The following is a 57,671-nucleotide window of genomic DNA, read 5'->3' as shown; positions in this document are numbered from 1 at the left end:
CGGGGCCGTGGAAGTCGTGGCATAGGTGATGCTGCCGTCGCCGGTAGGATTCCGCAGGCTGTTGCCGAGCGTAATCATGGGATTCAGGCCGTTGGAGACGCCCCACGGGTTCAGCCGGGAACCCACGGGAAACGTCCCGCGCTCGAATCCCGGAACCGCCAACGGCAACAGCAACCCCAGAACCAAGGCCACACCACCGATCACCATGGACCGCTTGAGCTGCCCGGTGCCGTGGGCGGTGTCGTTCTGCAGCCGCGAGTCCGGTGCGAACCACTGGCTGCAACCCAGGATCAGAATGAAGCCGACGGCGGCGGCGAGGAATCCGGCGAGCCCGACGCTTTGCGGCTTGATGGTCGCCGGGAAAACGAGGACAACCAGCAGGCCCAAGCCACTCGTCGCAGGCATGCCGAGCGGGACCGCCAGAGCATCGACCAGGATAGTCGCCAAGCCCAGGCCCGCGCAGGCGACAAACACTATTCCGGCGTTCGGGGAGACGGGGGCGGTCTCCGACACCACGGTTTCGCCGGCCCGTTTCAGGAACTGGCCCAGCGTGTCCAGGGTAGCGCCGGAGGGAATGAAGCCCGCGATGCTTTCCGGCCGGAAGAACGTGAAGTCGAGGATGAAGACCAACGCGACCAAGCCGCCCACAGTAGTGAGCACCGGGTGGACCCCCAGGGCACGGAGGACAGCCAGGGTCAATCCGACGATGAACACCGTGGTGATCGCGGGAACCAGCCAGACCCAGCCCCTGAAGACCCCATTGAGTGAGAGTGACGCTCCGAGGACGGCGACGGCGATGGCCGCGGACATTGCCCAAGGGTAGGCTCCCGGCCCTGCCTTTCGCGGGCGGAGCCACCTTCCCGGGCCGCGCGACGGGGTGTCGCCTGCCGTTGCCGGCGCCGGGAGCGGGGAATATCCCGGAGCGCCGTTCCTGGAGGTAGTGGTCATCGCGGCACCGCCGCGCCACGGCGGACGTCCATCGCTGCCGCAGCGGCGGCGACGATCTCTCCTTGGTCGAAACCGGCCCACGCAGCGGGAAGGTCTGTCCTCGAGCTCACGGCGACGGCCCGCCAGCCGCCCAGTTTCAAGGCTTCGATGACCGGCTGGACATGGTGCGGGTGGTCGGTCACCACGAGGGCAAAAGCGTTGGCCCCGTAGCCTGCGGCCGGCGCCAACGCACGGGCCTCCGAGAGCGGCATGTTGCCGAGCAGCGCGAGGACGGGACCACGCAGGCGGTGTGCCGCGAGCTTGTCCATCAGATGGTCGTCGAAAGGCGCTTCGGCACCATCGACGACGCCGGCGGCCTCTTTGTGGCTGCGCTCGCCGTGGACATGCCGCGGGCCGCTGAGCTGGATGGCGGCCAGGCTTTCGGCGATGGACTGCAGGCCTCCCAGACCACTGAATTCCTCGGTTTCGGGATACGGTGCGGAGCGGGATGCGCGGAACGCGGGGTGTCCTGCAGCATCGAGGAAACGCAGCGAATAGTTGCGGTCGGCGAGGTGGGCACTGATCGACATCGCTGCCGTCACCACCCATTCGAAGTTCTCGCTGCTCACCAGTTCGAAAGCGTCCTCGTGGGTAGGACCGAAGACCGCGGCGGAGCCGGACACGAAAGCGGAATAGCGCTGGTCCAGGATGATGGTCGCCTCGGGCGTGGTGACGGATTCCTCCTGCCGCACCATGAGTTCGCCGTGCCGCGCTGTCGCGGCCCAGTGGACTCGCCTCATGGGGTCTCCGTGCCGGTATTCGCGGGTCATCACGTCGTCGTCGCTGGGATTGGCCCGGATCCGGGTGGCCGTCACGCCGTCGTTTCCGCGTGCGCCGGCCAGCCCGGTGGCGGGGAGTTCGACGGCCGCCGGCGTGACGGTGAGGATGTCGCCGTCGTCGATCTCGTGGCGATGAAGCGACAAGCCGAAGGGATCGCAGAACTCGGCCGTCACCGGGCCGATCCTGAACTGGCCGCGCTTGCCGGAGCGCAAATGGTATTCGTAGCGGCTGGTGCCGCCGGACGCGGCACGGGCAGGAAAGCGGAAGGCCGGAGGTTCGCCGAAACGTGGCGGCAATTGCTCCTCCATGATCACCGGCCCGGCGGCAGCGCCGGTTCGTGCCACGGCCAGCCGCACGGTGGCCGTGGAGGAAGTCTCCACGGACGCGGGATGGAATTCGCGGAATACCTGGAAGCGCGGTTTGAGGATACGGACGCCGGCAAGCGATACCAGCGGCAGCACCAACAGCAGGATCCCGAGGGCCAGCAGATCGCGCCTGCCCATGATCTGGGCCAGCAGCAAGGAACCTACGCCGCTGGCAAGCAAGCCCCAGCCCCGGTTCGTGAACAGATGCTTCGGAAGTAGATCGATCAGCGCCATGCCTGCCCCCTTCTTCGCTGCCCTAGGCGCCGCGGCGTTCCGCGCCAGCGTCTTGGCTGACGGGGAGGGAAGCCAGGATGGCCCGGATGATGCTTTGCGGGGTGTCACCGGAACTCGCGGCCTTGCGGTCCAGGATGATGCGGTGTGCCAGGACGGACTCGGCTACGGAAATGACGTCGTCAGGGAGGACGAAGTCCCTTCCGTCCAGGGCGGCGGTCGCTTTGGCCGCCCGCAGTAGTTGCAGCAGGGAGCGGGGGCTGGCTCCGAGGCGCAGCCGGGCGCTGTCCCGGGTGGCCCGGCCCAAGGCAACCGTATATTCCTTGACGGATTGGGAGACGTAGACCTGCTGCACCGTGGCGATCATCGCGGCCACGTCGGCGGAGGTGACCACCGGGGTGACTTTGGCGAGGGGCGAGACCGCCTGATGGGTCTCGAGCATCTCGATTTCGGAGAGCTTGTCCGGGTAGCCCATCGAGATGCGGGCCATGAAACGGTCCCGCTGTGCCTCCGGAAGCGGATACGTGCCTTCCATCTCGATGGGGTTCTGCGTCGCGACAACCATGAACGGTTCGCCCAGCTGGTACGAATGGCCGTCCACCGTCACTTGATGTTCCTCCATGCATTCAAGGAGGGCTGACTGCGTCTTCGCGGAGGCGCGATTGATTTCGTCTCCGATCACGATGTTGGCGAACACCGCGCCCATCCGGAACTCGAACTGGCGCGAGGACTGGTTGTAGATCGAGACCCCCGTGACGTCCGAGGGAAGCAGGTCCGGGGTGAACTGGATACGGCTGACCCTGCAATCGATGGTGCGGGCGAGGGTTTTGGCGAGCAGCGTCTTGCCGACACCCGGCACATCCTCCACCAGCAGGTGGCCTTGGGCGAGGAGCACGGTGAGGGCAAGTTTTGCGGCCTCGGCTTTGCCGTCGATGACCTTGTTGATGGCCGCCAGGATCTTCTCACTGGCAGCGTGGAATTGCTCAGGGTGCATGACCGCCTGCTTGTGCCCATTGAAGGACTCGCGCTCAGGCGGCAGGGCAACCACGGCCTCGTCCCGTACCAACTGTTCATCAACGGTGCCGTGTCGCTTTGAGTCCATGGACTATCCCCTCAGCCATGACGGCGCCCCGGCCGGGCGGCGGTGCCCTGGCCGGGATATACCGCCTTTGTACCAGACTACCCAGCCAAGGCCCGCCGCAGACAGGGGCAGCTTCCGAAGCAAGGGGCATGGGTGGGATGCGGCAACGGTCAGGGAGGCATCAGCAGGGAAAGATAGGGTGGATTCATGTGCAATTCCTTCCCACCGGCTTCCTACCGCGCGCCGGATACCGGCGATTCCCGCAAGGAGTACCCACCTGCGCCCGAGCCTCTGCCGGTCCCCGTGATGGACAACCACACGCACCTCGATTTCCGGCACGGCTTGATCGACGTCGCGGTGGCGGATGCCCTGGACGCGGCCGAAGCCGTGGGCGTCCAAGGCGCGGTGCAGGTGGGTTGCGACCTGGAGTCGTCGCGGTTCACGGTCCAGGCGCTCGACGCCGACCGGCGGCTCCTCGGAGCTGTCGCCATCCACCCCAACGACGCCCCCGTGTACGCGGACCGCGGAGAGCTGGAATCGGCGCTCGCGGAAATCGAAGAGCTGGCTGCCCACCCACGGGTGCGCGCGATCGGCGAAACCGGGCTTGATTTCTTCCGCACCCACGGCGAGGGCCTAGTGCACCAACGCCAGTCTTTCCGCCGCCACATCGATATCGCAAAGAGGCTGGACCTCACCCTCCAGATCCACGACCGCGACGCCCATGACGACGTCGTCCAGGTCCTGCGGGAGGAGGGGGCCCCGGAGCGGGTGGTATTCCATTGCTTCTCGGGCGATGAAGAACTGGCACGGATTTGTAACATGAACGGCTGGTACATGTCCTTTGCCGGCACCATGACGTTCAAGAATGCGGCGAACCTGAGGGACGCCTTGGCCATCGCGGATCCGGAACTGCTGCTCGTCGAAACCGATTCCCCGTTCCTCACTCCGCACCCTTACCGGGGCCGTCCGAACGCAAGCTACATGGTCCCGTACACGGTCCGTTCCATGGCTGAAGTGACGGGAACCGAGCTTTCGGCGCTGTGCTCGCAACTGGCCCAAAACACCGTGGCGACATACGGATCCTGGGACTGAGCAGAAATCGCATTACATACCCGGTATGTAAAAATCTTGGTCACTTTATAACGCTTCGGTTACAGTGGGTAACCAGTAGCCGGGGTCGGGGAAGGCCTTCGGAAAACTTACTCCGTTCGCAATTGGTGTTTTTAGTTGAATTGAGTGTGGCGGCGCCCAGCTCCGCTGCAGTCCTCCAGCATGCTTCTGCCTGCTTCGGGACCGCGGCAGGAGGCCCCTGTGCGCTTTTCCCCGTGCCCGGATGGTCCAAAAGTTACGGGCAAACATGGTCAAGTTCTTCACCACGGGCGGCAAGTTCAGTTTCGTCAAGGTCGGTGCGCAGCTGCTGGTTCTTTCGGCACTGGTACTGGGAGTGGTTGCCTTTACGGGCAACAACAAATCAGTCACCCTCAACGTCGACGGCAAAGTGAGTTCCGTCCAGACCTTCGGCAATACCGTTGACCAGGTGGTCAAGGCAGCCAAGGTCGACCTGAAGGCCGAAGACCGGGTTTCACCGGCTTTGAATACCTCGGTGCAGAACGGCTCCATCATCAACGTCAACCTGGCCAAGGCCGTCACCGTCAGCCTCGATGGCGCCCAACGGACGGTCAACACCACGGCTCCCAACGTCGAAGGCCTCGTCTCCGAACTCGGCGTCGCGAGCGCATCGGCCGTATCCCAGCCGAAGGACACCCAGCTGGCCGTTTCCGGATCCTACGTTTCGATCCTGACCCCCAAGACGATCAGCCTGATCGTTGATGGCCAGAGCTCTTCGAAGACCACGACGGCGCCCGACGTAGGCACCGTGCTCAGCGATGCCGGCGTCTCGCTCGGCGCGAACGACCGGGTTTCGCAGCCGAACTCGGCCCCCGTTGTCCCCAACATGGTGATCAAGGTTTCCCGGGTGGACACGAGCAAGACCGCCACCGAGACGGAGAACGTTCCCTTCGACACGGTCACCACCCAGGACGCGACGCAGTTCAGCGACCAGAAGACGGTAACCCAGGAAGGTGTCCTCGGGCTGCTCAGCAAGACGTTCAAACTCGTCCTGGTGGATGGCCGCGAGGCTTCCAGGACCCTGGTCTCCTCTGACGTCACCGTCCAGCCCGTCCCTGCGAAGGTGACGGTCGGAACCAAGGCGCGCCCCCAGCCTGCCCCCGCCGCTGCTGTCGCCTCCGGACCCACCGGGGCGCCGAACGAGGCAATGTGGGACAAGGTCGCACAGTGTGAGTCCGGTGGGAACTGGGCCATCAACACCGGCAACGGGTACTACGGTGGCCTGCAGTTCGACATCCAGACCTGGGTCGGCAACGGTGGTGGCGCCTACGCTCCCAACGCCGCCGCCGCCAGCAAGGCCCAGCAGATCGACATCGCCAACCGCGTCTACGCGCAGCGCGGCCTGTCGCCGTGGGGCTGCGGATGGGCAGCTTCCAGCTAGGCACGTGAAATTGGCCGGGTCCGGAATCTCCGGGCCCGGCCTTTTCGCGTCGTCGATAAGGCGGGCGGGCGCCCCCGCCAGCCGCTCAGACGATACGATACCTAGGTGACTGAACCGAATTCCGAACATGCCGCCGTCGCACCCCTTCTGGGAGCTGCTGACATCCGACGGCTCGCCGAGGAGATCGGTGTCCGCCCAACCAAAACTCTGGGGCAGAACTTCGTCATCGACGGAAACACGATCCGCAGGATCGTCTCCGCCGCCGGTATTGATCCCGAGGAAACCGTGCTTGAGGTCGGGCCGGGGCTCGGTTCGTTGACGCTCGGCTTGCTCGACGCCGCCAAAACAGTCGTCGCCGTCGAAATCGATCCCGTACTGGCCGGCAAGTTGCCGGAAACGGTGCGCACCTGGCGCCCGCAGGCAGCGGACGATTTCCACTTGGTCCTTTCCGACGCCATGAAGGTCACCGAACTTCCAGTACAGCCCACCGCCCTTGTGGCGAACCTGCCGTACAACGTCGCGGTTCCCGTGGTCCTTCACCTGCTCCAGCATTTCCCGAGCCTGCAACACGGGCTGGTCATGGTCCAGGACGAGGTGGCGGACCGCTTGGCCGCGGGGCCGGGCTCCAAGATCTACGGGGTCCCCTCGGTCAAGGCCGCCTGGTACGGCCACATGCGCAAGGCCGGCGTCATCGGCATGAATGTCTTCTGGCCGGCCCCGAAGATCCACTCCGGGCTCGTGTCCTTCACGCGCGGCGCGCCGCCGGAAACCCACGCCACCCGCGAACAGGTGTTCGCGGTCATCGACGCCGCATTTGCCCAACGCCGCAAGACGCTCCGCGCGGCCCTCGCAACCTGGGCCGGGAGCGCCGCCGAAGCCGAACGATTCATTGTGGCTGCCGGCGTAGATCCGACTGCCCGCGGTGAAGTGCTCGATATCAACGCGTTTGTCCGAATCGCCGAGGCACGCCACCCCCTGGACGCATGAGTCCGGCAATCAGCGGTGCGAACCGCGGGCGCTTCCTCGCACGGACCGTCCGCGTCCGGGCACCCGGCAAGGTGAACGTTTCCCTCAACGTCGGCCCCTTGCGGCCCGACGGCTACCACTCGGTGGCCAGCGTGTATCTCGCGGTGTCCCTGTACGAGGAAGTAGCCGCCACGAGCACGGAGGGGCCAGGGATCACCGTCAGCATCGGGCCCGCCAGCACCTTGGACCTCGACGGCGTCGACATCCCGCTCGACGAGCGGAACCTGGCTTACAAGGCCGCCGCCATCATGAGGGATGTCTCGGAGAACGCCACGGGCGTGCACTTGGAAATCACCAAGCGGGTTCCCGTTGCCGGTGGAATGGGCGGCGGCTCGGCCGATGCCGCGGCGACACTCCTTGCCTGCGATGCGCTCTGGAACAGTGGTTTGTCACGCGAAGAACTGGCCCACCTTGCCGCCGAGTTGGGCGCGGACGTGCCGTTCTCGTTGCTTGGAGGCACCGCCGTCGGTCTCGGCGTCGGCGACGAACTCTCGCCGGCCCTCGCGAAAGCCCAGATGGACTGGGTCCTGGTCTGCGCCGACTACGGACTCTCCACGCCCGAGGTTTTCCACACCTTGGACAGGCTCCGGAACACCGAGGGACTCGACATCCCCGAGCCGATCGAGGTCGACGCCAAGATCCTGCAGGCGCTGCGCAACGGAGACCCGGACGCCCTGAGCAAAGTCCTCATCAACGACCTCCAGCGCGCCTCGATCGCGCTGGCTCCGCAATTGCGCGACACCATCGGGACGGGGGAGTCGAACGGCGCGCTCGCCGGGATTGTTTCCGGTTCCGGCCCCACGGTGGCTCTGCTCGCCCACAACCCCCGGGCGGCCGAGGGGCTCGCCGAGGACCTTCGGCACCTTGGCCACAACGCCCTTGCCGTGCACGGCCCGGTTCCCGGTGCCCGGATCATCTCCGATACCCTCCTATGACACGTCGACCTGACTGTTCACACCAGAAAGTAGTACCCAGTGGCCCACCTGCTCGGCGGTGAAAACCTCACCGTTTCGTTCGCAACCCGCACCATCCTCGACGGCGTAACCCTTGGTTTGGAGGACGGCGACAGGATCGGCATGGTCGGGCGCAACGGTGACGGCAAATCGACGCTTATGCGCTTGCTGGCATTGCGCTCGACGCCGGACTCCGGCCGTGTGACCAAACGCGGCGACGTCAACGTCGGCTACCTCGACCAGTCCGACGTGCTCGACGGCGACCTCACGGTCGGCGCCGCGATCGTCGGCGACCAGGCCGACCACGAATGGGCCGCGAACCCCAAGATCCGGGAGATCATGGGCGGACTCGTGGCCGACGTCGTTTGGCACGCCAACGTGCATGCCCTCTCCGGCGGCCAAAAGCGCAGGGTCGCCTTGGCCAAGCTGCTCATCGAGGACCACGACGTCATCATGCTCGACGAGCCCACCAACCACCTCGACGTCGAAGGCGTGGCCTGGCTCTCCCGGCACCTGAAGACCCGCTGGCGGGCCAACCAGGGCGCGTTCCTCGTGGTGACCCACGATCGGTGGTTCCTGGACGAAGTCTGCAACCGGACCTGGGAAGTGCACGATGCCATGGTGGACCCGTTCGATGGCGGGTACGCGGCCTACGTGTTGGCCCGCGCCGAGCGTGACCGCTCCGCGTCCGTCGTCGAAAGCAAGCGGCAGCAGCTCGTCAAGAAGGAACTGGCGTGGCTGCGCCGGGGCGCCCCGGCGCGCACTTCGAAGCCGAAGTTCCGCATCGAAGCCGCCAACGAGCTGATCGCCGACGTTCCCGATCCGCGCGACTCGGTGGCGCTCAGCAAGATGGCAACCGCCCGGCTCGGCAAGGACGTGCTGGACCTTGAAGGCGTCTCCCTGGATTTCAAGGGCGACGACTCTGCCAGCCGCACAAAGCGGAAGCTCTTCGATGACGTCACCTTGCGCTTGGCACCGGGGCAGCGGCTCGGGCTGGTGGGCGTCAACGGCGCCGGGAAGTCCACGCTTCTGAGGCTCCTCAACGGCGAGATCACGCCGAGTTCCGGAAAGGTCAAGCGCGGCAAGACCGTGGTCACGGCGGTGCTCAGCCAGGACGTCAAGGAGCTCGACGACGTCTCCGACCTTCGCGTGATCGAGGTCATCGAACGAGAGAAGCGCTCCTTCAGCGTTGGAGGCAAGGAGTTCACGGCCGGCCAGCTCGTGGAGCAACTCGGGTTCACGAAGGAAAAGCAGTGGACACCCGTCACCGACCTGTCCGGTGGTGAACGGCGCCGCCTGCAACTTCTGCGCCTGCTCGTGGGCGAACCGAATGTCCTGATGCTCGACGAGCCCACCAACGACCTCGATACCGACACCCTTGCCGCCGTCGAAGACGTCCTGGACGGCTGGCCCGGCACGCTCGTTGTTGTCAGCCACGACCGCTACCTGCTGGAACGTGTCACGGATTCCCAAATGGCTCTCCTCGGCGACGGCAAACTCCGCGGACTTCCCGGTGGCGTGGACCAGTACCTGGAATTGCGCGAAGCGGCCCTCGCGAGCGGCGCGGTGACCGGCGGCGCATCAAGCGGGAGCGCCAGGCCGACGGCGGCAAGCGGCTCGAGTGCCGTGGTTTCCGGGCCGAGCGAAGCGGAAAAGCGTGAAGCCCGCAAGGACCTGAACAGGATCGATCGGCAGCTGGGCAAGATCGCGCAGCAAGAAGAGAAGCTCCACGTCCAAATGGCCGCGAAGTCCCAATCCGGCGACTTCGACGCCCTCGGCGAATTGAACGCCAAGCTGCAGGAGCTCCTCGAAGAAAAAGAAGGCCTGGAGCTCGAATGGCTCGAGGCGGCGGAGATCCTGGGGGAGTAGGCGGGCTGCGACGGGGCCTTCAGCCGGATTCCCGCGGTCACCTTGGGTGCCGGGGCCGGGCAACGGTCCTTCGGCGTCGCGTAGCGCAGAGGTTCCTTCCCAAAGCTCGCAAGCTCGCTTCGGGGCCCTCGGAACGCCGCTTCAACGCAAGGGGGCTACTCGCTCGCTGAGCGAGCTCCTAGCCCGTTGCGTCGCGATGCGCTCCTTTCCGAAGAACCGCCGTCCTGCGGTTAAGGGGCGGTGGCCTGCCGGCGTCGTCCGCCAGACGTGGGGTGAGGACGGGGTCCGTGGAACTCAAGGCGGTGAAACTCCTTCGATTCTCGACACCCAAATGTTCTGGCGACTCGGGACGTGGAATTCGATGCGCGGATTCCGGTGTCGACAGGAATTTAGCGCGTCGACGGGGCAGCCGGCGTCGGGACTAAGGCGCGCCAAACGGAAGATTGGCAAGAGCGGCGCTGCGGGCCTTCGGGTAGGAGCGCATCGCGAGGCATCGGGCGCCGGAGGTCGCTCGGCGACCGCAGGTGCCCATTTGCCTCGAAGTGGCGTTCCGAGGGCCCCGAAGCGAGCTTGCGAGCTTTGGGAAGGAACATCCGCGGTAAGCGGTGTCGATTTAGCGCGTCGACGGGGCACCCGGCGTCGGGCGGTTGCGCCGCGGAGGCAACCAGACGCCCTAGCCCTCGCTCCGGAGTTCCGGCTCCTTTTGCAGGCCCGTCAGTCCGTTCCATGCCAGGTTGACCAGGTGGGCGGCCACTGCGCGCTTGTCGGGCTCGCGGTGGTCGAGCCACCATTGGCCGGTCATGGCGACCATGCCTACCAGCATCTGGGCGTACATCGCGCCGTCGGCGGTGCTGAATCCGCGCCGGGAGAATTCGTCGGCGAGCAGGTCTTCCACACGGTCGGCCACGTGGGAGAGCAACGTGGAGAGGGCGCCTTCGGGCTGGGAAGGCGGTGCGTCCCGCATGAGGATCCGGAAGCCGTCGCTCCGCTCTTCGATGTAGCCGAGCAAGGCGAGGGCCGCCTGTTCGACGAGCACGCGTGGTTTGGCTTCGGCGGCGAGGGACTCATTGATGGCATCGAGGAGGATCCGGAATTCGAACTCCACGACCCGGGTGTAGAGGCCTTCCTTGGAGCCGAAGTGTTCGTAGATCACCGGCTTGGACACCCCTGCGGCGGCCGCGATTTCGTCGATGGTCGTGGCGTCCAGGCCGCGGGCGGCGAAGAGGCGCCGGCCTATGTCGATGAGCTGGGAGCGACGCTGGGAGCCCGTCATCCGGGCACGGACAACCTGGCCCGCGGGCGGGTGGTTGATCACCCTGGAACCCGCAGCCTGCCGGGGAAGTCCTGTGCTGTTGCTCACGCATCCATCATGCCTTATGTCAAGCGTGAAGCGGCCTCGAAGGGCCTGCCAATAGTGCTGAAAGGGACTCGGGGATGCGCCAAGTCGCGAACACCGCAATGGTCATGGCAAACTAGATTCTTGTGTGTGCGACCCGGTCAACGGGAACCCCGCGGATCCTGCGTCCGCAAGGGCACGTGCGCGCGGTCCGCTCTGGTGTAATGGCAGCACCCCGGCCTTTGGAGCCGTGGAGTATAGGTTCGAATCCTATGGGCGGAACTTGTCGGTGGTCTGCCGGCACCGCCTCTGAAGGCACTGCCTCTCCCGAAGCTGTCCACTGGCTGCGCGGAGGGCTGTGAATCGGCAAGAGTAGGATAGAGCAGATGCCGCAGCCGGGTTCGCCCGGACGTAACCGAGCAAGGAGAGCGACTTCGTGAGCCCCGATACTACTGGCCCCGCCGCTGTAATTGTCCTAGCTGCCGGAGCCGGTACGCGCATGAAGTCGCGGACTCCCAAGATCCTTCACGAAATCGGCGGACGCTCCATGGTGGCGCACGCCATCCTTGCAGCCCGGTCCATCGATCCTCAGCAGCTGGCCCTCGTGGTCCGCCATGAACGGGACTTGGTCGCCGGGCACATCGAATTGATCGATCCCGACGCCGTCATCGTGGACCAGGACGATGTTCCTGGAACCGGACGTGCGGTGGAAGTCGCCCTTGACGCCTTGGACGCGAAAGCCGAACTCAGCGGCACGGTGGTTGTCACGTATGGCGATGTGCCGTTGCTGACCGGTTCCCTTCTCTCCGAGCTGGTCGCCACGCACGAATCCGAGGGCAACGCCGTGACGGTCCTGACCGCGGTCCTCGACGACGCCAATGGTTATGGCCGTATCCTTCGGGCCGAGGACGGCACCGTGCTGGGCATCCGCGAACACAAAGACGCGAGCGACGCCGAGCGCTCCATCCGCGAGGTGAACTCCGGTATCTACGCTTTTGACGCAAAGGTGCTCCGTGAGCAGCTGCACAAAGTGACAACTGACAACATTCAGCGCGAGAAGTACCTCACCGACGTGCTCGGACTGACGCGCGACGCCGGAGGCCGGGTTTCCGCCGTCGTCACCGAGGACCGCTGGCAGGTGGAGGGCGCCAACGACCGCGTCCAGCTCGCCGCCCTCGGGGCCGAACACAACCGCCGCATCGTCGAGGCCTGGATGCGTGCCGGCGTCACGGTCGTCGACCCGGCCACCACGTGGATCGATTCCACCGTGACCTTGGACGAAGACGTCCGCCTCCTGCCCAACACGCAGCTCCACGGCGCCACCACGGTGGCGCGCGACGCCGTCGTCGGCCCCGACACGACCCTCACCGACGTTTCGGTGGGCGAAGGCGCTAAGGTGACCCGCACCCACGGCTCGGGATCCACTATCGGGGCCAAAGCGAGCGTGGGCCCGTTCACTTACCTGCGCCCGGGCACTGTCCTCGGGGAGACCGGCAAGATCGGCGCCTTCTACGAAACCAAGAACGTGACGATCGGCCGCGGTTCGAAGCTGTCCCACCTCGGCTATGCGGGCGACGCCGAGATCGGCGAGGACACCAACATCGGCTGCGGCAACATCACGGCGAACTACGACGGCGAGAAGAAGCACCGCACGGTGATCGGCTCGGGTGTGCGGACCGGTTCCAACACCGTCTTCGTGGCCCCCGTAACGATTGGCGACGGTGCATACAGTGGCGCCGGCGCCATCATCCGCAAGGACGTTCCCGCCGGAGCCCTCACCCTGAGCGTCGCTCCGCAACGCAACGCCGAAGGCTGGGTCATCGCCAACCGGCAGGGCAGCAACTCGGCCCGGCTGGCGCAGGCTGCGCAAGCCGCGCATGGTTCCACTGCCACCCCCGATTCCTCAAGTACTCCGGCAACCACAGAAGAGGGCACACAGGCATGAGCGAAATTACCGCACACGGTGAGAAGAAACTAGTTCTCGCCGCCGGACGGGCGCACCCCGAGCTGGCGCAGGAAATCGCCAAGGAGTTGGACACCGAACTCCTGCCTATCGACGCCTACGACTTCGCGAACGGGGAAATCTATGTGCGCTCGGGGGAGAGCGTACGTGGCACCGATGCGTTCGTCATCCAGGCGCACCCGGCCCCGTTGAACAACTGGCTCATGGAGCAGTTGATCATGATCGATTCCCTGAAGCGCGCTTCGGCGAAGCGGATCACCGTCGTCTCGCCGTTCTACCCGTATGCCCGCCAGGACAAGAAGGGCCGCGGCCGCGAGCCGATTTCGGCCCGTTTGGTGGCGGACCTCTACAAGACCGCCGGCGCGGACCGCATCATGTCCGTGGACCTGCACACGTCCCAGATCCAGGGCTTCTTTGACGGCCCGGTGGATCACCTCATGGCCATCCCGCTGCTTGCCGACTACATCCGCACCAAGGTCGAGGCAGACAACATCACCGTTGTCTCGCCGGACACCGGCCGTGTCCGGGTCGCGGAACAGTGGGCCGAGCGCCTCGGCGGTGCGCCACTGGCGTTCGTCCACAAGAGCCGCGACCTCACGGTGCCGAACCAGGCTGTCTCGAAGACCGTCGTCGGGCAGATCGAAGGCCGCACCTGCGTCCTGATCGACGACATGATCGACACTGGTGGAACCATCTCCGGCGCTGTCCAGGTCCTCAAGAACGCGGGTGCCAAAGACGTCATCATCGCGTGCACCCACGCTGTGTTCTCCGAGCCCGCGGCGCAGCGACTCGCCGATTCCGGTGCCCGCGAGGTCGTCGTCACCAACACCCTCCCGATTCCGGCCGACAAGCGCTTCCCGCAGCTCACGGTGCTGTCGATCGCGCCGTTGATTGCGCGCGCCATCCGTGAAGTGTTCGACGACGGTTCCGTCACGAGCCTCTTCGACGGCAACGCCTAAGCACCGCCGGCACCCAACTGACTCGCATTTGTTGTCGTTTTGGGGCCTGATAACGACACCTAATGCGAGTGAGTTGGGCAAAGCCGGGGCCGTTTTCCCTTTGGCGGGACGCGGCTGCTAAACTCTTGGGGATACCTTGGCGAGGGAGAGCACATCCGGGTTAAAACCGGATTGCGGGTCTCCGTTATCGACTGGGTCTGAATCTCCTTCAACGAAGGCGGACTGAACCTGCTGCTCAGCGGCGGGCATTCTGCCGGGCGTGGAAGGTCACCACAGACCTCCGCCCTTGCTGATCGACTTGCCGGCAATTTGCCGGCGCCACAGTAATCAAGGAGTACACATGTCTGAGCAGAAGCTCGCAGCAGAACTGCGCACCGAATTCGGCAAGGGTTTCGCCCGCCGCGCCCGCGCAGCCGGCCAGATCCCGGCCGTCATCTACGGTCACGGCGCTGAGCCCATCCACGTCAACCTGCCGGGCCGCGCCACCACCTTGGCCGTCCGCGTTTCCAACGCCCTGTTGGCCCTGGACGTCAACGGCGAAGAGCACCTGGCCCTGGTCAAGGACATCCAGCGCGACCCGATCAAGCAGATCATCGAGCACATCGACCTCCTGACCGTCCGCAAGGGCGAGAAGGTCACCGTTGACGTGGCCGTCCACGTCATTGGCGATGCTGCCATCGGCGCAGTCGCCAACCAGGAAGCCACCACGGTTTCCCTCGAAGCCGAAGCGACGCACCTGCCGACCTTCGTCGAAATCAGCATCGAAGGCCGTAAGGCCGGCGAGCACGTCCACGCCTCGGACATCGTCCTGCCGAGCGGTTCGGCACTGCTCACCGACCCCGAGACCCTCATCATCAACATCTCCGAGGCCACGTCCGAGGCCGAGGAAGAGGCAGCTCCTGCTGCTGAGTAGTCTTTCTGCCTAGTAGTCGGCAGAAGCCTTCGAGAGTGGCCGGGTCCCTGAGGGGTCCCGGCCACTTCTTTTTCATTCCACCCTCCTGATTCCCTAGGATGACTCCATGACAGACACTTGGCTGATCGTAGGCCTTGGCAATCCCGGCGCTGAATACAGCCACAACCGCCACAACGTCGGCCACATGGTCCTGGACGAACTCGCCTCGCGCATGGGCGGAAGCTTCAAGGCCCACAAGGCCCGGGCCCAGGTGGTCGAGGGCAGGCTCGGGATCGGGGGACCGCGCGTGGTTTTGGCGAAACCGATGAGCTATATGAATGTCTCCGGGGGACCTGTTTCCGGCCTGGCCCGGTTTTTCGACATTGCACCGGATCACGTGATTGCCGTCCACGACGAAATTGATATTCCCTTCAATACCGTCAAGTTGAAGATCGGCGGCGGAGAGGGCGGCCATAACGGCCTGCGGGATATTTCGAAGGCTTTGGCCACCAAGGACTATTTGCGGGTTCGCGTGGGCGTCGGCAGGCCACCCGGGAGGATGGACACCGCTGACTATGTCCTGAGGGATTTTGGAGCCTCCGAAAAGAAGGAACTTCCATTTCTCCTGGATGAAGCGGCGGATGCTGTGGAGGTCCTGATGACCGAAGGCTTGCTTGCCGCCCAGCAGAAGTTCCACCCGGTCAAGGCCTGACCCACCCGCTCGGCTCGGCCAGGGAACCTCCCCGCTACCTCTCCACACCCGCACGCTCGTTTGGGGCCCCTCGATCGCGTGGGCCGGGGCGACGCGGCCCACGCGCACTCATTTCAGTGGTTAACAAGTACCCTGATCGTTCGTCGCCTGACTAATTGATTCGGACCGGTCGCTATGATACTTTGCAAATCACTGCTGGGGGTGAAGAGGAAATCCTAAGGCAAACGACCCGCTGAACGTCACGTCCGCCAGAGCTGCGAAGGTAGCGTGATCTAAATTGCGAGCAACACCGGAATCAGAAACAGGGCGATCCGCAACGGAGCGGCAGCCACTGGGGGCTGCAGAACGTCGAAAATGGTCGTCGCTGGTCCGGCAGGATCTTCAGAACACGGTTATTGAAGCGCTCGACGAACCGTCTTCGTACGGAGTGGTGGTGGTTGGCGCACCGGGCGTGGGCAAAGCGACCTTTGCCCGTTCGGTGGAAGCCCGGCTCACTCCAAGCACGCACGTATTGCACCTCCATGGCTCCACGGACGTCAACACCCCGTTCGGGGCGCTCGCCCATCTGGTCGCGAGGCTGCCGGCAGAGGCCGCAGATTCCCCCGGCGCGATCATCTACGGCATCTCGCACTTGATCAGTTCGGATGCCGCGGGACGCAAAGTGCTGTTGGTTCTCTCGGAACTTCCTGCGCTGGACAGCATGAGCACGGCCCTCCTGGTGCACTTGTTAATTAGCGGGACCGCAAAAGTCCTCGTCACTGTACGCCAAGCCACGGACATGCCGGAAGACCTGATCAGGCTTTTGAAAGACGGCCTCCTCGACGAGGTCGAACTTCAGGTCTTTTCCCGCGCGGAAGTTGCCAAATTGCTGGGCGGCGTCCTGGGAAAACGGGTGACCGCAACGGCAGCAAGCGCTTTGCACGCATCCAGTGGTGGAAATCCCTTGGTTCTCCAAGCGATCGTCACCGAGCAGCTCCGCTCAGGCAACCTGCACCTGGCCGGTCAGGTTTGGGCAATGAAAGGCGAAATCCACCTTTCTTCCGCGGAAGTCCTGACAGACCTCGTCCGGTCGCGCCTGGCCCGGGAGAGTCCCGCGGTCCGGGAAGCCCTGGAGCTGCTTGCGCTCATTCGAACCGCCCCGCTCTCCGTACTGTTGGACGTGCTGGAACCTGAAGTGGTCGCGGAGATGGAGTGGTCCGGTTATCTTCGCATCGAACGGTCAGGTGCCCGCCGGGTGGCGCTGCGCGACGAGTACATGGGTGAGGTCATTCGAGGCTGGATGGACCTGCCCCGGCGGAATGAACTGCGGCAGCTTGCCGCCGGGGTGATGGGCAGCATTACCCGGGACCTCGACGCCGAGGCGCTCCTGGGCTTTGCCTCTTCGACGCTGAACGTCCGCGAAACCCTTGAACCGGCAGTGGCCCTGGCGGCCGCCACCGCGGCAAACAGGCAGTTCGATCCTTGGTTCGCTTTGGAATGCGCCCGGCAGATCGGTCGCGAGGACAAGGAATGGGTGGCTGCTGCCCAGCAACGCTGCGTTTCCCACGTCATTCTGGCCGAGCACGAGGCCGCGGTTGCCGCATTGAAGGACGTGGCGCCGGAGCAGCTCCGGCGTCTCCCGCCGTACGAATATGCGGACTATGTCCAGGAGCTCTGCAGTGCGCTGTTGTGGATTCCAGGCGGGCACCTCCAGATACCCGGCCTCATCGCCGAGGCCCAGGAAGATCTTTCCCGCCGGTCGCAGGAAGCCGGAGCGGATGGCACGGAAATTGAACGGGCATGCGGGATGCTCAGGCTCGCGCGTTTCGAGCTCCAGGTCCATCAGGGAGAGTATGCCGACGTTGCCGAAGCCTTGGAGCAGGAGTACAGGGACGGCCTCGATCTTGAGCAGCGGTTGAGCTGCGGGAGCCTGCTGACCATGGCCTGGGCGGTACTCGGCAGGGAAATGGAGGCCATCGAACTGGCGCGCGAGTTGAAGCACAAGATACAGCGCGCCAAGGCCCGCCCGCGGTTGCACAACTGGTTGTCCGAAGGCTTGTTCGCCGCACTCCTCTGCAGCGGACAGTGGGAAGAACTAGCACGGATGCTGACGGCTACCCTCGATCAGCAGCCAAAGAACATCCACTACCTTGGCGGCGCCGCCGAACTCGCACTGGGTGTTTCCTACACCTATGCCGGACGGGCCTCAGTTGCGATCGACACCCTCCTGGGGGCCCAGGCGCAATTGGAGATCAGGCGCAACTACTACGGACCCGTCCTGGCCTATTCCGCGCTCGCCTTTGCCTACGCCCAGGCCGGCGATGTCAAGGAATCCCGGACTTTCCTCGAATTGGCCGAAAAAGGACAGGGCGAGACCGCGTGGTTCCCCGCGTGGATGGCCGAATTCTGCGTCAAGATGGCACGACGCTGGTTGAAGGATCCCGGGGCGAAACAGAGCCTCATCGAGTCGGCCAACCGTGACTTGGCGAAGGGGCGGATCACCACGGCATCCATCAGCCTCTTCGGCGCCACCGTACACGGCACCGAGGAAGAGTTGTTGCTCCTGGAGCAGGTTTCGTCCCGCCGCCAAGGCAAGATGGCCGCGGTGAACCGGATGGTGGCGGAGGGAAGCCGCAAGAAGGACCCGAAGACGCTGCTTCTCGCAGCGTCCGTTGCCCAGGAACTGAGCCTGGATGCGGTGGAGTCCCGCTGTGCCGTCCTGGCCCTGGACATCGCCCGGGAAGCCGGCGATTCGGCGTCCGCCAGGCTGGCCCAGCAGCGGCTGGACCGGCTGGTCGGTACCGTGCCTGTGCTGCCCCTGGCCCCGCACACTTTCGGACCCGAACTGACCGAAAGGGAGCGTCAGGTTGCAAAGATGGCCAGTCAAGGGTTGAGTAACAAAGAGGTAGCCAACCAGTTGCAAGTTTCCGTCCGCACAGTAGAAGGTCACCTGTACCAAATCTTCACCAAAATGGGCATCTCATCGAGGAGCGAGCTTGAAGGAACCGCGCAGTCATGACAACGCTGCGGCGGTGCATGGCCATGTCGGAGAAAGCGGCGCAAGACCGCCCGAACCGTGGATCGACTATGGGCATTTGCTTCCTGGAATTGCGGCAGCAATCCGTGCGGACGATTGTTCGGCCGTCTTCATCGTGGGTGATTCCGGTCTCGGCGCGTCATCGCTCCTGGCCCAGGTAGGCAACGTCTTTGGCGGGGACCTTGCGGTAGTCCCGATTCACGGGAGTCCCTCATTGTCCGCTGTCCCGTATGGGGTGCTGGCTCCGTTTCTTTCCCACCTCTCCCTTGCCGACATATCCTCCAGGGTCGCTGTGTTGCGCTCACTTTGGGATCACCTCGAGGGCATCCGCGTCGGTACCGGACCGGCTTTGCTGCTCGTCGATGACGCGCACTACCTGGACGATGCAACCTGCGCGATGCTGACGGAGCTTGTTCAGGCAGGATGGGCCAAAATCGTGGCCGCATGCGTTCCGCGGCCGGGAGTTCCGGGCCCGCTCCTGCGCTTGTGGCACGAAGGAACTGCCGAGTGGTTCGACCTGGAGCCCCTGACAGCAGAGCAGGGCCACGAATTGTGCGAGGCTCTCTTGGGGGGAATCGTCCTGAACAGCACAAGCCATGGGTTCTGGACCGAGGCAGGGGGTAACACCCTGCTTCTGAAGACCCTTGTCCGCGAAGCCGAGAGCTCGGGAACCCTCGTCCAGAGGCACGGGGTGTGGCTCAAGGCAGCCGCAACCCCTGTGCACACGGTGAAGCTCGAGGCTGTCGTCAAACTCCAGCTGATGCGTATTTCGGCCGCCGGCAGGGAAGCTTTGAACTTGATTGCCTTGGCGGAACCGGTGGACGAGACGTTGATTACCGTCGTGGCCGGAGAAGCGGCCGTGCAGGAGTTGGTGGACCAGCATTTGATCAAGCCCGGGGGCAATGGGTTGCCAACGCTTCGGCTCGTCAATCCGGTCTACGGAGAGGTGCTTCGCAGCATCGTCCCGGCAGCGCAGAGCCTTCAACTGCACCGGCAGCTGATCTCGCGCATGGATGTCTTGGAGGACAACCCGGATTCCTTGCTGAGGATGGTGACGTGGTCACTGGATTGCGGGGCGGATGTGCCCGATCGTCTCCTGATCCGGGCGGCTGTCCTTTCGGCGAGGCTCCTGCAGAGCGAGTCGGCGTTGCGCATGGCGACAGCGGTACGGGACCCGCAGTGGCAATCGATTGCCCAGGCGGTCTTGGCCAGGTCGTACTTCAATCTCGGCCGCCGGGACGAGGCCGCGACAGTCCTGGCACAAGGAACAGTCGACGCCGGCGCCTCCAACGTAGTTTCCGGCAGCCTTCTTCGCGCGGTCACGCGGGCCGCCGTCGGGCAGTCCGCTTCCTTGATCCGGGCAGAAGGTGAGGCCCTGCGCGAATGGGGCGGACAGCAGCCCGGACTCGAGGGCCAGCGCTCGCCGGACGCGAAAGCCGCAGTGCCGCTCGCCGTCACCGTGATCGGGCTGCTGGCCGGCTCCGTGGACGGCGACTACCGGAAGATGGGCCCCGAACTGGAACGCGTGCTCCTCCAGACGGGAACAGTGGACGGCTCTTTGCCTCCGCTGTTCAAGGCCCTGGCGCTCGCCATGAAGTCCGAAATGCTCTGCGCGCTCGGCTGCGGGCGCCAGGCAAAGCAGTTGGTCCTCGAGGCTGCCGCCCTGGCCCAGCCCCAAGAGAACGACGTTTTCTTCGTCCCGGAGTTCATCTCCGCCCGCCTCGTCATTTGCGCCTTGGCCGTGGGCGACTGGGCGGAAGCGCAAAAGCTCCTCGACAGGTACTACGAAACATCGGGCGTCTCGATGGCGTCCTTCGGCGGAGCGGCCTACGTGGTTGCCGGGTACATCGCCATCAGGCAAGGAAAATCCGGCGACGCCTTGCCGTTGCTGACTGCGGGCCTCGAAGCCCTGAGGGACAGTGATCCGCAGAATCTCTTCGGACTGTGTGCCGCCATGGCTTTCTACGCGGCAGCCGGCGCGGGCTTGCCTGAAGCCGAACGGTTCCAAGCGGACTACAAGGGTTGGGGACAACACAGCACCCACCTTCTCGCGGCACAGGCAAAGAGTTTTTTCGACGCCGCGCTCGAACTCCTCAACGCTGATGGCTCCGGCGTGGAAGCTTTGCGGCTCAACGCCGACAACGCGGCGAAGGAAAATGCCACGTACCTTGAACTTCATGCCCTGGAGCTCGCGCTTGGCCTGGGAGACGCCAGCAGGCTGGAGCGGTTTTGTGAAACCGCAGCCGCCACCGAAGGCGAATGGGCGCAAGCGCTCGCGGAATACGGGCTCGCACTCAATTTCGGGGGTGCCGCGCGGTACCTGTCCGCAGCGGAGAAGCTGGAGGCTGCCACCATCTATCACCTGGCCGCCAAGGCCTATGGTTTGGCGCTGGGAGCATCGGACCGGGGCCACACCAAGGAGCTCAGCGTGGCGGCCCGCGCGGGGCTGGCGCGCTGCAACGAAGAACTGGGATACGGCAGGGAAGAAACGCCGCACGACTCCATGGCTCCGAAGCTGACCAGGAGGGAATGGGACATCGTCAACCTGGCGGTCCAGGGCCTCAGCGACCGGCAAATCGCAGACACGCTCCTCATCTCCGTGCGCACCGTCGAGGGACATCTGTACCGGTGCTATTCGAAATTGGGGATCACCGGCAGGGACGAACTTGCGGGGGCTGCCGCCGTCGCGCAGGGAGCGTCGGGCACAAACTGAAGCCGGGAGAGGCAGCAGGGCAGTGGTAGCGTACTCTCGTTTCGAGCCGCAGCCACTGCCGCCGACGAGTACCCGCCACCCGGGGCAGGGGTACTCACACCCGCATACGAGTATCCGGGGTCATGAAAGTCGAGTACTCACTACTGGTGTAGGCCTGACGGCTAGCTGGTTAATTGGGGGGTGTCACCACTCGATCACTGGGGGTCTCGCTCATGTTGACAGCAGGCAGTGCATCTACGGTCCATGCCCCTCGGTCCGGGGGCGGGTCCCGGTACCAGGCGTTCGACGCGTCCTCGGCTCCGAACCCACATGACGGAGCCGAAGGCAAGCCGGTCATTCCGACCATCTGGCCGCCGATCGGGCCCCGGGCCGATGTTGAGGACATTGCCCTGGCACTCGCGGCCTCCAAAGGTGGAGTGCTCGTCACAGGCCCGTCGGGGAGCGGCAAGAGCTACTTGACTACTCGTGCGGTGAACGAACTGCGCGGGCGCTCATTGGTCGTCGTCATCCGCGGCAGCGCAGCGTTGGCCAGATCGCCCTACGGGGCCCTCAACATCCTTTTGAGCGATCTTGACCCGGGATACCTGGCCCATCCCGTCCTGGTGTTGTCGGCACTCACCAATTTGCTTCGTGAGCGCGCCGAGGGAAAACCGGTGTACCTGGTCATTGAAAACGCGGCCGAGCTTGACGAGCTGGCGGCCATGACGGTTGCCCAACTCGCGAGGAACGGCACGGCCCAGCTTGTCCTCACCTGCACCGACCCGCAGCGGCTCTGCGGCGAGATCACGCGGCTTTGCGGCGATGGGTTCCTGCACCGGATAGACCTCAAAGCACTGACTTTCCATGAATCGCATGCCTGGCTCGAGGCCGGGCTGGGAGCCCAGGTCTCGCCGTCCGGCGCCCATGCCTTGTGGACGGCCAGCGGGGGCAACCCCCACTACCTCAAGATGCTCGCGGCGGAGCTCGGCGAGTCTGGTTCGCTCCTGAAAAGCGACGGCGTCTGGGTCCTGACGTCCCGGAGCGAACTGCACGGCAGGGCAATCACCGATCTCATCACCACACGGCTTGGGCGGATGGAGGCCGGTGAGCGCAAAGTCCTGGAGATCCTTTCCCTGGCCAGGGCCGTCCCCCTGGAATCCCTGCTGGCCATCGCATCGGCGGACGATGTGGATTCCCTTGAGAAAAGGAGCATCCTCGTCGTCGACGATTCGCTGCCCAGGATGGCTCACCTCCAGAGCCAGCTGGTGGGTGACGTGGTCCGCGCGAATGTTCCACCCGGCCGCAGCAACGAACTGCGCGGCTTGCTCCTGGAGTCGATGGATCCGGCCCTCGGCCAGCGCTCGATGTTGCTGTCCATGGCCGCGTGGGCATTGGACTGCGGAGCCACGTTGGGAAGGGAAGAAGCGCTTGAGGCTGCCGCAGTGGCGAATCGGCAGCTTGATGCGCGGCTGGCCCTCCGCCTGGTCCGGAGCATTCCAGGCCACTCCACGTTGCCCGGGGCAGTAGCCGAGGAAAGCCGTGCGTTGATGACACTCGGCGACGTCGCCGGGGCCCGGGACGTGCTGAGGGTCCGCGTTGGTGGGTCCGGTGACGAAGCCCCCCTTGCCGAATGGGTCCGGCTCAAGCTGGCGGAGGCTTCGGCTTTTCTGGCACTCCCCGAAACCACGCCGCAAGCGTGCGAGACCTTGTCGCATGTCCGTCGACGGCTCGACGACGAAGCGACCAGAGCCGCAAACGGCCCGGGCATCGCCACACTGCGGGAGGAGCTTGTCCTGGCCGAATCGCAGGCGGCCAGCTATTCGGGTTCGTACGCCGAGATGGCGGCACGACTGGAAGAGGTACTTCAAGACTTTGAATCGCACGGCACGGAGTTCCGCCTCCTCGCCGGAAGCTGGCTGTGCGAGGCATGGGCCCTGACGGGACGGCAATCCGAGGCGGCGGACATGGCAGAACAGCTGGTGGCTGACTGCCATGATCCGTCCGTATCCGTCGCCGCAGCCCGACGCGCCACATCGCGGCTGCGGTTCGCCTTCGTACTCGCCGGACGCTGGGACAAAGAAGGGGAAATGGTCCAGCCCGGGGATGACCTCCTGGTTTCCGCCGCCGAGGCCCTCCCGACTGCCATCGATCTTCCCAAAGCGATCTTCCGGTGCATCCAGGGCCGTGGCCAAGACGGCCTGGAAGCGCTCATTCCGGTGATCAGCCAGCTGCGGGTCCAGGACAATGAAGGCATGCTGGATGTCGCCTGCACGGCGGCGGCCTACGCCTCCGCCTTGCAAGGCGGGCAAGAGCAGGCCCTGCATTACCTGAAGGAAGCATCCACCCAGCTGCGCAGGCCGACGTGGCGGAAGGAACGGACGAAGAGGTACCTCGCGGCTTTGGCCAGGGATCGAATCGACGGCCCGGAGGCCGCCGTCGGCGAGCTCCTCCGCTTGGCCGACGCCGACCGGGACGAGGGTGCCCCGGGTCACGAGATCTTTTGCCTCAGTTCGGCCGTTCGGCTGGGCGCGGTGGCAGCCGCTCCGCGGCTGTTGGACTCGGCCCTCCGGTGCCAGGGACAGTTCGCCGAACTGTGCGTCGCGTACGCACGGGCCACAATATCCGGAAGTGCCGAGCTTCTTCTCGAGGCCGCGCGGTTGGCCGAAGACATGCAGAACGACAGGTTCGCCTTCGATATCGCGGAGACCGTGTTGCATCTTGACCACATCCAGTTGGACAAGGGGGTCCTGAGGAAGGCGCGGCAGCTCGCGGAGACGTGCCGGCAGCGCTTGCGCACACCGCAAGGCGGCAACCAAGAAGGACTCAAGCTCACTGCCCGCGAGTTGGAGATCGCCCGGCTGGCGGCGAACCGGGAGAGCAACAAAGGCATCGCCGCGAAGCTCCATGTTTCAGTACGCACGGTGGAGGGGCACCTCTACCAGATCTTCGGCAAGCTGAAAATCGTGGAACGCTCCGAGCTCAGCTTCGCCTTGGGCAACGTCGAGGGAGGTGCGAAATGACTGAGGTTCTCGCGGCAGATGCGCTCGTTGGTCGATTCAGCGTGATGGCAGCCGTCGTGGACTGCCTTCTCGATGCCAATGGCCCCGGGGTCCTGCTTTTCGGCGACGCGGGCATCGGCAAGACCGCACTGATTAACGAAGTGGTCCACGAATTGGGGCAACGTGTCCGCCCTTTCAGGGTCTTTGCCGGTCCCACCCTGGCCTCGGTGCCGTTTGCTGCCTTGGCACCCTTGCTGACGGCTTTGACCCCCGGCCAGATCAATGAGCCGTTGTCCGTCCTCAGGGCTGTGGTGGCGGCATTGAACCCGGCAGGCCAACCGCATCCGGCACCAGCCGTCCTGATCGTGGAGGACGCGCACCACATCGACGACAGCAGCGTGGCTGTCCTGGCACAGCTGGCGGCAGCGGAAGCCGCCAAAGTCGTGTTCTTGTGCCGGCCGTATCCTGCCCCGCCAGCCGAGGTTTTCTCGATGTGGTCCGAAGGGCTCGTGGACCGGTTCGACCTGCAGCCGCTCAATGAGCAGGAAGTCAACCAACTTTGCGCCCAGGCCTTGGATGCGCCCGTGGTGCAGGGCACCAGCGCGGTCCTCTGCAAGTACTCCGGTGGAAACCCGATGTTCCTCCTGGAACTCATCGAGCACGCCAAGTCGCTGGGCCAGTTGGTGTGCCGCAACGATGCCTGGATGCTTTCGGGCGAGCTTCGGGGGACCAGCGTGCGCCTCATGGACCTCGTGCGCAACCAGATCCTGATGCTGGGAGCCGCGCAGCGTGAAACCCTGGAAACCGTGGCACTCGCGGAGCCCGTCCCGCTGAGCGTCGTGCAACAGGCCTGCGACTCCACGGCTGTGGACGAACTGCAGGAGCTGCATTTCATCGAGATCGCATCAGACCCCGCCCGGCATGTCCGGCTGGCCCAGCCGCTGGTGGGCGAAGTGATCCGCCAGCTGGTCCCGACCGCCCACAGCATGACCATCCGGCGGCGCATCGTGGACCTCATGGATGCCAAACCGCAGACCATGGACGGCCTGCTGCGCTATGTCTCCTGGGGCTTGGAATCGGGCACCGAGGTCCCGGACTCCGACATCCTGGAAGCAGCCCAGCTGGCCAACCGCTTGTTCATCCCCAGCTACGTGGAACGGGTAGCCGGCGCAATCAAGGATCCTTCCCTGCGGCTGGCAGCCCAGGTGGAGGTGGCACGCGCCAAATGGTACCGGGGCGACATCAGGGGATCGGTGTCCTCGCTCGCCGGAGTGGTGGACAGGACAAATGACCCGCGGACGGTCCGTCAGGCATCGATGTTGGCGGCCCAGCTTGCCGGGCGTCAAGGCGTCGGGCCGAACGCCATCAAACAGGCAGCATACGAATGGGAGGCAGCCCTGGCCCGGCTCGCCGAATCCCGTCAAGGCATCGACCCTGATGAACTGGAACGCGGGAAGCTGGGAAGCCGGCTCCTCTCCTTGGAAGGCCTCCAAGCCGAAGGCCACTACATCGAGACGGAGCGTGAGCTCCGCCAGATCTGGAAAGAAGCGGACGACGACGAGTCCCGCCTCGTGTCGGGTACCCTCCTCGCAGAGGCCATGGCGGTCACGGGACGGCCGGTTTCGGCCATCCAGATTCTGATGGAGATACAGGAGATGGTCGCCACGAGCGGCGACTGGAGCCTCCAGTACGCGGGGATGGTGATGCGCCGCTACATCCTTGCCCTGCAACAGGCCGGTGAGTTCGGCGCTCTTGAAACCTTTCTCAAGAACCACGTTTCCCAAGCACCGAACTCCCTGATCTATTCAGGCGGGATGTTCCACTTGGCTGCAGGAATGGTTGACCTGCGCCGGGGAGACCTGGGGGTGGCGCTGCCAAGGCTTCGGCAGGCGGTCAGCATGCTGCGGGTCTCCGATATGGGAAGCGACCTGCCCGACGCCGTCGCTGCCGCCGCCTATGCGGCGTCGATCCTGAAGCGCCGGGACACTGCGATGACGTACTCAAGCGAATACGACGCGTTGATCCGGGAAGGCGTGCATCCGTCGCTCCTGGCGCAAGGCCATGCGGCCGTAGCGCGGGCCGAACATACCGGAACGCAGACGGCGATCGCGAGACTGATGGCCCTTGCGGATTCCGCGGCTGCGGACGGAGCGATCGGCGCTGAGATCGACATCCTGATGTTGGTCCTGCGGCTCGGAGACCCTGGTGTGGCACGCCGGCTGACGGCCGTAGCGGAAGGCAGCGAAGGCCGCACTGCGGAGTTTGCCCTGAGCGTCGGGCTCGCCCTCGCGCACAAGGACGCGGACCGCCTGATTGAGCTGAGCGACTCGGCAGCCAGGGACGGCTTGGAGCTCGCCGCAGCCGACTGCGCCAGCCACGCCCTGCGCATCCTTGAAAGCAGGGGCGACAAGGCACGCCAGCTCGAGGGCCAGCGGCTCCTCAAGCGCCGCACGGCCGCCCTCGACAAGGCCGGTCCGGCCGTTGACGGGGGCTCCCCGGATCTCCAGAAACTGACCCGGCGCGAACAGGAAATCGCAACGCTGGTGCAGTCGGGATCGAGCAACAAGGACATTGCGCTGAGCTTGGGCCTGTCATTGCGCACCGTTGAGGGTCACCTGTATCGAATGTTCGCCAAGCTCGGCATCAGCCACCGGGAAGACTTGATGAACGGCGCCCACGGCACGCAGGGCCAGGGCTAGCCGCGGGCGTAACTGGCCCGGCCCCGGCGATGGGTGAGCGCTTCCCCGAAGTCTCCTTCCGCCGTCGTCCGCTGCGGTAAAGGGACCGAGGCCCAAAAGCGAGTACTGAATCGAGTGGTTAAAAGCGCTCGGACGGGTAGTCAATGGCCTCGGAAGGGACCGCGCATCCAAAGACGGGTAGAGCCCACTCGCGCCCGCCCTAGGGGTTCGTTAATACGCTTTTCCTGATGGCAACCGCCACTCAATTGGGGATAAGTGGGTCTCGAGATGAAACGCAGGAAGAATTCTTTGCTACAGGAAAACCACCCGGTAATCCAGCGAGAAATCAACTCCAATGCAACCGGGCGCACGCATTCGGCGGGTGCCCCCACAATCGAGCCGGCGGCGGGCGGTCATGTGCCCTCTGAGACCAGGGCACGTCCCGTTTCGTCGCCGGCTTTCTTTCACACTGGAGACAACAGGCACCGGGAGGTCGACTGACCATGGCACCGAACACGAAGGTAAAGACCCTCAAGGCAGAGCCCAGCGGGAGCTCGCAGTCCTTGCACACACAGGCGCCGGCATGGCCGGAGGGCGCAGGGACACGGGCAACCACACAGGACCAGGCTTTTACCTTCGACGTGGCGATCGTGGGCATGGGCTACGTCGGCCTGCCCACCGCACTGGCGATCAACGCCTCGGGGCGGCGTGTTCTCGGCCTCGACGTGTCCGACGCCCGCCTGGCCGTGATCCGCGAGCAACGGGCAGATCTCCTGGACTCGGACAAGGAGCGGCTCAGGAACGCGTTGCTGGACCCCACCTTCATGCTGAGCAGCGACTTGTCGTTGCTTGCCCGCGCGGCGGCGGTGGTTGTCTGCGTTCCCACTCCCGTGGACGAGTACTTGGTTCCGGACCTTGGCATTCTCCGGTCCGCGTGCGCTTCGGTGGTCGATTTCGCGACCACCGGCCAGTTGCTGATGCTGACCTCGACAACGTACGTAGGATCCACCCGGGACCTTCTGGCTTTGCCCCTGGCTGCCAGGGGACTCATTCCGGGCCGTGATGTGTTCGTGGCCTTCTCGCCCGAGCGCATCAACCCCGGCGTGGACTCGTTCTCCCACGAAGACGTCCCGCGGGTAGTCGGCGGCGTGACCCCGGCCTGCGGCGAAGTTGCCGAACGGCTTCTGAGCGCCAGCACCAAGTTGGTTCACGTGGTGCCGTCGGCGGACGTTGCGGAAATGACCAAGCTGGTGGAAAACACCTTCAGGGCCGTCAACATCGCCTTGGCGAACGAGTTCGCCGACATCTGCCACGAACTCAACATGGAGGTGATGGACGTCATCGATGCCGCTTCCACCAAGCCCTACGGATTCATGGCGTTCACCCCTGGTCCCGGAGTCGGCGGCCACTGCATACCGTGCGACCCCCACTACTTGCTGTGGCAATTGCGCAAAGCCCGCTTGACGGCCCCCGTGATCGAACAAGCGATGGCCGGCATTGCAGGCAGGCCGCACCAGGTTGTTGAGAAGGCCCGGCGAATCCTCTCCGACCGCAACCACGGTGTTGCCGGTGCCCGCGTCATGGTCCTCGGGGTTGCGTACAAGCCCGACGTCGAAGATCTCCGGGAATCCCCGGCGTTGGAGATCATCGCCGCCCTGATCGCCGACGGTGCGGAAGTGGCATTCTCCGACCCTTGGTGCCGGACAGCTCCGGACGGTCACGGCGGGACACTCGAGTCCGAGCAATCGCCGGCCGATTGGGGTGCGGATCTGGTGATCCTGCACACGAGGCACAGCCAGATGCAACTTGACTGGCTGGCCGAAGCACCCGCAGTCCTGGACACGACGTACCGCTTGCCCAAAGCCGACAACGTAACCCGGCTCTAGATCCACCAGGTTTTCCGACGGAAGCAGGAGTAATGAAAACAGCAATAACCGGCGGTGCCGGGTTCATAGGAAGCCACCTCGTTGAGCACTTGTTGGCGGCAGGGGACGAAGTCGCCGTGCTGGACAACTTGTCCACCGGACGCTTGGAGAACCTCAAAGGCGTCATCGGCCACAGGAACTTCCATTTCATCGAGGGAACCATTCTCGACCGCGACGCGGTGGACAAAGTCGTGGCGGGTTCCGACAGGGTCTTCCACCTGGCCGCCGCAGTTGGCGTGAACCTGATTGTCGACCACCCGTTGGAGAGCCTCCGCACGAACATCCATGGCACCGAAGTGGTCCTGGACTCGGTCCTGGAATCCGGTGCCTCGCTGCTGCTGGCCTCCACAAGCGAGATCTATGGCAAGAACACTTCGGACAGCCTCTCGGAGGAAGCGGACCGCATCCTGGGATCTGCGCTCAAATCCCGGTGGACCTACGCCGCGGCCAAAGGCATCGACGAAGCATTCGCCCACGCATACTGGCGCCAATTCGGCTTGCCGGTCGCCATTGTGAGGCTCTTCAACACAGTCGGTCCGCGGCAGACGGGCCGCTACGGAATGGTTGTTCCACGACTGGTCCGCCAGGCGCTCGCCGGTGAGCCCCTGACGGTCTATGGAGACGGCCACCAGACGAGGTGCTTCTCCTACGTCGGCGACATCGTTCCGGCCATCGTCCGCATTTCAGAGGAGCCGCTTGCCTACGGAAATGCCTACAACCTCGGCGGCAGCTACGAGATTTCCATCCTGACGCTGGCCCAAAGGATAGTCGAACTCCTCGGCAGCGACAGCGCCATCACCTTGGTGCCCTATGAGCAGGCGTACTCGGAAGGCTACGAAGACATGCGGCGGCGGGTTCCGGACAACAGCAAGTCCCTGGGGCTTGTCGGCTTCGACCCGAAGACCACCTTGGATGAAATCATCCGCAACGTTGCCGCCGACTACAAGCCGGCAAAAGTCCTGGATCCCGCGGGATGGAAGATCACCCTCGCATCGTGATGCGTGGGCCATGAAGCCGCCGACCGTGCGGCGTCATTCAACTGAAGTCGTTCAACTGAAGAAGCAGCACAAAAGGAAAGGCTGAGTGCAAATGCAACGTGTTTGGGGGGCGTCCTTGTCTCAACCTCGCCACAGGGCCCAACGTTTGAGCCCTGCCGGAAAACCGCGTTGGCTCGCCGGCGTTCTGAGCGTCTTGATGTCAGCGTCTGTTTTCGGGATAGCGGTACCGGCCGCGCACGCGGCGCCGAACACCATTATTACCCTGACGTTCGACGACGCCAACGCGGACCAGATCCCCGCTGCGGCCATCCTCAAAAGCAACGGGCTCAAAGGGACGTTCTTTACGCCGTCCGGCTTCCTCAACGCTCCGAACTACATGACATCGCAGGAAGCACTGGCGTTGCAGGCGGACGGCAACGAGATAGGCGGCCACACCGTCACCCACCCGGACCTGGCCCAGATGGGTCCGGACGAGGTCAAACGCCAGATCTGCAATGACCGGGTCAATCTCACCACCATGGGATTCACCGTCACCAACTTCGCGTACCCCTTCGCGTCCCTCACCCCGGCGGTGGAGAGCACTGTTGCGGCCTGCGGATACAACAGCGCCCGCGGGCTCGGAGACCTTGAAAGCGTTGTGCCCGGGAGCGCTGGACTTGGATTCGCTGAGACTCTTCCTCCCGTCGATCCCTATGACACCAAGGCCCCGGACGAAGTGGACAACACCTGGACCTTGGCCGACCTGAAGAACTTGGTCGCCAAGGCCGAGCCGGGCGGCGGCTGGGTCCAGGTGACGTTCCACCACATCGGCACCGGCATTGATCCAACGTCGGGAATCGCTGATCCGCTGACGGTATCCACCACGCTCTTCACCCAGTATGTACAGTGGCTGGCCACGGAGAAGGCCGCCGGGCGGATCGCCGTCCAAACAGTGCAAGAGACACTGGGCGGTGCGTTCAAGCCGGTTGTCGCCGGGCCGGCCGCACCGCCTCCCGTTACCTCGGGGAACCTCGTCAAGAACGCCAGCATGGAAACCGCCGGGCCGGTGGCCTCTGGACTGCCGCAGTGCTGGGCCCAAGGCAGTTATGGCAGCCACACCGCGACCTTCACTACCGTGACTCCAGGCCATGGAGGCACCACCGGGACGCACGCCGAGCAGCTTGTGATGTCCGCCTATGCCAGCGGGGACGCCAAGCTCTTGCCTACCCTCGATTTGGGTGAGTGCGCACCGAGTGCTACCCCCGGCCACACCTACGAGATGAAGGCCTGGTATACGTCGACGACCGCCACCCAATTCGAACTGTATTACCGCACCGGGCTGGGCACATGGACGTATTGGACCGCCAGCCCGTATTTCCCGGCATCCACTTCCTGGGCCCATGCCACCTGGACCTCGCCGGCACTTCCCGCCGGCGCCTCGGCCATCAGTTTGGGCTTGAACCTGCTCGGCAACGGAACGCTGACCACGGATGATTTCGAACTCTATGACAGTGCAGGCATCAAGCATTTCACGGACGTCACTCCTACCTCGGCCTTCTATGACGAGATCAGTTGGCTGTCGAACAATTTGATTTCGCAGGGTTGGCCGGACAATACCTACCGCCCTCTCACCTCGATCACCCGCGATGCGATGGCCGCGTTCCTGTACCGGTTCTCCGGAAGCCCTGCGGTGCCGCCCAACGCTCCCACGTTCTCCGACGTTCCTCCCGGCGCTCCGTTCTACAACGAGATCCGGTGGCTGGCTTCAACGGGGATCACGAAAGGCTACCCGGACGGAACGTACCACCCTGGTGAAGCCGTCAGCCGGGCCGCGATGGCCGCGTTCCTCTACCGCCTCAAGGGCAGTCCGGCCGTGCCGGCGAACGCACCGACCTTCTCCGATGTACCGGCGGGCGCTCCGTTCTACAACGAGATCCGGTGGTTGGCGTCCACAGGCATCACCACCGGCTTCCCGGATGGCACGTACAGGCCAACCACCGCGATCAACCGCGACGCCATGGCCGCTTTCCTGTATCGCTACAACATCGATTTTCCGAAAGGCTGACGGCGGCTCGTCCTGAAGGATGGCGGGCCGGGATTTGCCAGGCAATTTCCGGTGAACCCCCACCCAAGGCCACGTACACTGCGAGAAGCACCCGAGAAAGGCCTCCAGGGGAGTGAATGGTGAATACGGCGAAATCGACGGTCAAGCGTGGGAAACGCCCAGCCGTCTGCTGTGCATTTTTCCTGGCCCTGCTGACGGCAGCCTGCACAGGACCAAGTCCGGCACCGAGTCCGAGCCAATCAGCCGGCCGATATCCCTGGCACACCGGGATTGTGTCCACGACCTTTTGGGTCGGCGAGATCTTTGATCCCAAGGCTGCGGACGGCAGCCAAGTGATTTCGACCTACGACTCCCAATGGATGCAGAGCTACGGAGGCTGTGATGGCGTGGTGACGAACGGCTGCCAGACCGAGGCGAGAACGCCGGCCAAAGGATATGCGCCAACCAGCATGACTCCGAAGCAGAACCCGTTCTACCTCGATCTTCCTTTTGACGACGTCAACGATCCCGTCGCTTTTGCGGAACGGGCCAGCGTCATCCCCTGGGCCAACGACCCTGGTTTCGCGGGCAACGCCCAGAACCGTTCCTTCAGCTACATGAAGAACCAATGGGTCAGGATCCGGCTGGGCAACCGCGAATGCTATGGACAGATCGAAGATGCCGGTCCGGGCCAGTATCACGACAAGGACTACGTTTTTGGTTCGAATGATGCGCGTCCGGCCAACAAGAACTTCAACGGAGCCGGCATGGATGTCTCACCTGCGCTTAACGGGTGCCTCGGTTTCTCCGAGCTCGATGGCGAGTCGGACAAAGTCGACTGGCAGTTCGTGCCACGGGACCAGGTTCCGGCGGGACCATGGCTCAACATCGTCACGGTAAGCCAAGTGAAGTAGGCCGCGCCGTCCAAGCAATCCGATACAAGCAGTCCCTCGAAAACCGGAGGTATCCATGCAGTGGCTCAAGAAGCTGTTCCAGCACGGCAACGGCCGGCACCTCGCCCGGCCGGCCGAAGCCAAGAACCAGGGCAGGGCGGAACGTCCCGGCCCGGCATGATCCCTGGCCGACCGGCTTGCCGGCCAACGCCTGAGTGGTTGATCCGCCGGAGTGGTTGATCTGCGGGGTCACGGCAGTTTGGCGTGGAATCCCGCACCCAACACATCGGAGAAGCGTTGGGTGCCTTGATCGATGCCGCTGCATACGTGGCTGGCCGTGTCCTCCGGAGTGTCCTGCGGGCACGACATGTCCCGGTTGAGGGACCACATGGACACTCTTTGAACCCCTTTCTTGATGGCGAAGGAGTTCAATCCCCGGGCGGCGTCGAGGTCAAACACTTCGCCAGGGAGGTCGTTCCGGCCGATCATGGGGGTCAATCCCATCTTTCCCCAGATCTGCTCGCTGTTGAGGGTCGTCCCTGCGCGCTGATAGATGATGCTGAGCTGATCGTGGGTGGACTGGGCCGCCGACGTTCCGGCATCGAGCATGCTTTGCGATGGACTCCGGCTTGAACCGTAGTTCATGGTCATGATGTTGACGCCGGACAGCTGGACCCCGGCGGCGAGCATCTGGTCAACGGCCGAGGTTCCGGCGTCGGTCAGTCCTTGCGGGGTGACCGGAAGGGTCAGCCAAATTGACAGCGCGTGTCCTTCCTTGATCCGCTCCTTCTGGAGGGCCGCGATCGCTGAGGCGCGGCGCTGCCAGGCTGCGCTGTCCGCCAGGTTGTCGCCCTCGATATCGAAGTCGATGGTTGCGGGGTTGTAGCGCTCCAGGACGGCCCGGTAGGCCCTTTCCAAATCTGTTGCGTTCTGGCAGGAGTTGGCGAGCTCACTGTTCACTGAGCCGCCAAAGGACACGGCGAAGGCGCCCCCATTCGACCGCAGCTTGGCGATCCGGTCCTCGAGCTTGAGCGAGGTCTTCGCCGCATCGAGGCTGTAAGTGCTACCCCAACTCGGTGTGCACGCCTGTCCAGACAATGCCACGACAAACGCCAGGGTGACATTCTTGGTGCCCTCGCCCGCGGCTGTCTCGAAGGCGTACTGGGGGACCACGGTGACGTCGACGTAGCCGGAAAACCACGGGGGCTCGAGGGAGCCGTTTGCGTCGGTCGTAAACCGCCACACGAGGATGCCTCCCATCCCCACCACCACAAGGACCGCGGCAATGCAGGCCCGGGCGAAAGCCGACAGCCGGCGGCGGGGTCCATTGGCCGGGGCGGGCAAGCCACGAACCGTCCGCCTGGCGCGCGCCCCGGCCGCCACACGGGTGCCGCTTGCCTGTTTCCTGGACACGCTCTCCCGCCATCCTTAACCCCGACTGCCCTGATTGCACCATTTGACCACGAACAGATCGGATCCGCCCCTGCTCCCACCCGGCTTTTATCCCGGTGGGTTTCGGCGCGTAGCGGACGAGTAGTGGCGTTGTCCGGACGTCAAGGTTGAGTGTAAAGACGGGTAGAGGCTACTCGTGTCCGCCGTCGCCCTGATTCATAGGCTGATGCTGTCAGTTGGTTGAGGGCAACGGGGGAAAGACAGGTCTCACAATGGAAACGGACGCTCTGGTCCGAGCGGCATCAGGACACGGCGGATTAATCCGAGAAGGCGTTTGCCTGGAGTTCGAGCCTGTTTTGGGGGGAACCATCACGGACCCTCCCATGGACCCATCGCCAATTGATGGAGCTGCCCGACGGCAGTGCGCCCTCGCAGAGAGGGCCCCTGAACGGGGGCCGGTGGTGAATAAGCCTTTGAGACCGAGGCTTCCCCCAGTCGCCACCGGCCCCTTCAGGAAAACCGGCAGCGCGGGTTGGCGATGAGTGCCCGGGGGAAGGGCATGGCATCCGGCCCGGTTCGCACGTCGAGGAAACGGGCGGGCTTATGGGCTGTCTCCTGGGTGTCGGTACTGCTCCTGCTGACGGGCGCCACATCGCTGATCAACGGAAACCACGTTCCTGCCGGCGGCTCCGCGAACAGCAGCCCCACACCTTCTGCCGACCCGCTCTCGTCCGTCAGCTTGACGTTCGATGCGGGCCGGGCAAGCCAGATGGATGCGGCCAAGATCTTGAAGGAGCACGGCCTCCGGGGAACCTTTTTCATCGATTCGGGCTTTGTCGGCGCACCCGACTACATGACGGTAGACAATCTCCACACCTTGGCCGCGGACCAGAATGAAATCGGCGGCCATACAGTCACCCTTGCCGATGTGACGTCGGTGGAACCGGACGAAGCGTCGAGGCAGATCTGCAACGATCGGGCGAACCTTACGGACTGGGGCTTCAAGGTCACTTCCTTTGCCTATCCGTTTGCGGCGTCGACGCCGAAGTCGGAGGAATTGGTGGCCGCATGCGGCTACAACAGCGCGCGGGGCCTCGGCGAGATCACCACCCCCGTTGACTGCGTGGGTTGCGCGGCAGCAGAAACCGTCCGCCCTGCCGACCCCTTCCGGACACGGGCAACATCGGAGGTCGGCAGCAACTGGACGCTGGCAGACCTTGAGGCGACCGTGGCGCAGGCCGAAAAGGCCGGAGGCTGGTTGCAGCTCACCTTCTACGACATCGATAACAGCGGCAGTCCCCGCTCCATCAGCCCGGCGTTGTTCGAGCAGTTCGCCACGTGGCTGGCGGCCAAGACCCAACAAGGGACCATGGCCGTGCGCACGATACATGACGTGATCGGCGGCGTGGCGAAGCCGGTGGTGAACGGTCCCGTGGCCGCGCCGGCAGCACCCGGACAGAACGCCATTCGGAATCCCGGGCTGGAGATCGCTGGAAAGTATGGCTTGCCGCAATGCTGGCAGGTGTCGTCCTACGGCAAGAACGCCGTGGTCCTGAGCACTTTGACCCCGGGACACACCGGCGCGGTGGCCCGACGCCTGGACGTGACCGAATACTCCTCCGGTGACGCCAAACTGCTTCCCGTCCTCGACCTCGGCGCCTGCGCTCCGAGCGTGAGCACTGGCCACAGCTATTCGCTGAGGGCTTGGTACCAGTCCACCGCGAAGACCCAATTTGAAGTGTATTACCGCAACAAGCTGGGCACGTGGACCTATTGGACAGCCAGTCCGTGGTTCGCGGCCAACACCAGTTACGAGCAGGCGGTCTGGGAAACGCCGCCCGTGCCGGCAGGAGCCGAGGCCATCAGCTTTGGAATGAACCTCTTCAGTGATGGCCAGCTTGCTACCGATGACTACGAAATGTACGACACAGTTGGAGCTCCGTCGCCGTGATAGTTCTTTCGATCTTTTTGGTTCTGGGGGTAAGCACGATCTTTTGGTCGCTTGCCGGTCTGATCCGTTTGGCGGGTGAGGAGTCGTGGCGTGCCCGGGGCTTGACTTACCGGATCCTTGGGTGGATCGCCATGCTGCGCGGCCGCAAGGCGCCGATCCCTCGACGTCAACGGGCCCGCCATCGTTCGAAGGGAGTGCGCATCTCCCCGTCGAATGTTGCGGTCCTCGTGGCCGCCCACAACGAGGCCTTGGTCATCAAGGACACAATCCTCGCCGCGTCCGCGTTGGTTCCCCGACGCAACATCCACGTCGTTTCGGACATGTCCACTGACGACACCGCGGCCATTGCCCGGGCCGCCGGGGTGAAGGTCCTGGACCTTGAACCGAACCGTGGCAAGGCAGGCGCGCTCGCAGCGGGCATCGCCCATTTCGATCTCTGCAAGCGGTTCAAGGTGGTCATGCTCCTGGACGCGGACACCCGCCCGACGCCGGATTACCTCGAAACAGGGCTCCCGTTGTTTGATGATCCCACCGTGGTTGCCGTCGCGGGACGCGCCAAGTCGATCATGAGCCCGGCGCCTCCGACGGCGATCGGCCGCTTCCTGGTGGCCTACCGGGAGCGCTTGTACATCGTGGTCCAGTTGCTGCTCAAATACGGGCAGGCAGCCCGCGGCGCCAATGTCGTCTCCATCGTGCCTGGATTCGCCAGCATGTACAGAACCAGTGCGCTCGCGAAAATCGAGGTCCTGGCGCCAGGACTGGTGATCGAAGACTTCAACATGACGTTTGAGATCCATGCAAAAAAACTGGGACGGATTGCATTCCATCCCTCTGCCGCCGTTGCGTACACCCAGGATCCGGACAACCTGAAGGACTACATCAAGCAAGTGCGTCGGTGGATCCTCGGCTTCTGGCAGACCGTCCGCCGGCACGGCCTGCAATTCAGCAGATTCTGGTTTGTGCTCGGGCTGTACATTGTTGAGCTCGTGGCCAGCTGCCTCTTCTTCGTGCTTCTGGTGCCGGCTTTCCTTCTGTCGTCCCTCGCGGCCATCGAAGTGTGGATCTTTGGAAATCGATCGGACGTCTTTGTCTTCCTGTCGGGTGTCCTGCGGCCCCAGGACGTCCTGATCGGCGTCTTCCTGCCTGACCTCTTCCTGACTGTCCTTGCCGCAGTTTCGATGCGCAACCCGCGCTTTTTGTTGATGGCTCCCTTGTTTCCGCTGATGCGGATCCTGGACGCAGTGATCTGCCTCCAGGTCTTGCCCAGGGCGTACTCGTCGAGTTCATCGGGAGTCTGGGTCAGCCCGGTCCGGAGAATCCAACGCCAATCCCAGGAGATCGCGACGCCGGGGCCTTCCGTCGTGCGGACCGGCTAAGACGCTGCCGCGCCCAGTGAGCGGACACGCGGACGCCCATGCCACACAGCCTTTGCGGCTGTGCGGCATGGGCGTCTGACTTTTCCGGAGTCCGCAGTGTCTTGCCGACCTTATGGGCCCCGGGAACGCGTGTTGCGCTAGTTGGTGACTCCGGACGTGGTGACAACGTTGAGCCACGGACCAGCCGGGACACTGGCGCGGTCAACGAAGCGCCACGAGACGTGGTCATTGTCGCCGTTCAGCTCAGCGAAGCCCAGGCAACCGTTCAGGGCAGGGGACACATCCATGCCCGCACCCTGGCTCGGGTCGCCGGAGAAGGACTTGTTGGCCGGACGGGCGTTGTTCGCGCCGAAGACGTAGGCCGAATCGTGGTACAGGGAGCCGCTGGAGGGACCGGCATCTTCAACTTGTCCGTAGCACACGCCGCCATTGGGGCCGGTGATCTGGACCCAGGCGTTCTTCATGTAGCTGTAGCTCGAGTCCGCGCAGTGGTTGACGCCTGTTTTGGCGTTGTCCGCGGCGGCCCAGGGAATCACATTGCAACGCTGGGCGAACGCGACGCTGTCATTGACGTCGTCGTATGGCAGATCCAGGTAGAACGGGTTCTGCAAAGGCTTGGGCTGGTGCAGCGGGAAGTATCCATTGCTGGCCACGCGTTGTTCCGTGGCGCAGGTGAAGTTCGTGCCGGTGCCGGAGCTGACTCCGTCACAACCGCCGTACGTGCTGCCGGGGCAACCGCTCGCGCTGGAAGGAGTGGTTCCCATGTTGACGCCGGTGTGCTGCAAAGCCCACTGGCCGTTGTAGGTGGAGCACACCTGGGAGCCGTCCGAAAGGCTGGCATTGAAGATCTCACCCACCCAGAAGGTGGTGCTCACGATGTTGGTGTGCAGCGGGTAGGTCCCGGTGACGGGCAGCGGCGCCGCCGTCGGGGCGGGCGCGCTGGCGGCTGTGATGGCCGGCGCGGGCGTCGCCGGGGCGGGCTTGCTCGACGGCGTCGAGGCCGGAACGTTGCTGGGCGTCGGCGTCGACGTCGGCGCCGGCGTGGCCTTGGGGGTGGAGGAGGCGGAAGGTGCGGGGGTTGCCCGCGTGCTCGTGCTCGAAGAGCGGTCTCCGGCCTGGTAGGCGGATTTGTGCGAGGACTGGACAGCGGAGATGGTGGCGAACCCGCCGAAGGCAAGGAGCGCCACGGCGACAAGTGCTGTGATCAGGTGTTTCATATTTTGGGTGACATATCTGTTGGGGACATAGACATACGAGACCTGGGCATGGATAAGGCGATCTGCAGGCGAAAATGCCGCAGCGTCGTACACGGCCAAATGGTGTGTCACGACAGAGTTGTTACGGGAATCGGCTGCGCTTCAACTCCCCAGAAGTAGCCAGCCGGAACTTACTCTTGCGGCACCAGCTTACACAGTCAGATCACAGGGCGATAACAGCGGATGCACATCCGGGGCAAGACGCGGGCTGGAATCGAGGCTTCGGCACCCTGCCAGGAGGCTCCGTCGGCGCTCGCCGGGAGGCTCCGTGGCAGGCCGCGCGGAGGCTCTGTTTAGCCGCCTCGGAGCCCTCGTCGAGGGCCGCGTGGAGCGGGAATATTTCATGCAAGTAACCCCGGAAAACCAAGTAGTTACCACTCAATCCAGGACTGAAACCCGGAGGTAACGTGTGGAAATGACACCGGTCCGTGCCACAGCCGTCAGGAACGTGTGTCCGGCGGCCCGAAGATGAGACAGGACCATGGACGATACCGAAGGGACCCACACCTCGCCCCCGATCATTCGGGCAGCCGAGCTCCAGGAGATTGTCGTTGCCCTGTCAGGGCCGGAACCGGCCGGGATGGTCATCTCGGGACCGGGCGGCTCAGGAATGACCACGCTCTTGGACGCCGCGGCCTCAGTGCTGGGCGGATCCTTCAGCGTGATCGCCCACAACGTCTCGGAGTCTTTCGCGGACATTCCTTTTGGAATCGCCATGGCGCTTGTTCCGGACCTGCCGGCCAGGGCCAAAGTGTGGCCCGGTTCCATCGTGGCGGCCTGCCGGAAGGCCGTGCGTGGCGCTGCGACCTCAGGATCCCCTGCCTTGCTGGTGCTGGACAACCTCGATTTCCTGGATGACATGTCCCTTTGGCTCTTGAGCCAGCTGCTTGTCGAACCGGACATCCGCCTGATTGCCACCCACCGCTCGGACCGGCCCTTGAGGATGGAACTTATGGAGTCCGTGGTTTCGCGGCAGCTGGCCGTTGTGACGCTGGACGATCTCACAGAGGAGCAACTTCGCGAATTCCTCGATGATCGCCTCGGCGGCCACGCCGCCCGCAGCCTCGTCCGGGACATCCATGCCCTCACCGGCGGCAACCTGCAGACCGCGAAATTGCTTTTGGACGAAGCCGCAGCTCGCGGCGAGATCGTGGAGCAGGCTGATTCCTTGATGTTGTCCGGACCGATACGCCTGGACGGTTCGCAGGCGCTCGAATTGACCCGCCACCGCCTTGAGGGCTATTCCGTGCCACAGAGGCAGGTAGTGGACCTTCTCGCCGTGGGAGAGCCGATACCGCTGGCGGTCCTTGAGCAACTTGTCCAAAAGCGCGCGATCGACGCGCTGCGGGCCGACGGAACGATCCGTATCCAAAGAGACAGCCAGGAGACCGCGACGCTCAGCCACGCCATCGAGGGGAGACTGGCCCGGCAACAGCTGGGATCCGCGCGGATCCTCGAACTTCACCGGAGCATCTACGCAGCGTCCGCACCCGCCGCCGAGGACTCGATCTGGGCGTTGTTCCGTCGCGTGGACCTCGAACAGGCAAGTGGCATGCCGGTCCCCGACGCCGATCTTCTGGCGGTGGCCGTCGCCGCAAACGACATTCACGACAACCGAAGGGCCCGGCGGGCCGCCGAGGCCGTGAAGGCGCCCGAGCTCGCACTGCTTGCAGGTGTGGAACTGGCAAGGGCGCTCTACCAGACAAGGGATTTCCCCGGAGCCGTGACAATCCTCAAGGGCTTGGTGGCAAACACCCCCGACGTCCTGACTGTGGATTTCGCCCACGCGGTGTGGCTTCTCCTGCATGCACTCTTGCCGACGTCGCCCGGGGCCAGCGTGCTGCAGGCGGTCCTCCAGGATGCCCGACGGCGGATGGAGGCTGCCGCCGTCGGCCTCCAGCAGGGCGAGCCGGCCCATGCGGACTATGCGGCCGTCCGGGACGAACTGGACGTCCTCCAGCTGTATCTGGACGCCCAGAACGGCAGCTGGCCTTCAGGCAATGGCGAGCTGTTCCAAAGGCTCTGCCACAGCCAGTTGGTCGACCCTGGATTGCGTACGGAAGGCCATCCACCGCCGCCGACCCAGGCCGGCGTGCTGTTGATGGCGCTCGTCTCGCAAGGGCTGGCCGTCAGCGGACGGTTCGCGGACGCCGTCGCGCTCTCGACGCTGGCCCTCGAGTCCGTCGGGCGGTTGCCGCGGTGCCCCGTGGACTTCCACTCGACCGTGCTGACCATCCACGGGTCCAATCTGATCTGGCGCGGGCAATGGGGCGGCCCCGAAATGTTCTGCGCCGGCAGTTCCAGCTACAGCAACCGGATGAGCTACTTCGGCGGGTCTGCGCATCTCTACAGGGCGCTCGTCCTGGCCCGGCAGGGGAGCCTGGAGCTGGCGTGCGAACAGTTCCGCCAGGCCAAGGCACGCCTGGACGAAGCCGACCCTGACGGACTCCTGCCACCGGCCCTCGGAGGACTTGCCGCGGCTGCGTGGTTGCTGGGCGATGTCAACCAGGTGCGTCGCGCCCTGGCGGCCTACGATTCGCGGGCCAGTGGCGGGAACTATCTTGCTTCGCAGCTCGCCGAAAGCTATTCGTCCGCCGCGCGGTCAGTGCTGGTTGGTGCGGAACACTCGCACCGGAAACTGCTCCAACTTGCCGGTTCCGCGGCCAAGAAGGGACACCGGGCGCTTGAAATGTTGAATCTCGGCCTGGCCGCCCGCACCGGCAGCCGGGGATACCGGCAGCTGGGGGCGGGAGTGTCCGAGCTGGTGTGGAGTGTCGAGTCCGGCATGCCGTCCGGACAGGAAGCGGGACAGGAAATGGGAACAGGACAGGTAAGCATGGGAGAAGCCCAGCAAGCGACCGACCAGGAGGAGGCTTTCGTTTTTGACGAGCCCCATCCGGCCGGCCCGGAGGCCGGATCCTCGGTTCTTCCCGGCGTCGTGAAGCTTTCCCAGCGTGAACGCGAAGTGACTGCGTTGGTGGCCTCCGGGCTGAGCAGCGCGGAAGTCGCTGCCCGATTGGGGATCGCCGTGAACACGGTCAACGCCCATCTGCAGCGGGTTTACGGCAAGCTCGGAGTTTCGCGCAGGCAGAAGCTTTCCGAGCTGTGGGACGAGTTGGCGAAGCCGGAGGAGTAAGGCCGCCGCTCCCGGGATGAAGGCAGCGAAGCCGATTGGTGGGACAATTACTAGGTGACGCCGCCACCCCTGGCGGTCAGCCGCTCGTGACTGCCACGTAGTCCCAACAAAACGTAGTCCTGACAAGGAGCACCGGTTTTGACAATGGTTTCCACCCCCGCGTGGGGAGATGCCCAGGTTTCCGCACTCGATGACGATGAAGTCCGTCGCATCCGCAACGACTTCCCCGTCCTTGAGCAGGAAATCAATGGCAAACCGCTGGTCTACCTCGATTCCGGAGCCACCTCGCAGAACCCTCGGAGCGTGCTTGAGGCCGAGCAGGAATTCTATGAGCAGCGGAACTCCGCCGTCCATCGCGGCGCGCACCACCTTGCGGTAGAGGCGACGGACGCCTTCGAGGACGCGCGTGCCACCGTGGCTCGTTTCGTGGGCGTGCAGGACGATGAGCTGATCTGGACCGCCAACGCCACCGCTGGCCTGAACCTCCTGGCCTATTCGTTGTCGAACGCCAGCGTGGACAGGGCCGCCGGCGGCACCGAGCGTTTCGCCCTGAAGCCGGGCGACGAAGTACTTGTCACCGAAATGGAACACCACGCCAACCTGATCCCCTGGCAGGAGCTGTGCCGGCGGACCGGGGCGACACTCAAGTACATCCCCCTTGACGACGCCGGTGCGCTGCGCCTTGAGGAAGCGGCACGCCTCATCACCGCGCGCACCAGGATCCTGGCCTTCACCCACACTTCGAACGTGCTCGGCAACATCAACCCCGTGGACCTGCTGGTCCGCATGGCACGCGAGGTAGGCGCCCTGGTGGTCCTCGACGCCTGCCAGTCCGCGCCGCACCTGCCCTTGGACTTCAAGGCCCTGGACGTGGACTTCGCCGTCTTCTCCGGCCACAAAATGCTGGGACCCACGGGGATCGGCGCGGTCTACGGGCGCAGCGAATTGCTCAATGCCATGCCGCCGTTCCTGACCGGCGGTTCCATGATCACCACGGTGACCATGGAAGAAGCCCGGTACCTGCCGGCCCCGCAGCGCTTCGAGGCCGGAACCCAGCCTATTTCGCAGGCCGTGGCCCTCGCCGCCGCCGCAAACTACCTCAGTGAAACGGGAATGCACCGGATTGCCCTTCGCGAGGCGGAGCTCGGCCAAAAGCTTGTCACGGGCCTCAGCGCCATCGACGGCGTGCGTGTGCTCGGACCCGGCCCGGGGGAAGAACGGACCGGACTTGCCGCCTTCGACGTCGCCGGAGTGCACGCCCACGACGTCGGGCAGTACCTCGACAACCTGGGCATCGCTGTCCGGGTGGGCCACCATTGCGCCCAGCCCCTGCACCGCAGGCTTGGCCTGAGCGCTACCACGAGGGCCAGTACCTACCTGTACACCACATCCGAAGAAGTCGACATGCTCGTTGAGGCCGTTGCCCAGGTCAGGCCCTACTTTGGGGTAACCGCGGCCGGAGCCGCATCATGAGCGGCCTGGACTCCCTGTACCAGCAGCTGATCCTGGAGCACTCCAAGGCCCGCAGCGGGGGAGACCTTGCCAAGCTTCCGGCCGCAGCGGACGCGGGACACGGGGACGCGGGACAGGGTGGGACGGGACAGAGCCACCAGCTCAATCCCGTGTGCGGGGACGAAATCACCCTCCGGCTCAGCCTCGGCGCCGATGGGGACGGACAAACCGTCACCGAAATCCACTGGGACGGCGACGGTTGTGCCATTTCGATGGCGTCCGCGTCCATACTCAGTGAAATGGCACCGGGCATGTCCCCGGTGTCCCTTCGACACACGATCGATCACTTCAGGGAGTTGATGCGTTCGCGCGGCAAGCTGGAAGCGGATGAGGAATTGCTCCAGGATGCTGCTGCCCTGGCCGGGGTGGCCAAATATCCTGCCCGCGTCAAGTGCGCCATGCTCGCATGGGTTGCCGCGGAGGACGCACTGCGCCAGGCCGAGGCGAGCCAAGGGGTATCCCGGCCTCTCTAATGCGCGGAGCTGAAGGTCGAGTAGCGTCCACTCTATGTCGCGCACTTGGCCGGACCTAGCCTCGAAGCATGATTACCTTGGAGAGCAGGCGCGAATGGCGCCGGAGCCAGCATCGGGTCCGCCGGGCCGAGTTCGTGGTTGTGGGAATGTTGCTCGTCCTCGTCGCGGCCACCATCCTTGCCGCCGTCGCGGGGCTGGTGCAGTAAAGAACGGAAGCTCCAACGCAGCCATGCTGCGTCGTTCACCGCTGGCTATACGACGTTGGAAATCGGACGAACAAAGAAAAGAAAAGCTCGGACCCGCAAATACCGGTCCGAGCTTTTTTGTACCGTTGGCCTAGTCATCGCATCATTTGGGTACCGCTGCGATGAGCACCGAAATCGACATGATACCGAGAATTGCCCACACAAAGATCGATGACCAGTTCTTCTCGTGGGCTTTCCTGTGGGCCCCATGCCACACTCGTTCCATACTATTCGCGTCCATATCAGCAAGGTATTCCTGCCGATTCCGCCCAAACAGCGTGCCAACCACCCTACTTGAACGGCTCATTACTCCAATCGAGATTTCGGCTACTCGTATCATTCCCATCAGGGCATTTCCTGGGTAACAGCACTCAAAACCCGGGGAATCACCGCGGTTCGGAGATCCCGGGAGAAGAACGATAGGCTGTTTCAGCGCATCCGGAAGTGCATAGGCCTCAAGCCAATGCAGCCGCTGCGTGCCGTGAGGGAAGGACCGAGTGTTGAAGATTCTTGTGCAAGGCGACCTGGGCCAGGTGGCCTACCACGTAGGTGACGAGGCGATGGCAATCGCCGCGGCCGATGAGCTTCGAGCCCGGTTGCACGCCGGAATCGTCCTCCTCACTCGTGACCCGGGACAGACCAGGGAACTTTACGGCACGGACGCGATAGGCACCTTGGTGTTCCCTTGGCCGCCCGCCGAACGCACTAAGCACTTGGAGCTCGTCCGCCGGGCCGCTCGCGGAGACCGGACTGCCTTGCCCCCGGAAGATTCCGTGTGGCAGGTCATCGACGAAGTGAAGTCGGCCGACGGCGTGCTGATCGCGGGCGGCGGCAACATGAATTCCCTGTACGGATGGTTGCTGTACGAACGCGTGGCACTTGGCCTCATCGCAAAGGAACTGGGCAAGCCCTTGGTGGTGAGCGGCCAGACCTTTGGTCCCACGCTGTTGCCCCAGGATCAGCACGTTCTTCACGAACTCCTGGATTACGCGGCATTGGTGGGCGCACGGGAGCCATCCTCCTATGCGTTGGGCTTCCAGATGGGCTTGGATTCCGGGAAACTGACCAGGGTCCTGGACGACGCGAGCTTCCTGGTCCCGCCCGGAACGGCAGGGATTCCGGCCGGATCGGCAAGGTTGCATGATCCAGCCGGGGAGGAATCCGGGCTTCCGAACGGCCCCTTCATCGCGGCGACCTTCGGTCCTGAATCCTGGCGGGACGGATCCCGCAGCCTCGCGAAACTGGGAGAAGCGCTGGACCGTGCCGTGGAGCTGACAGGGCTTCCGGTGTATCTAATCCCACATGTGGGCCCTCTGGGCCGCGATGGCCAGGGCGGTGACCACGAGTCCCATGAGACGGTTGTGGCGCACTCCCGCAGCGGCCGGATTCACGTATGTCCCGTCCTTCCTGCCCCCGCCGCCGCGGCATTGACCGTGGCAGCGGATCTGGTGCTGACAAACCGCTACCACCCCGTGGTCTTCGGCCTCGCGGCAGGCGTGCCCGTGGTTGCGCTCGCGAATGACGCCTACTCGGACGTAAGACTGCACGGAGCCATGGGCAATTGGGGTGTGCAGGACTGGGCCTTGCCGCTGAACAGCCTCGACATCGGTGGTTTCGACCACGCCATCGCCGAGGCCTGGGCGAGGCGCGCGGAAATCCGTGAGCACCTCGAATCGTTGCGTCCCGGGATACGTGCCGTTCACGAGAACTGGTGGGACGCCGTCGCAAGCATTTTCTCGGCAACGGATGCCGAGGCAGCAAAGGGGCTGGGGGACGTCGTGACGCTTGGATCGGACTCGGAATGGGCCACGCAGGCCAGGGGGCAACGCGGCCAGTTCCGTGCCTTGAGCGGCGGAATCGCCAGCCTCTGGACGGAATGGGACGATGTCCGCTCGCAACGGGACCTGCTGTTGCATGAACGGAATGAAGCGATCGAAGAAAAGGAACGAATAGTGCGATCACGATCTTTCAGGGCCGCTTCCCTGTTGCGCCGGGGCGCCGGCGTGCTTCGCCGTGTTTCGGGAGGCCGTCGATGAACGCCCAGGCCCGCGTCGCCGTCGTCGTCCGCACGAAGAACCGACCGGTCCTCCTGCGCCGGGCGCTCGAGGACATCTTTGACCAGTCCTTTGAGGATGTTGCGGTGGTCGTCGTGAACGACGGCGGGGATCCGGTTCCCGTGGATGCGCTCGCCAGGATCTGGGACCACCTTCCCGCCGGCAAGCTGACGATCCTCCACCACGAGGCCAGCAAAGGCATGGAGGCCGCGTCCAACGCGGGAATCCAAGCCAGCGCCTCGGAGTTCATCTCCATTCACGACGACGACGATCGCTGGCACAGAGACTTCTTGAAGAAGACCGTGGGGTTCCTCGACGGGACGCCGCAGGCCCAGGGCGTGGCTGTCCGCACGGACATCGTCTATGAGGAGATCCGCGGGGGAGTCATCGAGCAGACCGGCTCCCAAGGGTTCGAGCATGGGCTTCGGGCGATCACCCTGTCCGATATGCTTCGCACCAACCGGGTGGTGCCGATTTCCTTCCTCTACCGCCGTGCTGTCCATGAGCGGATCGGCAGTTACAACGAAGCGTTGGACGCCGTGGGAGATTGGGAGTTCAACCTCCGTTTCCTCTCGGCGTTCCCTATCGAGCTGTTGGATGGCGAGACCCTGGCGTTCTGGTGCCATCGACCATCAGAGCGCGGCGACATGGGAAACAGCGTCATAGCCGGTGCCGATGACCACCAGAAGTTCGACCGCTACGTCCGTGACGTCTACCTTCGCGAAGAGGCCGGCAAAACGGGTTACGGAACCTTGCTTTATTTAGCCCAGATGCACGGCCAGCAAGAAGGCTCGATCCATGAGTTGCGCGAATTGGCCGAGCGGATAAATTCAAGCGTGGACGAGCTTGGACGAAGGGTGGCCTCCTTGGAACAAACCGTCCTGAACAGGACGAGTTTCACCGATCTCGCGAGGCGGCCGGGCCGGTTGACCGGCAGGATCGTCCGGTTCCTGCGCGGCAACCGCTAAAAGCCGACCCATCCGCCGTCGTCCGCTTGTTCCTCCCGCGTGACCCGGCGGTGGTGCCGGTTCCGGGCTTTGAGCACGACGGCGGCAAGCACCGCGGCGGCGAGGGAACCGGCGAGGATGGCCACTTTCGCGTGGTCATCGTGCGTAGAGCCGGAGCCGAAGCCGAGCTCGGCGATCAGGAGGGAGACGGTGAAACCGACTCCCGCCAGCATGGCCAGCCCCGCGACGTCGATCCACCCGAGGCCGTCATCGAGCCGCGCACGGGTGGTCTTGGTGATGAGGAATGTGGTGCCGAAGACTCCTGCCGCCTTGCCCGCCACGAGGGCCAGCACGATGCCGATCGCCACAGGATCGCGCAGGGCAGCTCCGAGGCCTCCGGCGCCGCCCAAAGCCACGCCGGCAGAGAAGAACGCGAAAACCGGCACGGCAAAGCCGGCGGAGAACGGACGCAAGCGGTGCTCGAAGCTTTCGGCGAGCCCGGCCGCTGGCTCGCCCTTCTTGCCGGAGGCCACGACCGGCACGGCGAAACCGAGCAGGACACCCGCGACGGTGGCATGGATTCCCGAGGCATGGACGAAGGCCCAGGTGGCTGCGGCCAGGGGGAGCAGCAGGTACCAGCTCCGGACGCGTTTCTGGACCAAAACGGTAAAGAGTGCCAGCGGCACGGCGGCGGCCAGCAGCATGAAGGGCTCCAGGCCGCTTGAGTAGAAGAACGCGATGATGCCGATGGCAATCAAGTCGTCCACCACCGCGAGTGTCAGGAGGAAGGTCCGCAACGCAGCTGGCAAATGCGTGTTGATGACCGCGAGGACGGCCAGGGCGAAGGCGATGTCCGTGGCGGTGGGAATGGCCCAACCCCGGAGCGTTTCCGGGTCCGAGCCGAGGTTGATGACCACGTAGATGAGTGCGGGAAGGACCACGCCGCCCACTGCTGCCGCCACCGGGACGATCGCTTTTGCGGGCTTCCGCAGTTCCCCGGCCACGAATTCGCGCTTGAGCTCCAGCCCCGCAATGAAGAAGAACACGGCCAGGAGCCCGTCGGAGGCCCAGTGGCCCAGGCTCAATTCGAGATGCCAGGGGGCGTAGCCGATCTTGACGTCGCGCAGTGCGAAGTAGCCGTTCGCGAGGGGTGAGTTTGCCCAGACGAGCGCGGCCACCGTGGCGGCGAGCAGGAGTGCCCCGCCAACGGTTTCAGTGCGCAGAATGGCCAGGATCCGTTGGTATTCCGGGAGACTGGACCGGCTGAAAACCGTGGAAGGGGCAGCGGGGTGCGGACGGTTCGCCATGTGGCTCCTTGGGAAGTGCGGGGGTCGACAAAACTATTGCCGACCAGACTTCCCGGCGCACCTGTGTTCTATTTTAGCGGAACGGTCACCCACCCCGCCGTGCCCCAACTAGCTCGCATTTGTTGTCGTTATGAGCCCTCATAACGACAACAAATGCGAGCTAGTTGGGGGCCGGAAGGGGCGTTACGTGAGCAGCGCCGCGATCCCGATGACCGCCGTCGCGAGTCCGAGCACCATGGAGATGGTGACCAACACGACGTGCACCGTGAGGAACTTCGTGGCTTTCCCGTTGGAGTTGCGGGCACGGGAGTCTGCCATGACACGCCGCAGGAACTGTGGCCACACGATGAGGGACCACGCACCCGCGACGATCAGTACGATCGACAGCCCGGCTCCCAGTTGCATGCTAGTGGCTTTCGAGCCAGGCCTGGGCCTGCTGCGACTGGATGTTCAAGGCCTTGCCCACCATCGGTTCTACTGCGTCGGCGATCTTGCCGCCGAGGAACGGGACCGACGACGTGACGGCACCTTCGAGCTCGACGCGGGTGTTGCCGCCGTCGGCCACGAGGCGCTGCACTGCGGTGACGTCCAGCGGGGCGCCGGAGATCTTCAGGGAGATGTTGCTGCTCCGGGAGCCGTCGGCGGTCGGGGCGTCCCACTTCTCGGTCTGGGTGACGGTGAGCTTCTCGCCCACGAACTTGCGGGCGATCTCCGGAAGGCGCGTGGTGGGCAGCGTGCGGACCGTGGTGGTGGTGAAGGCGCCGGCGACGTCGCCGTCGATCTGGAATGATTCCAACGTGCCGCCGACGTACTCGCTCGTGTGGCGCAGGAAGTCTTCGTCAATGAAAGTAGCGGCTACGCGGTCGACGCCGTAGGGCAGGGTGGTGGATGCGTTCAGGGCCATGGGGTCCTCCGTGAATATCTCGGTTGAAAGCTCTTGCGGCTCCCAAACATCCTACGGTGTGGTCGGGGTAGGCTAGGAACGCCCCGGGATTCGAGAGAATTTCGGGTTTTCGTGCTGCCTTCCCCCATCCCAGGAGAGCCAAATGAGCCCCAAAGGCCAACCGTCAGCGGTCAACTCCGGAATCAGCCCTGCCGCTGCTGTCGCATCCCTTGATGGATTGCGGCGTGCCCTGGGTGAGGACCGGACGTTCTCGCGGGTCAGGCCCGAGGCTTCGCGCGCGTTCAGTGAACGCAGTAGCGATTACCAGATCAGCGCTCCCGCAGGCTTGAGGGCTGCGCTGCTGGCGGAGATGGCCGACGGCCTCGCCTCCCGGAATCTCGACGACAGCGCGGTGGTGTTGGCCGTAACGGCCACGGGCCGCGAAGCCGAGGACCTCACCGCGGCTTTGGCCGCCTACCTTCCCGCGGACTCGGTAGCGGCCTTCCCCAGCTGGGAAACCCTGCCGCACGAAAGGCTCTCCCCGCGCTCGGACACCGTGGGACGCAGGCTTTCGGTCCTTCGGCGCCTGGCCCACCCGGAGAGCTCGACGGCGGGCCCCCTGCGGGTGGTCGTGGCACCGGTTCGCGCCGTGGTCCAGCCGGTCGTGGCAGGCTTGGGCGAGCTGGTCCCCGTGACGTTGAGGGTGGGGCAGGAAATGCCTTTCAGCGACGTGGTACGCCGCCTTGCCGACGCTGCCTATTCGCGTGTGGACATGGTCACCCACCGCGGTGAATTCGCCGTCAGGGGCGGTATTTTGGACGTTTTCCCACCCACCGAAGACCACCCGATCAGGGTGGAATTCTTCGGCGACGAGGTGGACCAGATGCGTTGGTTTGCGGTGGCAGACCAGCGTTCGCTCTCCGGCCCGGCCGTGCACCACCCCGCCGAATTGCACGCCCCGCCGTGCCGGGAAATCCTCATCACGCCGTCGGTCATGTCCCGGGCGGCCAAGCTCAAAGCAGACTTGCCGGCCGCCGCGGACATGTTGGAAAAGATCGCCGGCGGCATCGCCGTCGAGGGCATGGAGTCCCTGGCTCCGGTCCTGGTGGACGCGATGGTGCCTTTCGTGGACCAGTTGCCGGCCGGTTCGATCGGTGTGGTCATCGAGCCGGAGAAGGTCCGCACCCGCGCGCACGACCTCGCGGCCACCAACGAGGAGTTCCTCGAGGCGGCTTGGTCCACGGCGTCCGACGGCGGGACGGCGCCCCTCGATCTCGACTCGGTGTTGGGCTCCCAGGCCGCTTCCGCGTTGCATGCGGCCAGTTTCCGATCCTTGACGGACACCCGGAGCGCAGCCCTGGCCCACGGCGTGTCCTGGTGGTCCATCACATCATTGGCGACGGACGAGGAACTGGTCCTCGACATCGACGTCCTCAACCTGCACGCCCGGGAACCTCGCGGCTACCAGGGTGACGTCGCGGAAATGCTCGAATTCATCGGTTCCCACGTGCGCGAGCAATGGCGCATCGTGGTGGCGACCGATGGCCCTGGGCCTGCCCAGCGTCTCGCCGAGTTGTTCCATGATGCGGATATCCCTTGCTCCCGCGTCGAATCCCTGGCCCATGAACCGCAGGCCGGGATCATCGAGGTGACCACTGCCGCCGTCGGACGCGGTTTTGTCCTGGACGGCCTCAAACTAGGGCTGCTGACGGAAGCGGACCTCCTGGGCCGCACCTCGGCCGGGTCCACGAAGGACATGCGGCGCATGCCCTCAAAGCGCCGCAACGCCGTCGACCCCCTCCAGTTGCACGCCGGTGACTTCGTGGTCCACGAACAGCACGGGATCGGCAAGTTCGTGGAGCTGATCCAGCGCAAGGTGGCCGGTTCCTCCCCGAACGATGAAGGTCTCCGCGAGTACCTCGTGCTCGAGTACGCAGCGTCCAAGCGAGGTGCCCCGGGCGACCGGCTTTTCGTGCCGACGGACCAGCTGGACCAGGTGACCCGCTACGTCGGGGGCGACACGCCGTCGTTGAGCAAGATGGGCGGAGCGGACTGGGCAAGCACCAAGTCCAAGGCCCGCAAGGCCGTCAAGGAAATCGCCGGTGAGCTTATCAGGCTGTACTCGGCCCGCATGGCCTCGCGCGGGCATGCCTTCGCGCCGGACACGCCGTGGCAGCGGGAGCTCGAGGAAGCCTTCCCGTATGTGGAGACGCCGGACCAGCTCACCACTATCAACGAGGTCAAGGCCGACATGGAACGCGAGATCCCCATGGACCGCCTGGTCTCGGGCGACGTCGGCTACGGGAAGACCGAGATCGCCGTCCGCGCTGCGTTTAAGGCGGTGCAGGACGGCAAACAGGTCGCGGTGCTGGTTCCCACCACCCTGCTCGCCCAGCAGCACTACGAGACATTCACGGAGCGCTTTTCCGGATTCCCCCTGCGGGTCAAGCCGCTGTCAAGGTTCCAAGGTGCCAAGGAGGCCAAGGAGACCATAGAGGGAGTCAGGAACGGCTCCGTTGACGTGGTCATCGGCACGCACCGGCTGTTGTCCAAGGACTTCGAGTTCAAGGATCTCGGCCTGGTGATCGTGGACGAGGAGCAGCGCTTCGGTGTGGAACACAAGGAAGCGCTCAAGAAGATGCGCACCAACGTGGACGTCCTTGCCATGAGTGCCACCCCCATCCCGCGTACCTTGGAAATGTCCCTCACGGGCATCCGCGAAACGTCCACACTGGCCACACCGCCGGAGGAACGGCACCCCGTGCTGACCTACGTCGGGCCGTTCACCAACAAGCAGACCTCCGCGGCGATCCGGCGCGAACTCATGCGCGAAGGCCAGGTCTTCTTCGTCCACAACCGGGTGTCCTCGATTGAGCGCATCGCCGCCCAGATCCGGGAACTCGTCCCCGAAGCCCGCGTCGAAGTGGCGCATGGGCAGATGTCCGAGAGCCGCCTGGAAAAGATCATCGTGGACTTCTGGGAGAAGCGCTTTGACGTCCTGGTCTGCACCACCATCATCGAAACCGGCCTGGATATCTCCAACGCCAACACCCTGATCGTGGACGGCGCGGACAAGTACGGCCTCTCCCAGCTCCACCAGTTGCGCGGCCGCGTGGGCCGTGGCCGCGAACGCGCCTACGCGTACTTCCTGTACCCGAGCGAGAAGCCCCTGGGCGAAGTGGCGCTCGAGCGGCTCAAAGCCGTCGCCACGCATAACGAGCTGGGCGCCGGCATGCAGTTGGCCATGAAGGACCTCGAAATCCGCGGCGCCGGCAACCTGCTGGGCGGGGAGCAATCCGGGCACATCCAAGGAGTCGGCTTCGACCTGTACATCCGGCTGGTGGGTGAAGCCGTGGCCGAATACCGCGGCGAGGCGGAAGAGAAGGCCGCCGACATGAAGATCGAGCTGCCCGTCAACGCCCACCTGCCGCACGACTACGTGCCGGGCGAACGCCTTCGCCTCGAGGCCTACCGGAAACTGGCCGCAGCCATCACCAACGACGCCATCGACGAGGTCCTGGCTGAACTCGTGGACCGTTACGGTGAGCCGCCGCTGCCCGCGAAGAACCTGATCGCCGTCGCCCGCTTCAGGGTGGGTGCCCGCGAAGCCGGACTGTCCGACGTCGCGCTCCAAGGCAACTTCATCCGTTTCTCGCCGGCCCAGCTGCCCGAATCGAAGGTCATGCGGCTCAACCGCATGTACCCGGGCTCGCAGATCAAGCCTGCCCTCGACGCCGTGCTGCTCCCCAAGCCGAAGACGGCGAGGATCGGCGGCCGGGACCTGCAGGACGCCGAGATCCTTGAGTGGGCCAACACCGTGATCGAAGCCATCTTTTTCTCGGCTTCGCCGACACCCAGCGCTTCGCAGACCGCAGGCTAAACGATGATGGGAGGACACCACGCCGCGTCCGGGGCCGCGGCGTGGATAGCTATCGCTTCAACCGGCCCGTACGCGCTGGGCTGGTACCCGCTGGACGCCACTGGAATCCTCATAGGAGCAATGACGACGGCGGGGACTGCCTTGGTGTGCGACTGGGACCACCGCGCAAGCACCATCGCCCACTCACTGCCGCCGCTGTCCAACGTGATTGCCGTCGGGATCGAGAAGGCCAGCGGGGGGCACCGGCAGGGAACCCATTCGCTTCTGGGTGCCTCGGCATTCGTGGTGCTCGCCGCCATGGCTGCCCAGTTCCAGCTGGATACTCCCGTGGGCCGTTTGTCCATCGGGGCCGGGCTGTTGTGCATGTTCATGGTCAATTTGGCCGCCAAAGCACTCAAGCTGTTCCCGAAATCCGGGTGGATCGCCAACTGGGTCTTTGCCCTTGCCATGGCCGGCCTGGTCACGTGGTTCGCCCCGCATCAGTGGAGCTGGCTGCCCTTGGCGATGCTCACCGGCGTCGTGGTCCACATTGTGGGCGACATGATCACCACCGGGGGAGTGCCGCTGCTGTGGCCCATCGTCATCAAGCCGCCGAAGTTCTGGCGCAGGCTGCCCCTGGTCAGCGGGATCTGGCGGTCCAACGGCGCCTTCTCCATCCCCCTGCTTGGCAAGGCCGGTTCCCGGCGGGAATGGCTTGTCCTGATTCCCGTGGGCGGCTATGCCATGGTTGGATTCGGGCTTGCGGCGTGGGCATTGCTGCGAAACAAGTGGCCGGCACTCCTGGCCCTCATGTTGGGCCTGGGTGGATGACGGTGGATTTCAGAACTTGGACTTGCCGCCGGAGGTGATGGTTCCAACATGGTTGCCCGCCTTGTCCGCTGCACCCGTGACCGGGCTGTACACGGGAGTAGCCGGTGAGAGGCCGGTTCCCGCAGTGCCCCCCGTACCCGGCACGCCGAGGGTGATGACCAGTGTCCCAGTGGACTGGGTCCAGGCCATCGTGGACGAGGTGAAGTCCAGGGACGACGTGGTACTGGTGTTGTAGGCGGCGCCGAGGGCCACGCTGCCAAATGACGGTACCGCGCAGCTCGTGCTGGTGAACGTCAGGACCTCGGCAGTGCTGATGCTGGCCGTGCCGTTGGCTGTCTGGCTGGCAGAAGTGGAGTCCCAGCCACTGCAAAGGGTATGTGGGTCCATGTCCGTGGAAAAGACGATGGTGAGCGTGTCGCCAGTGCTTGCACGTCCGGCATTGCCGCCGCCCCCGCCGTTGACCATCGTGACGGAGCTGACGGTCGGGGCTGTGGTGTCGATGTTGACCGTCTGGGTCTGGGGTGTGCTGGAGTTCCCGGCGACGTCCGTGGCGGAGAAGGACACCGAGTGGATACCATCGCCGCTCACGCTTACGGCTGCCGTGGCGGCGTTGACGGTCACCGTGCTGCCGCCGTCGACCGCGTACTTGATGTTCGCAACGCCGGATCCGCCCGTGTTGTCCACGGCGGCGAGGTTCACGGTCACCGGGCTGGTGTTGTCATAGCCCAATCCATTCGGCGTCGGGGATATTGACGTGACGCTGATAGTGGGCGGCGTCGAATCGGTATTTACGGCAGCACTGCGGGCGCTTTCCGCGCCCGCCCACAAGGAGATGACGGGCGTCACGGTGTAGAACCAGGAGCCGCCCGGCACGCTTTGTTCAATGCAGCTGAGGGTGGTCACCGTGCCCGCGCAGCCCCCTCCTGCGGCCACCGGGGTACCACCGCTCGCAGAGGTGTAGCGGGCGACGGTGTAACCCGTCACTGCATGTCCGGCCGGTGTGGAGACCGCGGCCCAGCTGATGGTGACATTCGTGCCGCTCAGGGACGCAGCGGGAGTGCCGCCTTGCGGCATGCTGTCGGCTTTTGCCGCCCCGAAGTTGCTGCTGCTCAGCGACTGCCAATAGGCGTTCGCCGCCGGGCCGCCCCAGGAGATGAACAGTACCGCAAGGAGCGTCCACGTCACGCGACTGCGGACCACTCGATTGCGTCCGCTGCCTGCAGAATGCCTTGGCTTGTTCATTTGCGGACCGCCATCGTTACTGGAAGGTGGAATACGGCGCCTTGGCAGCTGGATTGTGAAGCCGTCGACATCGACGCGGCTGCCGGCAGGGTAATCAGAATGGAGGAGTTTGCCGGTATGGACAACGTTGGCGCCAAAGGTGCGGGCGGGGTGTTGAACGTCACGCCCGTGGTGGTGCACAGCGGGTGGGATGCATCCGCCGTCGGAGTGCCGTTGGCGGTGAAGCTGTACACCTGCACGGCGAAGGCGTTTGGATTGCTTGCCCGGACGATCACGTCTGCGCTACCGCCGGGGACAAGTGTTGTTGATGGAGTGTCTCCGGCCGCGAGGGCGTCTACCGTGACGGTCTGCATGGTGCCGGTGGCTGCCGCACCGCTGCCTGCTCCGATCGTGGACCAGTACGCGTAGGCCGAACCGACGCCCAACACCAGGGTCAGCAGGAGGGCCGTCACGGCTGCTTTGGCTGCGGTCAAGGATCCCGCCTTCATCCGCCTGTTCGCTCTCATGTCATTCGCCCGCATTTCAATTGCCCTGTCCCGTTCCGGAGTAGGAAAGCTGGAGGGTTGCGCCTTTGCAACCGTCCTGGTTGAGCGAGCTATTCAGCATCTTTATCTGCGGCCATTGATTTGCAGGAATTCCATTTCCCAAGAGCGAAGAATTGCCCGGCGGGATGGAGAGCGGATAACTGCCGCTGAATTGGGCGATGAGGTAGTCCGAGGGATTGCATGGCAGGTTGTTTGCCACTGCCTGGGCAGTTCTTGTGACTCCCGCGATGGAAACAGTGAGGCCAGTGACGCTGAGGCTGGAATTGCCCGGATTCGTCAATTGCAGATTGATCGGTACGACGTTGCCCGGAGCCAGAAGACCGGTGGGACCGCCTGAGATGGTGAACGGTGCGTGCTGCCCGGCGCTCACCGTCAACGAAACGACGACGACGGCGGCCTCTAACGTTCCGCTGCTGCCCTTGAGGCTCAGGGAGTAGTTGCCAAGGGGCGTGGCGGAACTCGTTGACACGTCAAGGTTCGAGGACGCCGATCCTGAACCGACGGCGACGACTGCGGGCGAAAACGATGCTGTGGCGCCCGCTGGCAGCCCCGAGATTGTCAGTGACACGTTGCCAACAAACCCGCCTGAGGGCTGGACCACCACGTTGTAGCTTGCCGAGGTACCCTGGGTGACAGATCTGCCGCTTGGAGCAAGCTGCAAGGTGATGCCCTTTTGGACGCCCTGGTTGCCATTGCTGCCGGCGGCGAGCACGACGCCAGATGTGAGGGTCACCAAAAGAAGGCCCGCCAGAAGCACTTTCGCTCCCGCGCGAACGGTACGGATCGGCGATCGGAATAACTCCGGAATGCGTGGCACCGTTTGCTCCTCTGGGTTTGTTTTGCGTGGCTTCTGTGGAGGCAGCACAAGCTGGTGGGCCCATGGTGGGCCCACCAGTTCTTGCCTAGTGGCTGGCGTAGGCGAGGTTAACAGTCGCGCCCTTGCAGCCATCCTGGTTGGTGTCGGTCTTATCGTTGAACGCGATCGTCGCACCGCCCCAACTGCTGACGCCCGTACCGCTGGCCACTTCGTGGCCGACGGTCATCAGCGCGCCGCTGAGCGTGAAGTCGCTCGCATCGCATGTTCCGCCTGCACCAGCGGCCTGGGTCACGCTTGCGATGCTCGCCGTCACGTCAGCAACGTAAACCGGGCTCGTGTTGGGGTTATTGAAATTGCCGCTCAGAGGCTGAGCTGCCCCGCCCGGCTGCAGACCGCTGACGACGCTGGTCTGCACGGCCGTGATGGTGGTGTTCGTCCCTGTTGCTCCGGAACCGGAACCGCTGCCCGTGGTGGTCCAGTAGGCGTAGGCCGCTCCGCCGCTTGCCGCCACGAGGGCGATTGTTGCCGCTGCCGCGTAGACTTTTCCTTTTTTGCTCAATTTGCGCATGAGTGAGACTCCTTTGTGAATTGGTGTTCCCCAGAACAGGCGACAGCGGCAACGAATTCGAAAATTCCAACCCTTGCTTCGATTGCCCATTCAATCGATGACCAAATGCTTGCATGGGCGGTCTTTAACTAACAACGAGTGGTGTTACCCGTCTTTCGCCGTCAAAAGCGAGTGGTACTACTTGTTTCGACCATCACTTCCGACCTTCTTTGCTGGGAAAACGACGGCGACACGCCCTCTTTTGGGGCGTGTCGCCGTCGTCCGCGTTGGAGTGACGCTTAAACGGCTGTGGGCCCCGCCCGCAATACCCGGGCACCCGCGATTGGGTTAGGGTGTTATCAGTGGCCCGCCCAGGGGGTGCGCCCGCGGAGGGGGGGGGGGGCTCCGCAA

Annotated in this window: 40 protein-coding genes and 1 tRNA gene (1 of these 41 running past the window's edge); 28 read left to right on the top strand and 13 right to left on the bottom strand. The window is 64.5% G+C overall.

Features of this window, described 5'->3' with window-relative positions; all coding sequences use genetic code 11:
- The 3 genes from BMF89_RS04665 to BMF89_RS04655 form a co-directional block, all read right to left on the bottom strand.
- Positions 1 to 810, bottom strand: the 5' end (the start) of a protein-coding gene (locus BMF89_RS04665) for a DUF3488 and transglutaminase-like domain-containing protein (protein ID WP_253190703.1). 1,545 nt of this gene lie to the left of the window's left edge; the window shows 810 of its 2,355 coding nt (coding positions 1-810); the start codon lies at positions 808 to 810; its stop codon lies beyond the left edge, outside the window.
- 134 nt (positions 811 to 944) lie between these two features.
- Entirely contained in the window at positions 945 to 2,366 is a 1,422-nt protein-coding gene (locus tag BMF89_RS04660) for a DUF58 domain-containing protein (RefSeq protein WP_078105907.1), read from the bottom strand.
- 22 nt (positions 2,367 to 2,388) lie between these two features.
- On the bottom strand, positions 2,389 to 3,465 hold the full coding sequence (locus tag BMF89_RS04655) for a MoxR family ATPase (protein ID WP_078105906.1): 1,077 nt from the start codon (positions 3,463 to 3,465) through the stop codon (positions 2,389 to 2,391).
- Between the two features lie 186 nt (positions 3,466 to 3,651).
- Between BMF89_RS04655 and BMF89_RS04650 the strand changes: the two genes are divergently transcribed.
- The 5 genes from BMF89_RS04650 to BMF89_RS04630 all read left to right on the top strand — a co-directional run bounded on the left by BMF89_RS04650 (position 3,652) and on the right by BMF89_RS04630 (position 9,801).
- Positions 3,652 to 4,536, top strand: a complete 885-nt coding sequence (locus BMF89_RS04650) for a TatD family hydrolase (protein WP_078105905.1) — start codon at positions 3,652 to 3,654, stop codon at positions 4,534 to 4,536.
- Positions 4,537 to 4,801: 265 nt separating this feature from the next.
- Positions 4,802 to 5,953: a resuscitation-promoting factor gene (locus BMF89_RS04645; RefSeq protein ID WP_078105913.1), complete on the top strand. Its 1,152-nt coding sequence runs from the start codon at positions 4,802 to 4,804 to the stop codon at positions 5,951 to 5,953.
- A 105-nt stretch (positions 5,954 to 6,058) separates the two neighbouring features.
- Entirely contained in the window at positions 6,059 to 6,940 is an 882-nt protein-coding gene (gene rsmA, locus BMF89_RS04640; RefSeq protein WP_078105904.1) for a 16S rRNA (adenine(1518)-N(6)/adenine(1519)-N(6))-dimethyltransferase RsmA, read from the top strand.
- Complete coding sequence (locus tag BMF89_RS04635) at positions 6,937 to 7,914, top strand: 4-(cytidine 5'-diphospho)-2-C-methyl-D-erythritol kinase (protein ID WP_078105903.1); 978 nt, start codon at positions 6,937 to 6,939, stop codon at positions 7,912 to 7,914. The genes rsmA and BMF89_RS04635 overlap by 4 nt, the downstream gene beginning before the upstream one ends.
- 39 nt (positions 7,915 to 7,953) lie before the next feature.
- Positions 7,954 to 9,801: an ABC-F family ATP-binding cassette domain-containing protein gene (locus BMF89_RS04630; RefSeq protein ID WP_078105902.1), complete on the top strand. Its 1,848-nt coding sequence runs from the start codon at positions 7,954 to 7,956 to the stop codon at positions 9,799 to 9,801.
- Between the two features lie 673 nt (positions 9,802 to 10,474).
- Here BMF89_RS04630 and BMF89_RS04625 read toward each other — a convergent pair.
- Positions 10,475 to 11,074 (bottom strand): TetR/AcrR family transcriptional regulator, encoded by a 600-nt coding sequence (locus BMF89_RS04625; protein WP_078105912.1) that lies wholly within the window; start codon positions 11,072 to 11,074, stop codon positions 10,475 to 10,477.
- A 273-nt stretch (positions 11,075 to 11,347) separates the two neighbouring features.
- On the opposite strand from BMF89_RS04625, the gene BMF89_RS04620 reads away from it, so the two are divergent.
- The 13 genes from BMF89_RS04620 to BMF89_RS04560 all read left to right on the top strand — a co-directional run bounded on the left by BMF89_RS04620 (position 11,348) and on the right by BMF89_RS04560 (position 32,908).
- A tRNA-Gln gene (locus BMF89_RS04620) sits at positions 11,348 to 11,419 on the top strand.
- A 154-nt stretch (positions 11,420 to 11,573) separates the two neighbouring features.
- Positions 11,574 to 13,082, top strand: a complete 1,509-nt coding sequence (glmU, locus tag BMF89_RS04615; RefSeq protein ID WP_078105901.1) for a bifunctional UDP-N-acetylglucosamine diphosphorylase/glucosamine-1-phosphate N-acetyltransferase GlmU — start codon at positions 11,574 to 11,576, stop codon at positions 13,080 to 13,082.
- Positions 13,079 to 14,059, top strand: a complete 981-nt coding sequence (locus tag BMF89_RS04610) for a ribose-phosphate diphosphokinase (protein WP_078105900.1) — start codon at positions 13,079 to 13,081, stop codon at positions 14,057 to 14,059. Before glmU ends, BMF89_RS04610 begins: the two co-directional genes overlap by 4 nt.
- A 340-nt stretch (positions 14,060 to 14,399) precedes the next feature.
- The gene (locus BMF89_RS04605; protein WP_078105899.1) at positions 14,400 to 14,972 is read left to right on the top strand and encodes a 50S ribosomal protein L25/general stress protein Ctc; all 573 of its coding nucleotides are present in this window, start codon (positions 14,400 to 14,402) and stop codon (positions 14,970 to 14,972) included.
- Positions 14,973 to 15,078: 106 nt separating this feature from the next.
- A complete protein-coding gene (pth, locus tag BMF89_RS04600) occupies positions 15,079 to 15,663 on the top strand; it encodes an aminoacyl-tRNA hydrolase (protein WP_078105898.1) in 585 nt (194 codons plus the stop codon).
- 433 nt (positions 15,664 to 16,096) lie between these two features.
- Positions 16,097 to 18,661, top strand: coding sequence for a LuxR family transcriptional regulator (locus tag BMF89_RS04595; protein ID WP_139359542.1), 2,565 nt, complete (start codon positions 16,097 to 16,099; stop codon positions 18,659 to 18,661).
- Positions 18,639 to 21,392 carry a helix-turn-helix transcriptional regulator gene (locus BMF89_RS04590; RefSeq protein WP_139359541.1) on the top strand — a complete coding sequence of 918 codons (2,754 nt, stop codon included), beginning with the start codon at positions 18,639 to 18,641 and terminating at the stop codon, positions 21,390 to 21,392. Before BMF89_RS04595 ends, BMF89_RS04590 begins: the two co-directional genes overlap by 23 nt.
- A 212-nt stretch (positions 21,393 to 21,604) precedes the next feature.
- Positions 21,605 to 24,391, top strand: coding sequence for a LuxR C-terminal-related transcriptional regulator (locus tag BMF89_RS04585; RefSeq protein WP_078105895.1), 2,787 nt, complete (start codon positions 21,605 to 21,607; stop codon positions 24,389 to 24,391).
- Positions 24,388 to 27,069, top strand: a complete 2,682-nt coding sequence (locus tag BMF89_RS04580) for a LuxR family transcriptional regulator (RefSeq protein ID WP_078105894.1) — start codon at positions 24,388 to 24,390, stop codon at positions 27,067 to 27,069. The genes BMF89_RS04585 and BMF89_RS04580 overlap by 4 nt, the downstream gene beginning before the upstream one ends.
- Before the next feature lie 482 nt (positions 27,070 to 27,551).
- Entirely contained in the window at positions 27,552 to 28,934 is a 1,383-nt protein-coding gene (locus BMF89_RS04575; protein ID WP_078105893.1) for a nucleotide sugar dehydrogenase, read from the top strand.
- A 32-nt stretch (positions 28,935 to 28,966) separates the two neighbouring features.
- On the top strand, positions 28,967 to 29,971 hold the full coding sequence (locus BMF89_RS04570; RefSeq protein WP_078105892.1) for a GDP-mannose 4,6-dehydratase: 1,005 nt from the start codon (positions 28,967 to 28,969) through the stop codon (positions 29,969 to 29,971).
- 196 nt (positions 29,972 to 30,167) lie between these two features.
- Positions 30,168 to 32,015, top strand: a complete 1,848-nt coding sequence (locus BMF89_RS04565; protein WP_171983395.1) for an S-layer homology domain-containing protein — start codon at positions 30,168 to 30,170, stop codon at positions 32,013 to 32,015.
- Positions 32,016 to 32,287: 272 nt separating this feature from the next.
- Positions 32,288 to 32,908 carry a hypothetical protein gene (locus BMF89_RS04560; RefSeq protein WP_253190702.1) on the top strand — a complete coding sequence of 207 codons (621 nt, stop codon included), beginning with the start codon at positions 32,288 to 32,290 and terminating at the stop codon, positions 32,906 to 32,908.
- 228 nt (positions 32,909 to 33,136) lie between these two features.
- Here BMF89_RS04560 and BMF89_RS04555 read toward each other — a convergent pair whose 3' ends face one another.
- A complete protein-coding gene (locus BMF89_RS04555; protein WP_253190701.1) occupies positions 33,137 to 34,300 on the bottom strand; it encodes a chitinase in 1,164 nt (387 codons plus the stop codon).
- A gap of 538 nt (positions 34,301 to 34,838) precedes the next feature.
- Between BMF89_RS04555 and BMF89_RS04550 the strand changes: the two genes are divergently transcribed.
- Positions 34,839 to 36,230: a polysaccharide deacetylase family protein gene (locus BMF89_RS04550; protein ID WP_253190700.1), complete on the top strand. Its 1,392-nt coding sequence runs from the start codon at positions 34,839 to 34,841 to the stop codon at positions 36,228 to 36,230.
- Positions 36,231 to 36,331: 101 nt separating this feature from the next.
- Positions 36,332 to 37,606: a glycosyltransferase family 2 protein gene (locus BMF89_RS04545; protein WP_253190699.1), complete on the top strand. Its 1,275-nt coding sequence runs from the start codon at positions 36,332 to 36,334 to the stop codon at positions 37,604 to 37,606.
- A 137-nt stretch (positions 37,607 to 37,743) separates the two neighbouring features.
- Here BMF89_RS04545 and BMF89_RS04540 read toward each other — a convergent pair whose 3' ends face one another.
- Complete coding sequence (locus BMF89_RS04540) at positions 37,744 to 38,934, bottom strand: hypothetical protein (protein ID WP_253190698.1); 1,191 nt, start codon at positions 38,932 to 38,934, stop codon at positions 37,744 to 37,746.
- 409 nt (positions 38,935 to 39,343) lie between these two features.
- Between BMF89_RS04540 and BMF89_RS04535 the strand changes: the two genes are divergently transcribed.
- From BMF89_RS04535 to BMF89_RS04510, 6 genes are all read left to right on the top strand, one after another.
- Entirely contained in the window at positions 39,344 to 41,998 is a 2,655-nt protein-coding gene (locus BMF89_RS04535; protein ID WP_078105887.1) for a LuxR family transcriptional regulator, read from the top strand.
- A gap of 138 nt (positions 41,999 to 42,136) precedes the next feature.
- Entirely contained in the window at positions 42,137 to 43,471 is a 1,335-nt protein-coding gene (locus BMF89_RS04530; RefSeq protein ID WP_078105886.1) for a SufS family cysteine desulfurase, read from the top strand.
- The gene (gene sufU, locus BMF89_RS04525) at positions 43,468 to 43,983 is read left to right on the top strand and encodes a Fe-S cluster assembly sulfur transfer protein SufU (protein WP_078105885.1); all 516 of its coding nucleotides are present in this window, start codon (positions 43,468 to 43,470) and stop codon (positions 43,981 to 43,983) included. Before BMF89_RS04530 ends, sufU begins: the two co-directional genes overlap by 4 nt.
- A 68-nt stretch (positions 43,984 to 44,051) precedes the next feature.
- The gene (locus BMF89_RS21870) at positions 44,052 to 44,189 is read left to right on the top strand and encodes a hypothetical protein (RefSeq protein WP_171983394.1); all 138 of its coding nucleotides are present in this window, start codon (positions 44,052 to 44,054) and stop codon (positions 44,187 to 44,189) included.
- A gap of 536 nt (positions 44,190 to 44,725) precedes the next feature.
- A complete protein-coding gene (locus BMF89_RS04515; protein ID WP_078105883.1) occupies positions 44,726 to 46,264 on the top strand; it encodes a polysaccharide pyruvyl transferase family protein in 1,539 nt (512 codons plus the stop codon).
- Complete coding sequence (locus BMF89_RS04510; protein ID WP_078105882.1) at positions 46,261 to 47,250, top strand: glycosyltransferase; 990 nt, start codon at positions 46,261 to 46,263, stop codon at positions 47,248 to 47,250. Before BMF89_RS04515 ends, BMF89_RS04510 begins: the two co-directional genes overlap by 4 nt.
- On the opposite strand, the gene nhaA is transcribed toward BMF89_RS04510, so the two are convergent.
- The 3 genes from nhaA to BMF89_RS04495 all read right to left on the bottom strand — a co-directional run bounded on the left by nhaA (position 47,247) and on the right by BMF89_RS04495 (position 49,440).
- Positions 47,247 to 48,536, bottom strand: a complete 1,290-nt coding sequence (gene nhaA / locus BMF89_RS04505) for a Na+/H+ antiporter NhaA (protein WP_078105881.1) — start codon at positions 48,534 to 48,536, stop codon at positions 47,247 to 47,249. The genes BMF89_RS04510 and nhaA overlap by 4 nt on opposite strands.
- 183 nt (positions 48,537 to 48,719) lie before the next feature.
- Positions 48,720 to 48,941: an SCO4848 family membrane protein gene (locus tag BMF89_RS04500; protein WP_078105880.1), complete on the bottom strand. Its 222-nt coding sequence runs from the start codon at positions 48,939 to 48,941 to the stop codon at positions 48,720 to 48,722.
- 1 nt (position 48,942) lies between these two features.
- On the bottom strand, positions 48,943 to 49,440 hold the full coding sequence (locus tag BMF89_RS04495; RefSeq protein WP_078105879.1) for a DUF2505 domain-containing protein: 498 nt from the start codon (positions 49,438 to 49,440) through the stop codon (positions 48,943 to 48,945).
- 142 nt (positions 49,441 to 49,582) lie between these two features.
- Here BMF89_RS04495 and mfd point away from each other — a divergent pair, with 142 nt between their 5' ends.
- Positions 49,583 to 53,299, top strand: coding sequence for a transcription-repair coupling factor (gene mfd, locus BMF89_RS04490; protein WP_253190697.1), 3,717 nt, complete (start codon positions 49,583 to 49,585; stop codon positions 53,297 to 53,299).
- 3 nt (positions 53,300 to 53,302) lie between these two features.
- Positions 53,303 to 54,109, top strand: a complete 807-nt coding sequence (locus BMF89_RS04485; protein WP_078105878.1) for a metal-dependent hydrolase — start codon at positions 53,303 to 53,305, stop codon at positions 54,107 to 54,109.
- 9 nt (positions 54,110 to 54,118) lie between these two features.
- Here the strand turns inward: BMF89_RS04485 and BMF89_RS04480 are convergent, their stop codons facing one another.
- From BMF89_RS04480 to BMF89_RS04465, 4 genes are all read right to left on the bottom strand, one after another.
- On the bottom strand, positions 54,119 to 55,294 hold the full coding sequence (locus BMF89_RS04480) for a hypothetical protein (protein WP_078105877.1): 1,176 nt from the start codon (positions 55,292 to 55,294) through the stop codon (positions 54,119 to 54,121).
- A gap of 53 nt (positions 55,295 to 55,347) precedes the next feature.
- Positions 55,348 to 55,824 (bottom strand): hypothetical protein, encoded by a 477-nt coding sequence (locus BMF89_RS04475; RefSeq protein WP_306871032.1) that lies wholly within the window; start codon positions 55,822 to 55,824, stop codon positions 55,348 to 55,350.
- 49 nt (positions 55,825 to 55,873) lie between these two features.
- Entirely contained in the window at positions 55,874 to 56,629 is a 756-nt protein-coding gene (locus BMF89_RS04470; RefSeq protein ID WP_139359539.1) for a hypothetical protein, read from the bottom strand.
- Between the two features lie 169 nt (positions 56,630 to 56,798).
- Positions 56,799 to 57,281, bottom strand: a complete 483-nt coding sequence (locus tag BMF89_RS04465; protein WP_078105874.1) for a hypothetical protein — start codon at positions 57,279 to 57,281, stop codon at positions 56,799 to 56,801.
- Between the last annotated feature and the right edge of the window lie 390 nt (positions 57,282 to 57,671).

This window comes from Arthrobacter sp. SRS-W-1-2016, from assembly GCF_002009585.1.
Classification (GTDB): domain Bacteria; phylum Actinomycetota; class Actinomycetes; order Actinomycetales; family Micrococcaceae; genus Arthrobacter; species Arthrobacter bambusae_A.
This window is presented reverse-complemented; position numbering and strand designations above follow the sequence as displayed.

What these genes read in the sequence shown, in the direction of transcription:
- BMF89_RS04660 (WP_078105907.1), bottom strand. Translation starts at nt 2,366, where the DNA reads ATGGCGCTGATCGATCTACTTCCGAAGCATCTGTTCACGAACCGGGGC.
- BMF89_RS04655 (WP_078105906.1), bottom strand. Translation starts at nt 3,465, where the DNA reads ATGGACTCAAAGCGACACGGCACCGTTGATGAACAGTTGGTACGGGAC.
- BMF89_RS04650 (WP_078105905.1), top strand. Translation starts at nt 3,652, where the DNA reads ATGTGCAATTCCTTCCCACCGGCTTCCTACCGCGCGCCGGATACCGGC.
- BMF89_RS04645 (WP_078105913.1), top strand. Translation starts at nt 4,802, where the DNA reads ATGGTCAAGTTCTTCACCACGGGCGGCAAGTTCAGTTTCGTCAAGGTC.
- BMF89_RS04635 (WP_078105903.1), top strand. Translation starts at nt 6,937, where the DNA reads ATGAGTCCGGCAATCAGCGGTGCGAACCGCGGGCGCTTCCTCGCACGG.
- BMF89_RS04625 (WP_078105912.1), bottom strand. Translation starts at nt 11,074, where the DNA reads ATGACGGGCTCCCAGCGTCGCTCCCAGCTCATCGACATAGGCCGGCGC.
- BMF89_RS04610 (WP_078105900.1), top strand. Translation starts at nt 13,079, where the DNA reads ATGAGCGAAATTACCGCACACGGTGAGAAGAAACTAGTTCTCGCCGCC.
- BMF89_RS04605 (WP_078105899.1), top strand. Translation starts at nt 14,400, where the DNA reads ATGTCTGAGCAGAAGCTCGCAGCAGAACTGCGCACCGAATTCGGCAAG.
- pth (WP_078105898.1), top strand. Translation starts at nt 15,079, where the DNA reads ATGACAGACACTTGGCTGATCGTAGGCCTTGGCAATCCCGGCGCTGAA.
- BMF89_RS04585 (WP_078105895.1), top strand. Translation starts at nt 21,605, where the DNA reads ATGTTGACAGCAGGCAGTGCATCTACGGTCCATGCCCCTCGGTCCGGG.
- BMF89_RS04580 (WP_078105894.1), top strand. Translation starts at nt 24,388, where the DNA reads ATGACTGAGGTTCTCGCGGCAGATGCGCTCGTTGGTCGATTCAGCGTG.
- BMF89_RS04575 (WP_078105893.1), top strand. Translation starts at nt 27,552, where the DNA reads ATGGCACCGAACACGAAGGTAAAGACCCTCAAGGCAGAGCCCAGCGGG.
- BMF89_RS04570 (WP_078105892.1), top strand. Translation starts at nt 28,967, where the DNA reads ATGAAAACAGCAATAACCGGCGGTGCCGGGTTCATAGGAAGCCACCTC.
- BMF89_RS04565 (WP_171983395.1), top strand. Translation starts at nt 30,168, where the DNA reads ATGTCAGCGTCTGTTTTCGGGATAGCGGTACCGGCCGCGCACGCGGCG.
- BMF89_RS04550 (WP_253190700.1), top strand. Translation starts at nt 34,839, where the DNA reads ATGGCATCCGGCCCGGTTCGCACGTCGAGGAAACGGGCGGGCTTATGG.
- BMF89_RS04535 (WP_078105887.1), top strand. Translation starts at nt 39,344, where the DNA reads ATGGACGATACCGAAGGGACCCACACCTCGCCCCCGATCATTCGGGCA.
- sufU (WP_078105885.1), top strand. Translation starts at nt 43,468, where the DNA reads ATGAGCGGCCTGGACTCCCTGTACCAGCAGCTGATCCTGGAGCACTCC.
- BMF89_RS21870 (WP_171983394.1), top strand. Translation starts at nt 44,052, where the DNA reads ATGATTACCTTGGAGAGCAGGCGCGAATGGCGCCGGAGCCAGCATCGG.
- BMF89_RS04510 (WP_078105882.1), top strand. Translation starts at nt 46,261, where the DNA reads ATGAACGCCCAGGCCCGCGTCGCCGTCGTCGTCCGCACGAAGAACCGA.
- nhaA (WP_078105881.1), bottom strand. Translation starts at nt 48,536, where the DNA reads ATGGCGAACCGTCCGCACCCCGCTGCCCCTTCCACGGTTTTCAGCCGG.
- BMF89_RS04500 (WP_078105880.1), bottom strand. Translation starts at nt 48,941, where the DNA reads ATGCAACTGGGAGCCGGGCTGTCGATCGTACTGATCGTCGCGGGTGCG.
- BMF89_RS04495 (WP_078105879.1), bottom strand. Translation starts at nt 49,440, where the DNA reads ATGGCCCTGAACGCATCCACCACCCTGCCCTACGGCGTCGACCGCGTA.
- mfd (WP_253190697.1), top strand. Translation starts at nt 49,583, where the DNA reads ATGAGCCCCAAAGGCCAACCGTCAGCGGTCAACTCCGGAATCAGCCCT.
- BMF89_RS04485 (WP_078105878.1), top strand. Translation starts at nt 53,303, where the DNA reads ATGATGGGAGGACACCACGCCGCGTCCGGGGCCGCGGCGTGGATAGCT.
- BMF89_RS04465 (WP_078105874.1), bottom strand. Translation starts at nt 57,281, where the DNA reads ATGCGCAAATTGAGCAAAAAAGGAAAAGTCTACGCGGCAGCGGCAACA.